The following is a 55,085-nucleotide window of genomic DNA, read 5'->3' as shown; positions in this document are numbered from 1 at the left end:
GCGGCCAGCCTGTAGCGCTCGTGCCAGCTGACCAGATGCGGCGAGGTGTGGACATGGACGAGCCGGCCGGAGGCTTCCAGCAGCGCCCGCGAGAAGGCGGCGCAGGAACCCTTGCCGTTGGTGCCAGCGATGTGGATGACCGGCGGCAGCAGGTCCTGCGGATTGCCCAATCGCTCCAACAGCCGCGAGATGCGGTCGAGCGAAAGGTCGAAGCCCTTCGGGTGAAGCGCCATCAGGGCTTCGATTTCACGGTCCGCGGCAAGCGTCGTCATGGCAAATCCCGTGCATGGCCTGGAGCCAGAATCGCTCCCGCAAAGACCACGGCTATCAAAAGGCTACAGCGCGCAACGGATGCCGCGCAATCGCTGTTCGCGGCGGCCAATGTCGCGTCAGGCCAGTCTCACGTCAGGCCAGTCTCGCGTCAGGCCAGTGTAGCGTCAAGCTTGCGGCCGGACCTCGGCGGCGACCACGGCCGGCGGCAGGATTTCCGGTTCCAGAGGCTTTTGCTCTTCCGGCATCTTGAGCAGCATCTTCAACAGGCGGGCGATGGTCTCCCGCAGCTCCAGCCGCGACACCACCATGTCGACCATGCCGTGCTCCATCAGATATTCGGAGCGCTGGAAGCCGTCCGGCAATTTCTCGCGGATGGTCTGTTCGATGACACGCGGCCCGGCAAAACCGATCAGCGCGCCGGGCTCGGCGATGTGCACGTCGCCCAGCATGGCATAGGAGGCGGTGACGCCGCCGGTGGTCGGGTTGGTCAGCACGACGATGTAGGGCAGGCCGGCTTCCTTCAGCCGGTCGACACCAACCGTAGTGCGCGGCAATTGCATGAGGGACAGAATACCTTCCTGCATGCGCGCGCCCCCGGAGGCGGCGAACAGGATCAACGGCCGCTTGCGCTGCAAGGCGACCTCGAAGCCACGCACGATGGCATCACCCGCGGCCATGCCGAGCGAGCCGCCCATGAAAGCGAAATCCTGCACCGTCACCACCACCGGCAAGCCCTCGACGGTCCCCAGCGCATTGATGATGGCATCTTCCAGGCCGGTCTTGGCCTTGGCGTCCTTCAGCCGGTCGACATAGCGTTTCTCGTCGCGGAACTTCAGCGGATCCTGCATGACCTTGGGATTGTCCAGGGTCTCGTACTTGCCGTCATCGAAGAAGAATTTCAGCCGCTCCTTGGCCGAGATCTTCATGTGATGGCCGGAAGACGGGATGACGAACTGGTTGGATTCCAGGTCCTTGTGGAACACCATCTCGCCGGTCTCGGGATCCTTGATCCAGAGATTCTCGGGCATGTCGGTGCGCCGGCCGAGCATCGAATTGATCTTCGGGCGAACGTAGTTGGTGATCCAGTTCATCGCTTCGGCTCCTGTCCTGACGAAGAGTTGGGCAAAGACGTAGGAAAACTATTCGGCGGCAGCAAGGCGGGCCGAGCGCACGCCTTGCGCAAGGCCGCTCACCAGTGTGGCGACTGCCTCCGCCGGATCGGCGGTCTTTTCACCCTTCGGCCCCAGCACGTTCGCGACCGCGTTGACGATCGCCGTGCCGACGACCACGCCGTCGGCGTTGGCGCCGATCACGCGCGCCTGTTCGGCGGTCTTGACGCCGAACCCGACGCAGACCGGCAGGTTGGTGTGACCCTTGATGCGCTGGACCGCCGTGGCGACCTTGCCGGTGTCGGCAAGCGCCGAGCCGGTGATGCCGGTCATGGACACGTAGTAAACGAAGCCGGATGTGTTCTGCAGGACCTTGGGCAGGCGCTTGTCGTCGGTGGTCGGCGTCGCCAGCCGGATGAAATTGATGCCGGCCTTCAGCGCCGGGATGCAGAGTTCCTCATCCATCTCCGGCGGCAGGTCGACGACGATCAGCCCGTCGATGCCGCTGGCGATCGCGTCCTTCAGGAAACGGTCGACGCCGTAGATGTAGATCGGGTTGTAGTAGCCCATCAGCACGATCGGCGTTTCATCGTCGCCGGCGCGGAAGTCGGACGCCATCTTCAGCGTCTTGACCAGCGTCTGGCCGCCTTTGAGCGCCCTGAGGCCCGCCGCCTGGATCGCCGGGCCGTCGGCCATCGGGTCGGAAAACGGCATGCCGAGCTCGATGACGTCGGAGCCGGCGCCGGGCAGCGCCTTCATGATCGACAGCGAGGTTGCATAGTCGGGGTCGCCACCCATGAAATAGGTGACGAGCGCCGGGCGGCCCTCGGCCTTGAGCTTCGCCATGCGGCGGTCGATGCGGGTTGTCATGTCAGGCCCTTTGGACGAATTTTGTTCATAATCAACTCCCAAGTCGAACGGTCCAAAGGGCCTAGATCTCCATGCCCAGCATCGAGGCCACCGTGTGGACGTCCTTGTCGCCACGGCCGGACAGATTGACGATGACGATCTGGTCCTTGTCCATGGCGGGCACGATCTTGACCGCATGGGCGATGGCGTGCGCGGATTCCAGCGCCGGGATAATGCCTTCGACGCGCGTCGTCAGCTTGAAGGCTTCGAGCGCCTCGTCGTCAAGGATCGGCACATATTCGACACGGCCGGAGTCGCGCAGCCACGAATGCTCCGGGCCGACGCCGGGATAATCGAGGCCGGCCGAAATCGAATGGCCGTCCATGATCTGGCCGTCGGCATTCTGCAGGAGATAGGTGCGGTTGCCGTGCAGCACACCGGGGGAGCCGGCATTCATCGAGGCGCAATGCTCGATGCCGTCGAGGCCGCGCCCGCCGGCTTCGATGCCGATGATACGAACCTCCTTGTCATCGAGGAAGGGATGGAACATGCCGATGGCGTTGGACCCGCCGCCGACGGCGGCGATGATGGTGTCGGGCAGCCGCCCTTCCTGTTCGAGGATCTGCGCGCGCGCCTCGGTTCCGATTACCGACTGGAAATCGCGCACCAGTTCGGGATAGGGGTGCGGACCGGCGGCGGTGCCGATCAAATAATAGGTGTCCTCGACATTGGTCACCCAATCACGAAGGGCTTCGTTCATGGCGTCCTTCAGCGTACCGTGACCGGCGGTAACGGGCCGCACTTCGGCGCCGAGCAGCTTCATGCGGAAGACGTTGGGACTCTGGCGGGCGACGTCTGTCGCGCCCATATAGACGACGCAGGGAAAGCCGAAGCGGGCGGCGACCGTGGCGGACGCCACGCCATGCTGGCCGGCACCGGTCTCCGCGATGATGCGCTTCTTGCCCATGCGCTTGGCCAGCAGGATCTGTCCGAGGCAGTTGTTGATCTTGTGCGAACCGGTGTGGTTCAAATCCTCGCGCTTAAAATAGACTTTCGCGCCGCCCCCGAGGCCCTTCGCCGAGGAAACCTCACGAAGATGTCTGGTCAGGCCCTCGGCGAAGTAGAGCTTCGACGGCCGGCCGGCATAATGGGTCGAAAGACCGGTCAGTTCAGCCCTGAAATCCGGATCGTTCTTGACCTCGTTCCAGTTTTTCTCCAGGTCGAGGATCAGCGGCATCAGCGTTTCGGCAACGAACCGACCGCCGAAAATGCCGAACATGCCCTGTTCGTCGGGTCCGGTGCGGAAGGAATTGGGTGTCGCCGGCTTGTTCATCGCCGATCTCCTGCATCTTGATTGGGAGTACGCTCAGGCGGCGCGATCATCGCGTACTGCCCGGACGGCTCGGAAAAACTGTTCGATCAGCGCCGGATCCTTGACGCCCGGGGCGCTTTCCACGCCCGAGGNCTGCCCGGACGGCTCGGAAAAACTGTTCGATCAGCGCCGGATCCTTGACGCCCGGGGCGCTTTCCACGCCCGAGGAAATGTCTATCGCGGGCGGATTGGCAAGCCGAAGGGCATCGCCGATGTTGGCGGCGTTGAGCCCACCGGAAAGCATGTAATCGATCCCGGCGTCAAGGCCGGCGAGAATGCGCCAGTCGAAGACGACGCCATTGCCGCCCGGCAGCTCCGAGCCCTTTGGCGGCTTGGCGTCGAACAGGAACCGGTCGGCGATGCCGACAAACGGCTTTATCCGTTCGAGATCGGCGGCCTCGCTGAGCGGCAACGCTTTCATCACCGGCAGCCCATGGCGGGCTTTCAGTTCAGCCACTCGCTCGGGGGTTTCGGAGCCGTGCAGTTGCAGCATGTCGGGCTGCAGCTTTTCGACGATTTCGTCGAGGAAGGCGTCTCTGGCATCGACGGTGACGGCGACCGCCAAGGCCTTGCCACGAGCCGCTTCGCGCAGACGGCCGGCTTCGGCCGGCTCAACATAACGCGGGCTTTTTGGAAAGAAGATGAACCCGACATGGCTGGCGCCGCCGGCCAGGGCCGCGGCCATTGCCTGGTCGGTCTTCAAGCCGCAGATCTTGATGTCGAGCGCCATGGCGCGGAATTGGCACGAAAAGCGCCAAGAGTCGAGAAAAAGCATGCTGTTTGCCGGCAAGGCCAAAGGCGCTACCTATGGATGGACAGCATGCAAGGCGGGAGCACAGCCATGGACGACCAGACCGTTGCCGAACTGAAGCAAAAGATCGCGCAGGCGCGTGAGGTCATAGCGCACCTCATGGACAGGGCCGCCTTCAACGGCGCCGAGGCGCATCGGGCGCTGGATTATTTCGGCGGCGAAGCTTTCGATCGGAACTTTCTACCCTGGCCGCAGCATGCTGACGAAGGGTTGCGGCCGGATGAGCTCAATGCGGCGAATGATGACTGAGGCGCCCTACTCGAACACAATCGCCTGCAGGGCGCCGCCATTGCGCTTCAGCCAGTCCTTGCAGCGGTCGGTGTCGGGGCAGAGCTTTTCGCACAGTTTCCAGAATTTCGGCCCGTGGTTCATCTCCTTGAGATGCGCCACCTCATGCGCGACGAGGTAATTTATGACAGGCTGCGGCGCCATCATGATGCGCCAGGAAAAGGACAGATTGCCTTCCGAAGTGCAGGAGCCCCAGCGGCTGGAGGTGTCCTTGTAGCGGATCGCCTTGGCGCGCTTGCCAAGCGCCTCCGTATGCCTGACGACCAGCTTCTCGATCTCCTTCTTGGCCTCGCGCTTCAAAAAATCGGCAATGCGGCGCGGCAGATGGATGCGGTCGCCATGCACGATCAGCAGCGGGCCGCGGTCGTCGCGCGATATGGTGACAGTGCCTCGCTTTGACGGCTCATGCACGATACGGTGGGCCACGCCGCGTACCGGAATCCTTATGCCCGGACGCACCTGCGGCCGCGTCGGCACCTTGGCCAGCCGCTGTTCCAGCCAGTCCTGGTGGCGGTCGAGGAACCTGTCCACTTCGCCGCGGCGCAGGCCCGGCGGCACGGTGATGCGCAGGCCCTGTCCGCCGGACTCGATGCGCAGGGTCAGACGCTTTGCCCTGGCGCTCTCGACGATCTTGAGCGGCAGCGTGCGGCCGGCGACACAATATTCCCGCTCCACGACAGGCGTGGGTTTGGGCTTTGTCAGATTGCGGAAGAACCCGATGGTCATGGCGGGACGATACGCGATTCGAGGCGAACGAATAGAACCAAAAAGAAACGGCGCCGCTCGCGCGACGCCGTCATCATACCTTGGCCCTGTCGCCGGGCTTCAGTCGTCGAGCAGGTTCGAGCCTTTGCCACGCTTGGTGGGGGCCGCTCCGGTGCTCGGATCGGCCTTGGTGCTCGGATCGGTCTTGGCCGGCGCGGTCGACTTGTTGCGGTTGGCCATGAACCGGTCGAACTCGTCCTGATCCTTGGCGCGGCGCAATTCGCGGGCATACTCGTCGAACTGCGTCAGCATCTCGTCGAGCTTGCGGCGCTCTTCGTCCAGGCGCTCAAGCTCCTTTTCGCGCCAGTCGTCGAAAGCGACGTTGCCGGTGCGGGCGGAGCCGTTGCCCCAGCGCGTGGCCTTGTCGGAGCCACGGCGACAACCGGCGAAGATGCCGTCGGTCGCGCGGTTGACGTCACGCTTGAAGCCCTCGAGCCGGTCGCCCCAGATGATGTAGGCGAGCATGGCGAAGCCGAGCGGCCAGAACACCATGAAACCGATCACCATCAACGCGATGGTCGCCGGCGTCCAGGCCGGGCGGATCAATGCAGATGTGTTCATTTTCTCCCATTCCTTCGGTTGGAGACAGCCAGAACCGGCTGCGTGGAATCGAAATGGGAAGGCGAAAACGGCGATTCAAGACAATGTCCGCCAAAACCGAACAAGGGCCTGAAATGATTATCGCTTTTTGAGCATATCGAGGAAAAGCACGACCAACCCGGCGATCAGGCCCCAAAATGCGGCGCCGACACCGAACAGCGTCAGCCCGGAGGCGGTGACGACGAAGGTGACGGTTGCGGCCATGCGCTCGCCCTCGTCCTTGAGCGCGATCGCCAGCGCGTTGGCGAGCGATCCCATCAGCGCAAGTCCCGCCACCAGCACGATCAGGCTCTGCGGCAGGACGGCGAAGATCGCCACCAGCGAAGCGCCGAAGATGGCGAAGACGAGGTAGGCAAGCGCGTAGAACGGCCCGGTCTTCCAGCGCTCGGCGGGATCGGGATGGACTTCAGGCCCGGTGCAGATGGCCGCCGAGATCGCCGCCAGATTGGTGGTTCCGGCACCGAATGGTGCCGACAGGAGCGAAAACAGGCCAGTGACGCCGATCAGCGGGCCAGGTTCGGGGTGGTAGCCGGCCGCCCGCAGTACCGCGAGCCCCGACAGGTTCTGCGAAGCCATGGTGACGAGGTAGAGCGGCAGCGCCAGGCCGATGATCGCCTTGGCGGTGAAATGGGGAGCGATAACCGTCAGTGTCGATAGTTCGGGCGCGGGCAGGCCGCCGACACGGCCCGTGAGGAAGGCGGCAAGGCCACCGCCAACCAGCACCGCCAGCACCGACAGCGCCGGATTGAACAGCCGGATGACGAAGAATGCCGCGATCAGCGGCAAGATGAGCCAAGGGTCCGCCGGAATAGCCTTCATGGCATTGACGGCGAAGGTGACGACGATGCCGGCCAGCATGCCGGAGGCGACCGAAGCCGGTATTCTCGATATCAGCCGGGTGAGCGGCCCAAACAGGCCGGTCGCGACCAGCAGCACGCCCGTGACGATATAGGCGCCGACGGCCTCGCCCATCGAAAAGCCGCTCGAGGCGGCGACCAGTGCAAGGCCCGGCGTCGACCAGGCGGTGATGACAGGCATTTTCGTGCGCCATGACAGCCACAGGCACTCGGCGGTCATGGCCAGGCAGATCGCCGTCACACCGCTCGCAGTCTCGACCTGCGTCGCGCCGACTGCCTTGGCGGCGGCAATGACGATGGCCAGCGTGCCGCCGAAACCGACGATGGCCGCGACGAAAGCGGAGATCGGGATGGACAGGCGCATCGTCACTGGCCTCGCTTGGCCAGGTCGCCGACCGCCCGCACCAGCATGTCGAGATCCTGGGGCCGCGACAGGCGATGGTCACCATCGGGGATCAGCGACAGCGTTACATCGTCGGCAGGCAGCAGGCTGACCAGCCTCAAGGCGTGGCTCGACGGCACGTCCGCGTCGGCCAGCCCCTGCAAGATGTGAACCGGGCAATGCGTGTCGATCGGCCCGGCCATTACCCGGTTATTGCGCCCATCCTCGATCAGGGCGCGGGTGTAGACGTAAGGCTCGGCGGAATAATCCGAGGGTTCCGCGAAGAAGCCCTTTTCGGCGAGATCGCGCTTCTGCGCCTTGGTCAGCACCGGCTCGATCAGGTCGCTTGTAAAATCCGGCGCCGGGGCCAGCAGCACCAGGCCGACGACGGCTGCGTCGCCCGCCTTGCGCAATTCCTGTACCATGCGCAGCGCGATCCAGGCGCCCATCGACGAGCCGACCAGGATCTGATCGCCTTTGGCGAAATGCCGGAAGACGGCAAGGCTTTGCGCAAGCCATTTCGAGATCGTACCGTCGGCGAAGGCGCCACCGGATTCGCCATGGCCCGAATAATCGTGCCGCAGGAAGGCCCGGCCTTCAGTTGCCGCCCAGTCCGACAGCGTCTCGGCCTTCGTGCCCAGCATGTCCGACTTGTAGCCGCCGAGCCAGACGATGCCGGGCGTCGAGCCGTCTGAATGGCGCACCGCGATATCAGATCCGTCGACATCCAGAAAAACTGGAGCCAGAGAGGATGGGGGCGTGGCGATCATGGCTTTTCCTCAGGCCCGTCTTTTGGCCCGCGGCCCTTGTGGCACAGCCGGAGGCGTGGCGAAAAGTACTCGCGCTGTTTCTTTGTTTGGTGCAGGCCGGCGATCAGGGTGATTTTCTGTCAATGCTGTGCTATTGACTCCGCCCGCGCGCTCACCACATTGGCGCGTCCACGTATCAAGACGACAAATCCCGAACGAAACGGCCAAGGAGACCACGACCATTCGCAGACCTTTCAAAGCAGCGGCGCCGACCAAGGATGGGCCGCGCTCCAATCGTGACATCCGGGTTCCCCGGGTCCAGCTTATCGACGCCGACGGCCAGAATCGCGGCGATATTTCCATCAACGACGCATTGCTGCTCGCCGAAGAGGCCGGGCTCGATCTCGTCGAAATATCGCCCAACGCGGTCCCCCCCGTCGTAAAAATCCTCGATCTCGGCAAGTTGAAATACGCCAACCAGAAGAAGGCGGCCGAGGCGCGCAAGAACCAGAAGGTCATCGAGATCAAGGAGATCAAGATGCGCCCGAACATCGACAGCCATGACTACGAGACCAAGATGAAGGCGGTGCGCCGCTTCTTCGAGGAAGGCGACAAGGTCAAGTTGACGCTGCGCTTCCGCGGCCGCGAGATGGCGCATATGGAACTCGGCATGCAGCTTCTGAACAAGGTGCGCGAGGAGGTGGCGACCATTGCCAAGGTGGAAGCCGAGCCGAAGCTCGAAGGCCGCCAGATGATGATGGTGCTGGCCCCGCGCTAAAGTTTGCGGAACCCACGTGGATCACGATGACGTCAGGCCCGGACATCGCGCTCTAAATCCGCCCGAATTGTGCTACAGGGCGTCCCGGCGATCGGCGGGACGCTCTATTTCTTAGCTCAAAGCCGCGATCGCCGGCAAAGCTCTTCGACGATCGGATCCCGCATGGCCAACGAAAAGGTTTTGGACGTCAAGGACGTCAAACACGGGCTGGGCAACTACCAGCAGATGCGCCGGCTGGTGCTTGCCGTGCTCGTCCTGGTGCTGTTTCTGGCGCTGCTGTTCGGCCAGTCGACCTTCCCGCCGGACACGCCGGTGCACGAAACGATCGAGATGTTCGGCGTGCTCTTGATTTTCCTCGGCATCGTCGGGCGCCTCTGGGCGACGCTCTATATAGGCGGGCGCAAATCCTCCGAGGTGGTGACCGGCGGCCCCTATTCGATCACCCGCAACCCGCTCTACGTGTTCTCGACCGTCGCCGCCGCCGGTGTCGGCGCGCAGATCGGCTCGTTCTCCGGCATCATCCTTTTCGCGGTTCTGTGCGCCGGCGCCTTCCATATCGTCATCCTGCGCGAGGAGAAATTCCTCAAGGAAGCGCTCGGTGTAACCTATGCCGCCTATCTGGCACGCGTGCCGCGCTTCTTCCCCAAGCTTTCGCTCTACGAGGAAGGCGACACCGGCAGCTTCAAGCCGCGCCTGCTTTTGACCACACTGCTCGACGGGCTGGTGTTCCTGATCGCGCTGCCGGCCTTCGAACTGATCGACGGCGCGCAATTGTCGGGCATGCTGCCGGTCTGGTTTAGGCTGCCGTGACCGGGGACAGTGCGTCCAGGGTGCCGAGGTGTTGCGCCCGCGCCATCTTTGATCTATAGCACCGCCGTTCCAAGAAAACCGCCCGGCAGGGCATGCCGTGGCGGTTTCATTTGCTTTTCGGGCTTTGGTCGGCCCGGAGCGACAAGAAGCGCGATCGTGCGCCAACAATACGGAGTAGCAAAATGCCCAAGATGAAGACCAAATCGGCCGCCAAGAAGCGGTTCAAGATCACAGGTACGGGTAAAGTCCTGTCGGCTGCGGCCGGCAAGCGTCACGGCATGATCAAGCGTTCCAACAAGTTCATTCGAAATGCCCGCGGCACGATGGTTCTGGCTGAACCGGATGGCAAGAAGGTCATCAAGAATTTTCTTCCGAACGGCCTTTAAGTTTTTAAGGAGATCATGACATGGCACGCGTAAAAAGAGGCGTCACCTCGCACGCCAAGCACAAGAAGGTCCTGAAAGCCGCGAAAGGCTTCTACGGCCGCCGCAAGAACACCATCCGCATCGCCAAGCAGGCGGTGGAAAAGTCGCTGCAGTACGCTTACCGCGACCGCAAGAACCGCAAGCGCTCGTTCCGCGCGCTGTGGATCCAGCGCATCAACGCGGCGACGCACGAGCATGGCCTGACCTATGGCCGCTTCATCGACGGCTTGAACAAGGCCGGCATCGAGATCGATCGCAAGATCCTGTCCGACATGGCCATCCACGAGCCGCAGGCTTTCGCCGCCCTGGTGGCCAAGGCCAAGGTCGCGCTCGAATATCTGAAGAACACCACGCCGAATGCTTTTGAAAGCGCTGTCGCCTAAGACCAGCGCTTCCCAAACATTCGCAATTCTGATTATGGGGAACCCGCGCTGGCACGGCTGGCGCGGGTTTTTCTTATGCCTGATGTAACCAAAATGGCGACAGACGAACCAATATGGTGTCGATCGCCGATGGAGAGAGCTTCGCCGTGAACGCCACCGCTGGAAATCTTGAAGCCCTGGAAGATTCGCTTCTGGCCGACATCGCATCGGCCGTCGACGAGCCGGCCATCGAGGCCGTGCGCATCGCTGCCTTCGGCAAGAAGGGCACCGTGTCCGAGATGCTGAAAACGCTTGGCGCGATGAGCGCCGAGGACCGGCAGGTGAAGGGCCCGGCCATCAACGGCCTCAAGAACCGTGTCACCGAGGCGCTGACGGCCCGCAAGGCTGAACTGAAGGATGTGGCGATCGCCGCCCGTCTGGCGGCCGAGAAGGTCGACGTGACGCTGCCGGTGCGGCAGTCACCGGCCGAGCGCGGCCGCATCCATCCGATCAGCCAGGTCATCGACGAGATCGCCGCGATCTTCGGCGATCTCGGCTTCGCCATCGCCGAAGGTCCCGATATCGAGACCGACTACTATAATTTCACCGCGCTGAATTTCCCGGAAGGCCATCCGGCGCGCGAGATGCACGACACGTTCTTCTTCCAGCCGGACGAGAAGGGCGAGCGCAAGCTTTTGCGCACTCACACCTCGCCGGTGCAGATCCGCACCATGGAGAAGCAGAAGCCGCCGATCCGCATCGTCATTCCGGGCAAGACCTATCGCCAGGATTCCGACGCCACCCACTCGCCGATGTTCCATCAGGTCGAGGGGCTGGTGATCGACAAATCGGCCAACGTCGCCAACATGAAGTGGGTGCTGGAAGAGTTCTGCAAGGCCTTCTTCGAAGTGCAGCAGCTCAAGATGCGCTTTCGCCCGTCCTTCTTCCCGTTCACCGAGCCAAGCCTCGAGGTCGATATCCAGTGCGACCGCTCGCGGCCCGGCGAAGTGCGCTTCGGCGAAGGCTCCGACTGGTTGGAGATCCTCGGCTGCGGCATGGTGCACCCCAACGTGCTGCGCGCCGGCGGGCTCGATCCCGACGAGTATCAGGGCTTTGCCTGGGGCATGGGCATCGACCGCATCGCCATGCTGAAATACGGCATGCCCGACCTGCGCGCCTTCTTCGACGCCGACGTCCGCTGGCTATCGCATTACGGCTTCCGGCCGCTCGACATGCCGACGCTGTTCGGAGGCCTGAGCGCGTGACCGTCCTGAAGACTCCTGCTGCCAGCTATTACGGAACAGCCCAATGAAATTCACCCTCTCCTGGCTCAAGGATCACCTTGAAACCGACGCCACGCTTGACGAGATCGTCGAGCGGCTGACCTCGATCGGCCTCGAGGTCGAGCATGTCGACGATAAGGCGGGGCTGAAACCCTTCGTTATCGCGAAGGTGCTGACGGCGGTGCAGCACCCCGATGCCGACCGGCTGCGGGTGCTGACCGTCGATACCGGCGACGGCAAGCCGCCTGTGCAAGTGGTGTGTGGCGCGCCGAACGCCCGGGCCGGCCTGATCGGCGCCTTTGCCGCGCCCGGCACCTATGTGCCCGGCATCGACGTGACGCTGACGGTCGGCAAGATCCGAGGCGTCGAAAGCCATGGCATGATGTGTTCCGAGCGCGAGTTGGAACTGTCCGACGAGCATAATGGTATCATCGACCTGCCCGAGGATGCGCCGGTCGGCACCAGCTTTGCGTCCTATGCGCATCTCGACGATCCGGTCATCGAGATCAATCTGACGCCGAACCGGCCCGATGCCACCAGCGTCTACGGCATCGCGCGGGATCTGGCGGCGAGCGGGCTTGGCCGCCTTGTCGGCGGGGCGATCATGCCGCATGTCGGCAACGGCATGTGCCCGGTGAAAGTGACCATCGAAGCGCCGGAGCTTTGCCCCGGCTTCGCACTCAGGCTGGTCAAGGATGTCAGGAATGGCCCGTCGCCGAAATGGCTTCAGCAGCGGCTGATCGCCATTGGGCTGAGGCCGATCAGCGCGCTGGTCGACATCACCAATTACGTCACCTTCGACCGCGGACGGCCGCTGCATGTCTTCGATGCCGCCAAGGTCGCCGGCAACCTCGTGGTGCGCCGCGCCCGCGACGGTGAAAAGGTGCATGCGCTCGACGGGCGCGAATACACGCTGACGCCGGAGATGTGCGTGATCGCGGACGACAATGGCGTCGAGTCCATTGCCGGCATCATGGGTGGCGAACACTCCGGCTGTGACGAGAACACGACGAACGTGCTGATCGAATCCGCTCTTTGGGACCCGATCACCACGGCCCGCACCGGCCGCACGCTCGGCATCATCACCGACGCGCGCTATCGCTTCGAGCGCGGTGTCGACCCTGAATTCATGGTGCCGGGCCTCGAACTGGCGACCAAGCTGGTGATCGATTTCTGCGGCGGCACGCCGACCGAGACCGAGGTGGCCGGCTATGCCGGACATCAACCCAAAATCGTTTCCCTTCCGTTGTCGGAAGTGAAGCGGCTGACCGGTATCGAGGTGCCGAAGGCGGAGAGCCTCGACATCCTGTCGCGTCTGGGCTTCCACGCGCAGGGATCGGGCGACGTCGTCGACGTCACGGTCCCCTCCTGGCGCCCCGATGTCGACGGCAAGGCCGATCTGGTCGAGGAGATCATGCGCATCCATGGCGTCGACAACATCGCCCCGCAGCCGCTCGGCGCGCATGACGTGGTCAACGGCAAGATCCTGACGACGCTGCAGATCCGCACGCGTGCCGCCAAGCGTTCGCTTGCCGTGCGCGGCATGATGGAGGCCGTTACCTGGTCGTTCATCCCGGCCAAACACGCCGAACTCTTCGGCGGCGGCCAGACGGCGCTGAAGCTTGCCAACCCGATCGCCGCCGACATGTCCGACATGCGGCCCTCGCTGCTGCCGGGGCTGATTTCGGCCGCGCAGCGCAACGCCGACAAGGGCATTGGCGACGTGGCGCTGTTCGAGGTCTCGGGCACCTATGAGGGCGACGGCGCCGACCAGCAGCGGCGCGTCGCCGCCGGCGTGCGTCGCGGCACGGCAAAGCTCGACGGCTCCGGCCGCAACTGGGCCGGCAATTCGGGCCCGGTCGGCGTATTCGACGCCAAGGCCGACGCGATCGCCGCGCTCGAAGCCTGCGGTGCGCCGGTCGACCGGCTGCAGATCGAGGCGGGCGGCCCGGCCTGGTACCATCCCGGCCGTTCCGGAACGATCAAGCTCGGTCCGAAGACCGTACTTGGCACATTCGGCGAGTTCCATCCGAAGACGCTGGAAGGGCTCGATGTCTCGGGGCCGCTCTGCGGCTTCGAGGTGTTCGTCGACGCCGTGCCGGAGCCGAAGGCCAAGCCTACCAAGACCAAGCCCAGACTGGACCTGTCCGCCTTCCAGGCGGTGAAGCGCGACTTCGCCTTCGTCGTCGACAAAGCGGTCGAGGCCGGCACGCTGGTACGTGCCNGTTCCATCCGAAGACGCTGGAAGGGCTCGATGTCTCGGGGCCGCTCTGCGGCTTCGAGGTGTTCGTCGATGCCGTGCCGGAGCCGAAGGCCAAGCCTACCAAGACCAAGCCCAGACTGGACCTATCTGCCTTCCAGGCGGTGAAGCGCGACTTCGCCTTCGTCGTCGACAAAGCGGTCGAGGCCGGCACGCTGGTACGTGCCGCGCTCGCCGCCGACAAGAAGCTGATCACTGCTGTCTCGGTCTTCGACGTGTTCGAAGGCGCGTCGCTGGGCGAAGGCAAGAAGTCGATCGCCATCGAAGTGTCGATCCAGCCGACCGAGAAGACGCTGACCGACGAGGATTTCGAGGCGCTGGCCAAGCGCATCGTCGAGAATGTCGGCAAGCAGACTGGCGGCGTGTTGCGCGGCTGAGACTTGCGAGGGAATGGCGAATCGCTCTCCAAGGGGCGATGGACCATCTGCGCTATTCTGGGCTCTCCTTCGAGAAACAGCGTACGGCTTTTCTCGGCATCGTCGCTGCCGACCCGCTGCTGGCCGAAACGCTGGCGAGGGTCGGCATGCTTGCGCTGCCGGATTGGCTGGTGGTTTCCGGCGTGCTTTACAACAGCGTCTGGAACCACCTGACCGGCAAGCCATCCGGCTACGGCATCAAGGATGTCGACCTGTTTTATTTCGACGACTCCGACCTGTCCTACGAGGCCGAAGACGCGGTGATCCAACGGGCGGCCAGGCATTTCGAAGGATTGCCGCTGCCGGTCGAGGTGCGCAACCAGGCGCGAGTGCACCTGTGGTATCCGCAAAAGTTCGGCCGGCCCTGCCCGCGCTATGCGAGTGCCAGTGAATCCGTCAGCTATTTTGCCTCGAAGACCCATGCGGTCGGGGTTCGATACGATGCGGACGGGCAGCTGGACCTCGTGGCGCCGTTCGGGCTCGACGATCTCTTCTCGTTTCGAATTACGCCCAGCCGGCTGATGGACAACCGGAAAACGCATGAGGAGAAGGGCGCGCGAGCGCGGGCGTATTGGCCGGAGATTACGGTGGTGCCGTGGTAGCAAATTTGAGATGTCGGCGGGCCAGCGCGTCCAACTGTCTATGCCATGCGACAAAAGCGGCGCCGAAGCGCCGCTTTTCAGCTTGTGTGCTCACCCATTCACCAGCGCCAGCAATTCTTCGGTATAGCGCTTGCCCATTACCTTGTCGGGGGACAGCGCATCGCCGATCGTCGCGACCTCTGCCGCGCTCATCACTATGTCAGCCGCCGCCGTATTCTGCTCCAAATGGCGGATTTGTCGCGCACCCGGGATCGGCACGATGAAGTCGCCTTGGTGCAGCACCCAGGCCAGCGCCAGCTGCGCCGAGGNCTCCAAATGGCGGATTTTTCGCGCACCCGGGATCGGCACGATGAAGTCGCCTTGGTGCAGCACCCAGGCCAGCGCCAGCTGCGCCGAGGTGACGCCCTTCTCCACCGCCATCCTTTCCAGCGTGGCGATCACCTTGGCATTGGCTTCCATGGCGTCGGCCTGGAAGCGCGGCAAGGTGCGGCGCCAATCGTCGTCGCTCAGGGTCTCCGGCTTTGCGATGGTGCCGGTGAGCAGGCCGCGGCCGAGCGGGCTGTAGGGCACGAAGCCAATGCCCAACTCCCGGCAGACGGCGAATATCTCGTCTTCCGGGTCGCGGCTCCACAGCGAATATTCGCTCTGCACCGCGGCGATCGGGTGCACGGCGTGTGCCCGGCGGATGGTGCCGGCACTCGCCTCCGACAGGCCAAGCGCCCGCACCTTGCCCTCGCGCACCAGCTCGGCCATGGCGCCGACCGTATCCTCGATCGGCACCTCCGGGTCGACGCGGTGCTGGTAGTAGAGGTCGATGACATCGGTTCCGAGCCGCTTCAACGACGCCTCGGCGACAGATCGGAAGAGCGTCGTGTAGGGANCGAACCGATCTCAGCGCCTTGCCCAGCAGGATCTCGTTTTCGAAGGGGCCGTAGACCTCGGCCGTGTCGAAGAAGTTGACACCGATCTCGACGGCGCGGTGCAAGGTAGCGATCGCCTCGGCTTCCGGCTGGCCGCCATAGGCAAAGCTCATGCCCATGCAACCGAGGCCGACCGGGAAGACTTCAAGTTCAGTTCCTAGCTTGCGGGTTTTCATCGCGCATCTCCTTGTTGTGATGCCCAGGAAATAACGCCTTGCCGCCCGTTCGATAATCGGCTCTTCTTCGTACGGGTCATTCCATGAAATAGATCAATGAACCGAGCACATCTCTCACAGCTTGCGGTGCTGGCGACCGTTGCCCAATGCGGCAGTTTTCGCGGCGCGGCCAGGGAACTGGCGATAGCTCCCTCCGCGGTGAGCCACGCGGTCTCCAGCCTGGAGGCACGGCTTGGCGTGCGCCTTTTGGCGCGCAGCACGCGCAGTGTCGCTCCGACCGAGGAAGGCGCGCAATTGCTGGAGCGATTGCGCCCGGCGCTTTCCGAGATCGACCTGGCGCTGGAGACGGCCGTTGAGGCCCGCGACCGGCCCGCCGGGAACTTGCGGCTCAGCGTGCCGCGCACGTCAGCGCATCTGGTGCTGACGCCACGGCTCAGCGCCTTTGCGTCAGCCTATCCCGACATCGTGCTGGAGATCATCATCGAGGATCGCTTCACCGACGTGGTGGCAGGCGGTTTCGATGCTGGTGTCAGGCTCGGCGAGAGCCTGCAGCGCGACATGATCGCGGTCCGCATCGGGCCGGACATTCGCGGCGCGGTGGTGGGCGCCCCATCCTATTTCGAGGCCATGCCCCGGCCGCGCCATCCGCGCGACCTCGCCGAGCATCGCTGCATCCGCTTCCGCTTCTCCAGCGGCATTCTCTACCGCTGGGAATTCGAAAAGGACGGCGAGGAGGTCGAGATCGCGGTGCAAGGGCCGCTGATCCTCGACGAGGACCATCTGATCGCTCAGGCCGCGGTCGACGGCGCCGGGCTCGCCTTCGTTTTCGAGGACTATGTCCGCGCGCCGCTTGCCGACGGACGGCTGATCCGCGTGCTGGAGGACTGGTGCCCACCCTTCGACGGATTCTTCGTCTATTACCCGAGCCGCCGCCAGATGCGGCCGGCGCTGAGGGCTTTCGTCGATTTCTTCAAGGTGAGCGGGTAGGCAACTCTCCTCCTCGTCGGCAAGGGGAAGAAAGCTGACCGCGCCAACGTTCGCCTCGCATGCAGGCTTCAATCACCAACACCGCGACCCGCTATGGATGGGCAACCATCGTCCTCCACTGGCTGATCGGGATTATTTTCATCGGCCAGTTCATGCTCGGCTTCGTTATGGTCAGGACCCCGAGCCAACGCACGGCCTTCGAATTGATCCAGCTGCACAAATCCCTGGGCTTTCTGCTGCTTGGGCTCATCATCCTGCGTATCGCCTGGCGGCTCGGCAATGCGGCACCGCCCTTGCCGCCTTCTGTCGGCGCCCTGGAGCGCCGCTCGGCGCCGCTGGCGCATCTGGCGCTCTATGCCTTCCAGATCGCCCTGCCCCTGTCAGGCTGGGCGCTGGTGTCGGTCTCGACGCTGGAGATTCCCAGCATGCCGTTCAACCTGTTCGTGATGCCTAACCTGCCGCTCGCCGAATCCGATGCCGCCGAAAGCTTTTGGACGTCGGCACACTGGTATCTCGCCTATGCCGGCGCGGCGCTTGTCGCCCTGCATGTCGCGGCGGCCCTGCGCCACCATTTCCTGCTTCGCGACGGGGTGCTCACGCGTATGATCACGCCTTCGTCAACCGGGGAATAGAACGCGCCTTGGTCTCGTTTGTGGGGTGAGGACGCCAGAGAGCGCTGCCTCCTAACAAGGAACACCCCAATGCGTGCGCGAATCCTTGGATTGGCGGCTGCCGCCGCCTGCCTGGCCATGCCTGTTTACGCGGCGGTCGTGCTCGGCGATGCCGCCGGCAGCTATACAATCAGCCAAACTGGGTCCGCGATCCGCTTCACCATCGGCAAGGCCGGGGGAGGCGGGTTCGACGGCGCCTTTGCCCGTTTCAAGGGCATGATCCGCATCGACAACAATGATGTCAGCCGTTCGAAGGTCGACCTCACCATCTATCCCGAGAGCGTCGGCACCGGCCAAGGCCGCATCGATGCGTTCCTGCGCTCCGACGCGGTGTTCGACGCCGCCAACAGTCCCGAAATCCAGTTCCGCTCGACCAGTGTGACCCGCACCGGCGACACGTCGGCCCTTGTCTCCGGCAGGCTGACGGCGCGCGGCAAGACGTTTCCGGAAAAATTCACCGCCGAGCTCGACGGGTTGAAGGGCGGGACGATCAAATTCCATGTCACCGGCAAGGTGCTGCGCTCGCGTTACGGCATGGATGTCGGCACGCCGCTGTATTCCAACGTCGTCGATTTCGACATGACGCTGACCGGGAAAAGGGGCTAGCGCGCGGCTGAGGTACCTGTGTCCCTGCCCGCTTTCATGGGCGAGGAACCGAGCGACCCGCATTGGCTTTTCCGCCGATTTCAGGCAAACCTCATTGCCTGTAATCGACATGGAGAAGCGTGATGTTCCGATGGGGTGTGTTGTCGACGGCCAAGATCGGCCGCGAGCAGCTGTTGCCGGCAATCGTCGAAGCGGAGAACGGCGTCCTGTCGGCGATCGCCAGCCGCGACCTGTCGAAAGCCAAGGCATTGGGCGACCGCTTTGGCGCGCGCCATGCCTTCGGCTCCTATGAGGAGTTGCTCGCTTCCAACGAGGTTGACGGCGTCTACATCCCGTTGCCGACTTCGCAGCATGTCGAATGGACTGAAAAAGCCATCGAAGCAGGCAAGCATGTGTTGGTTGAAAAGCCGCTGGCACTCGATGCCAAGGACATCGCCCCCCTCATCAAGCTGCGCGACCAGAAGAAGGTGCTGGTGTGCGAAGCCTTCATGGTCATCTACCATCCGCAATGGATCAAGGTGCGTGATCTCATCGCCAGCGGCGCCATCGGCCGGCTGCGCCATGTGCAGGGCGCCTTCTCCTACTACAATGTCGACCCCAACAACATGCGCAACAAGCTCGATCTCGGCGGCGGCGCGCTGCCCGATATCGGCGTCTACCCGACCGTGTCGACGCGCTTTTCGACCGGCAAGGAGCCGCTGCGCGTACAGGCGACGATCGAGCGCGATAAGACATTCGGCACCGACATCTATTCATCGATCCGCGCCGATTTCGGCGATTTCGAACTGTCCTTCTACCTGTCGACGCAGATGGCGGCGCGCCAGGTGATGGTGTTCCACGGCGAGAAGGGTTTCATCGAACTGTTCTCGCCCTTCAATGCCGGGCTCTACGACCATCACCGCGTCGAGTTGCACAACCAGAACCACACCGAGGCGCAGGTGTTCCGCTTTCCCGGCACGCAGCAATACCGGCTGGAAGTCGAGACCTTCGCGCGGGCAGCACTTGGCGGCAAGGAGCGGGTGTTCACGCTGGAGGAATCCGTGCTCAACCAGAAAGTCATCGACGCCATCTTCCGCGCCGGCGACACAGGCGGCTGGGAAACCGTCTGAAACCCGCCTTACATAGCCGGCTAATTCTGGGGAAGAAAAATGGCTGACGACGCGGATGTGATCATTGTCGGCGCCGGCCTTGCCGGACTGGTTGCCGCCGCCGAGCTTGCGGAAGCGGGCAAGAAAATCATCATCGTCGACCAGGAGCCGGAGCAATCGCTGGGCGGCCAGGCGTTCTGGTCATTCGGCGGGCTTTTCCTCGTCGATTCACAGGAGCAGCGGCGCATGCGCATCCGCGACTCCCATGACCTGGCGCTCGAGGACTGGATGGGCACCGCTGCTTTCGACCGGCCCGAAGACCACTGGCCACGCAAATGGGCCGAGGCCTATGTCGGCTTTGCCGCCGGCGAGAAGCGCTCCTGGCTGATCGAGCGCGGGCTTAAATTCTTTCCTGTCGTCGGCTGGGCCGAGCGCGGCGGCGGTAACGCCATCGGCCACGGCAATTCGGTGCCGCGCTTCCACATAGCCTGGGGCACCGGTCCTGGCGTGCTCGAACCTTTCGTGCTGCGCGTGCGCGAGGCGCAAAAGCGTGGATTGATCGACTTCAGGTTTCGTCACCGAGTCAATGCCCTGACACGGACGGGTGCGGCCGTGACCGGCGTACAGGGGGACATCCTGCAACCGAGTCCTGTCGAGCGCGGCCACAAGAGCCCGCGCGACGTCTCAGGCGATTTCGCGTTGCAAGCTCAGGCGGTGATCGTCGCCTCCGGCGGCATTGGCGCCAACCATCAGCTGGTGCGGGAAAACTGGCCCAAGCGGCTGGGCAACGCGCCGCAGCGCATGATCACCGGCGTGCCGGACCATGTCGATGGCCGCATGCTGGCCATATCAGAACAGGCCGGCGGCAAGCTCATCAACCGCGACCGCATGTGGCACTATGTCGAGGGCATCAAGAACTGGGCGCCCATCTGGACGGACCATGCGATCCGCATCCTGCCCGGCCCATCCTCGCTGTGGCTCGATGCCCGGGGAAAACGCCTGCCGGTGCCACTCTATCCTGGCTTCGACACGCTGGGCACGCTTAGCCACATCATGGGCACCGGCTTCGACTATTCCTGGTTCATCCTGACGAAAAAGATCATCCAGAAGGAATTCGCGCTGTCGGGCTCGGAGCAGAACCCGGATCTGACCGGAAAAAGCTGGCGCCAGGTACTCGGTCGCGCCACGTCGGGCATCCCGGCTCCGGTCAAGGCGTTCATGGAAAAGGGCGAGGACTTCATCGTCGAGTCCGATCTCTCGAAGCTGGTCGCGCGCATGAACGCGCTGGCCGGCGGCGAACCGCTGCTAGACGTCGCAACGGTCGAGCGCGAGATTCGCGCCCGCGACATGCAACTCGACAATCCCTTCTCCAAGGACATGCAGGTCACCGCGTTGCGCGGCGCGCGCGCCTATCTTGGCGACCGCCTGATCCGCACGGCAAAGCCGCACAAGATGCTCGACCCGGCGAACGGTCCGCTGATCGCGGTGCGCCTCAACATCCTGACCCGCAAGACACTCGGCGGCCTGCAGACCGATCTCGACAGCCGCGTGCTCGATACCGACGGCCAGCCGGTGCCTGGCCTCTATGCGGTCGGTGAAGTGGCAGGCTTCGGCGGCGGCGGCGTGCATGGCTACGCTGCGCTCGAAGGCACGTTCCTGGGCGGCTGTATCTTCTCGGGCCGCAGCGCCGGCCGGGCGGCGGCACGCTCGGTGGGGTGAGACGGCAACGGCGCGTTGCCGGCACTTGGCTGAGCCGCTGCCATCGGCCGTGCAAACCAATAAACCGCAGCTTAGGAGATTTGGCGCGCCCGAAGAGATTCGAACTCCTGACCCCCAGATTCGTAGTCTGGTGCTCTATCCAGCTGAGCTACGGGCGCGCATCAGGCCATGTTTTCGACAGCCCCGCGATCCGGTCCGAAAGACCGGCCACGAATGTGTGCAGTTCCCTAACGACTGAATTTGCGAAAAGCAAGCCGATCCGGCAAAGTTTTGTCGCAAGCCTGTCATGCGGCGATGCCGGCGCCGATGCCGGCACTTCGAGCCGCTGTGACCGGCCTGATCCAGATGTTCGGGAACTGTTGAGGAAAGCGGCGGGTCAGGAAGGGGTAATCCCGGGAAACGGCACGGGGCCGTCAGGCCGGGCGGCGCAGGCTGCCACGGGCCTGGTCGAGCCGCACCGGCTGGTCGGGGATGGTGACGGCGAATGTGGTGCGCCCGCCGATCGATTCAACCAATTCCACCGTGCCGCCATGCGCCCTGATCAGTTCATGCGCGATCGCCAGGCCAAGGCCGGTGCCGCCGCTGCGCGCCGAGCCGCGGAAGGCCGCGAACAGGTTTTCGCGCGCCTTCGGCGGCAGGCCGGGGCCGGTATCAGTGACTGCGATCCGGCTGACGCTGCCCATGCGCTCGGCCGAGACCGCCAGCCGCCGCACCACGGCGCTTTCGGTATCGGCCGCCATCGCCTGCACCGAGTTGCGGCAAAGATTGGTGAGCACACGGAAGAGCTGGTCGGAATCGGCATCCACCTCGAACGCCATCTCGACGGCGTTGATGAACTCGATGCCCTGCTCGATGTCGAGCAGGCCGTGCACGTCCTCGACCAGTTGGCGCAGCCTAACTCTGCGGCGCGACGGCGGCGGCTCCTGCGTGCGGCCGTAATGAAGCACGCCCTCCGAATAGGAGACGGCGCGGTCGAGCGCGCGCAACAGTTTCGGCGCGAAGGCCTGCACGGTCGGATCCTTGATCAGGCGAAGGCGGTCCGACATTAGCTGGGCGGAGGCCAGGATGTTGCGCATGTCGTGGTTGATCTTCGACACGGCGAGACCGAGGTCGGCCAGATGCTTCTGCTCGGCCAGCATCTTTTGCAGCCGCTCCTGCATCTGCGACAGTTCGCGCTCGGCCACCCCGATCTCGTCGGAACGGGCGGCGGGGCGGATGATCCGTCCAGGGTCGTCGGGAGCTTCCGAGAAGGAGAGCATCGAGCGCGTCATGGTGCGGATCGGCCCGATCATGATCAGGTCGATCGCCGCATAGACCAGCATGGCCGTGAACAGCGAGATCAATAGCGAGACGAAAGCGACGTTGCGCGAATAGATGAGCATGGCTTTGCGGAGCGAGTAGTCCGGCATGATCAGCTCGAACTCCTTGTCACTGTCGCCGACGGGTCCGAAGACGCGCAGCATCCTGTCGCCACCGAAAAACAGCGTATCCAGCGCGCCGGTCATGCCCTTGACCATGCCGACGCTGGCGAGATCGATGTGTTCATCGACCTGCGGCGGCATGTCGGCCACCACCAGAAGCCGCGACACGCCGCCGTCGCGAACCGCGATCGCCTTGGCGCCGATCGCCATCAGCACGTCATTCTGGGCCGTACGCGACAGCGAGGTCGACTCGCCCTGCACCAGCACGATCGACACGGCTGCGGCCGTGCTCAGCCTCTCCTTGAGCCAGCTCAGCCGGTAGCTCGCGATCCAGGGCAGGAAGATGAGCACTTCGGCCAGCAGCACGAAAATGATGGTGAGCAGCAGCAGCTTCGTCGACAGACCGCGCGACAGTGGTACCGTGCGGACAGCGGCTGACGCCGGTCCGGTCCCTTCCCCTGCTTGGCTGGCTTCGCTCATGCGACTCGATCTTCACAATCACTTGATCAGCCAAGATTAGGCGATTACGGCTTTTTTGCCAATTTCTCCCTTGGTCGGAAAAATAGATGCTCCAAAACAGGTGCGTCCTTAGGGCGCCGACGCCGGATTGACTTCCAAAACCCTTCTTTCTATAAGCCCGCTCACGCTCGGGCCATTCGTCCCGGCGCGGTTTCGATCGCGCCAAAACCGGCCCGGCAAAGCTCCTGTTACAAAGTGACAGAATCAAGAAGGGCCGCACCCCGCGGTATTAAAACAAATGAAGCGTACCTACCAACCGTCCAAACTCGTCCGCAAACGCCGGCACGGCTTCCGTGCCCGCATGGCCACCAAGGGTGGCCGTGGCGTCGTCGCAGCTCGCCGCAACCGCGGCCGCAAGCGGCTCAGCGCCTGAGCGAGACGAGATCGTTGCCCGCAACCGGCAAGCCAGTGGGGCAAAATCCCGAGCGGCTTCTGAAACGCGCGGAATTCCTGGCCGTCCGTCGTGGTGAAAAGCGACGCGGACGGTTTTTCCTCGTCGAGGTCCTCGACCGCGGCGACGGCGGGGTGCCGCGCGTCGGCTACACCGTCACCAAGAAGGTCGGCAACGCCGTTGTGCGCAACCGCGTCAGGCGGCGGCTGAAAGAAGCCGTCCGCGTCCATGCCGCAGATGACATGGTGCCCGGCAATGATTATGTCATCGTCGGGCGCGACGATGCGCTGCGCGCCCCTTTCGGCCAGTTGAAGGCCGAACTCTCCCGCCGACTTCGCGGAACACGATAGGCCAAGGGCTCTCGATGGAAAACAACCGGAACTTCTTCATCACCATCGCCCTGTCGGTGCTGATCCTGGCGGTATGGCAGTACTTCTACGTGCTGCCGCGCAGCGAGGCGCAGCGCGAGGCCGCCAAGATCGAGCAGCAGCGCGTCGAGGAACAGAAGAAGGCGGCCGATGCGGCCAATCCGGGCGCATCGACACCGGCCCCAGGCACGACCGCCCCCGGCGCCATTCCCAACGCCCCCGGCGGTGACGTGGTTACCGTGGCCGGCCGCGATCAGGCGCTGGCGGCATCCAAGCGAGTCAAGATCGACACGCCGAGCCTTGAGGGCTCGATCAATTTGACCGGCGCGCGGCTCGACGACCTCAAGCTCAAGCACTACACCGAGACCGTCGACAAGAATTCGCCCGAGATCGAACTGCTCAACCCGCAGGCGCTGCCCACCGGCTATTTCGCCGAGATCGGCTTTGTCGGCAACGACAAGACCGGCGCGGTGCCGGGTGCCGAGACGGCGTGGAGCGTGGACGGCAATCCGACGCTGACCCCGTCCACGCCGGTGACGCTCACCTACACCAATGACAAGGGCCTGACCTTCAAGCGCACCTTCTCCGTCGACGCAAATTACATGTTCACCGTGTCGGACACGGTGCAGAATTCCGGCTCGATCGCGGTTTCGCTGTTCAATTATGGCCGTGTCACGCGCTATGACAAGCCGGCTGTCGCCAGCACCTATGTGCTGCATGAAGGCCTCATCGGCTTCACCGGCACGGAAGGCCTGCAGGAACACAAATACGCCTCGGTCGAGAAGGACAAGCAGTACCAGCCCGGCAAGTCGACAGACGGCTGGCTCGGCATCACCGACAAATATTGGGCCGTCACGCTGGTGCCGACCGAAAAGCAGCCGTTCCAGCCGCGCTATGCCTATTTCGAGGATGGCCGCCACCGTTACCAGTCCGACTTCCTGACCGACCCGATCAATGTCGAGGCCGGCCAGTCGGCGACCGTCGAGACCGAGGTCTTCGCCGGCGCCAAGGAAGTCGGCAAGATCAACGCCTATGCCGAAGACCGCCATATCAAGCGGTTCGACCTTTTGATCGACTGGGGCTGGTTCCACTTCATCACCAAGCCGATGTTCTGGCTGATCGACACGCTGTACAAGTTCCTCGGCAATTTCGGCCTGGCGATCCTGGCCACCACCGTCATCGTGAAGGCCATTTTCTTCCCGCTCGCCAACAAGTCCTACGCGTCGATGGCGAACATGAAGAAGGTGCAGCCCAAGATGCTCGAGATCCGCGAGAAATACGCGGACGACAAGATGAAGCAGCAGCAGGCCATGATGGAGCTGTACAAGACCGAGAAGATCAATCCGCTCGCCGGCTGCTGGCCGGTGGCACTGCAGATCCCGGTCTTCTTCTCTCTCTACAAGGTGCTCTACATCACCATCGAGATGCGGCACGCGCCGTTCTTCGGCTGGATCCAGGATCTGGCAGCGCCCGATCCGACCTCGATCTTCAATCTGTTCGGGCTCGTTCCGGTCACGCTGCCGCATATGCTGATGATCGGCGTGTGGCCGCTGATCATGGGTGTCACCATGTTCCTGCAGATGCGCATGAACCCGACCCCGCCGGATCCGACGCAGGCTGCGATCTTCACCTGGATGCCGGTCATCTTCACCTTCATGATGGCTGGTTTCCCGGCAGGTCTCGTCATCTACTGGGCCTGGAACAACACGCTGTCGATCCTGCAGCAGGGCGTGATCATGAAGCGGCAAGGCGCCAAGATCGAGCTGTGGGACAATCTGGTTGCGCTGTTCCGCAAGAAACCTTCGCCGGCGGAATAGCCGGCGCCTCTTTGGCAAGAGAGCCCGCCCCGGCCGGCTGAGCCATAAAGTTGGGCGGTCTCGGCAAGCAAGCAGATTTGACGGCTGGGTCCTGTGATCTACAGGACTCAGCTTTTTCGTTTCAGCGATTCGGCGGCCCGGCACGCGATAAGAACAGGGACCGGGCCGGCATATTCCTGGTCTCCGTCATTGCCGGCAAATCAGCCGAACCTCGCCGCTGCCGGATTGTCCCGCATGGAACATAACCTGCGTTCAAGAGTTCGCGCAAAAGGCTTCCTAAGCTCCCGTGGGAGGATCAGGTCGGCGCGCCCCTCCAAGGCAGTGCAAAGAATCGACCTCATCACATGCTACTTGCAGAGAGGCATTCCGATGAGCAGCAACATTCACCCAAAGACAGCCAAGCCCACCAACAAGGATTTGAAGCAGAATCCCGGAATCGGCGCCTCCAGGGGCACGATCAAGGGAGGCAATCTTCTGGACGAGGACGAGGAACTGGACGGCGAGAACACTTTCAAGGGAGATGTCGATAACGGCACCACGCCGCAAGGCGGCGTCAATCCCCGACAGACCGGGCGAACCAACCGATAAGCCTGCGCGATCGGCGTGGGCTGCCGTGGAAGATAGGATGTCCGTGCCCCGGGAGCCGGGAGTGCGAATGCCACCGAAAACGACTTCGCTCTTGAGATGACGTCGATCCGATCAATCGCCTGATTGGAGACTCTCATGCTGGATTTCGAGCACGCCAGGCATCGGATGGTGGAGGCGCACATCGCGCGCCGTGGAGTGCATGACAAGCGGGTTCTGAATGCGGTGCGCCGGGTTGCGCGAGAGCAATTCGTCGACGAGGGTTTCGAGGAATTCGCCTATGAGGACAGCCCGCTGCCGATCGGCAGCGGACAGACGATCTCGCAACCCTTCATCGTGGCGAAAATGGCGGAGACGGCCGAGATCGAGGCGACCGATCGCGTGCTGGAAATCGGCACCGGCTCGGGCTACGCGGCGGCCGTGCTGGCCGAACTTGCTGAACACGTCTTCACCATCGAGCGGCATCGATCGCTCGCGCAGCGGGCGGAGCGGCGGCTCAATGCCGCCGGGTATCGAAATATCGAGGTCAGGGTCGGCGACGGCACAAAGGGCTGGCAGGAAAAGGCACCCTTTGACGCCATCGTCGTCGCGGCCGCCGGAACGTCCATCCCCCTCGGCTTGCAGGAGCAGTTGGAGATCGGCGGCAGGCTGATCATCCCGGTCGGTGAAGACCTCTACTCCCAGCGGCTCGTTCGCGTCACGCGGATTGCTGCAAACAAATTCGAGGAAGAGGACCTCGGTGGTGTCATGTTCGTGCCGCTGATCGGCGAGCATAGCGGGCACGACGAAAACCCTTCGGTGCGCGAGGCACGCTCTCCTGCATTGCCGCAGCGAATTGCGCGGGCGGCCGAAGATTTGCCGCAGATCGACGATCCGGCCTTCGGCGCAATGTTCGATCGGTTCGGCAGCCGGCGCGTCGTCCTGCTCGGGGAAGCGAGCCACGGCACTTCGGAATTTTATCGTGCCCGTGCGGCTGTCACCCGACGCCTCCTCCAGCGACACGGCTTCACCATCGTGGCTGTCGAGGCGGACTGGCCGGATGCGGCGCAGATCAACCGGTATGTTCGCGGAGGGGAGCGGCAGTCGGATGCGCAGCCGCTCTTCCGGCGCTTCCCGACCTGGATGTGGCGCAACACCGAGGTGTCCGAATTCATCGGCTGGCTGCGTGAATACAACCGGAATGTGTTCGATCATGCGCGGAAAGCAGGCTTCTATGGGCTCGATCTCTACAATATGAGCGGCTCGATCGCCACGGTGCTTGCCTACCTGGACAAGGTCGACCCCGAAGCGGCCGCCGTCGCCCGCGAGCGCTATGGCTGTCTGATGCCCTGGCAGAACGAGCCCACCACCTACGGACGCGCGGCGCTGCGGCCGGGCTACAGAACCTGCGAAGAGGCCGTGGTGCGACAGTGCATGGACCTGTTCGAGCGATCCATGACGGAGGACGACGGCGATCTCCTCGACGCCAAGCAGAGTGCACGTCTGGTCGCATCGGCCGAGCGCTACTACCGTGTGATGTATTATGGTGGCGCCGAGATCTGGAACCTCCGCGATCGGCACATGTTCGAAACGCTTGGTCAGCTTCTCGACGCGCATGGGCCGGACTCGAAGGCCGTGGTCTGGGCGCATAACTCGCATATCGGGGACGCGCGGCATACCGACATGGGCACTGTCCGTGACGAGCTGAACGTCGGTCAGCTCTGCCGGGAGCGCTTTGGTGACCAGACGGCGCTGATCGGCTTCGGGACGAATACCGGTACTGTCGGCTGTGCCTCGGATTGGGACTGTGAGATGGAGGTAAAGGACCTGAATCCATCGATGCCGGGCAGCTTCGAGCGGCTGTGTCACGAGAGCGGCAAATCGTCGTTCCTGCTGGATTTTGGGCGCCATTGCCAGCTCGGCGACGATCTGGCGGCGCCGGGACCGGAACGTTATATCGGCGTCATCTACAGGCCGGAGACTGAACGGCTCAGCCATTACATGGACTCGTCCGTCTCCCGCCAGTTCGACGCCTTCGTGTGGTTCGATCGAACGTCCGCGGTCACGCCGCTCAGCAAGCCGGCTGGCAGCATCGGCAAGGTACCGGATACATTCCCCTTCGGCATCTGAATGTCCGGACTTAATTCCAGTGCCTGACGGGTCGGCCTGTCCTCAATGCGCAGCCCGTGGAAAAAGCTTGGTGCGTCCAGGTATTTTCTTAGAGCAGGCCTCCGTTCACGTTCCCGTGATCGACGAAACTGCGAGCACTCGCGGGGCGTGACTGCTTGTGCGTTTCCAAAGGCTATCAATTCCGATCAGCCCTCACCGGAGGAAGACCACATGCGCTTGCCCACATTCAGGACCATCGCCGTATCAGCCCTTGTCGCCGGCATGGCGATTGCCGCCCCAGCCTACGCCAAGAACCCGAATGTCGGCGGCGCACCGATGTACGCCACCAAGAACATCGTGCAGAACGCGGTCAAGTCGAAGGATCACACGACGCTGGTCGCCGCCGTGAAGGCCGCCGGCCTGGTCGACACGTTGCAAAGCGCGGGCCCGTTCACCGTGTTCGCCCCGACCAACGAAGCTTTCGCGGTACTGCCCGCCGGCACCGTCGATACGTTGCTGAAGCCCGAGAACAAGGACAAGCTCACCAAGGTGCTGACCGCGCATGTCGTGGCTGGCAAGATTTCAGGCGCCGAGATGATGAAGAAGGCGAAAGCGATGGGCGGCAAATACGAGATGAAGACCGTCTCCGGCGACACGCTCACCGCCGAGATCAAGAAAGGCAAGCTCTACATCATGGACGAGTCCGGCGGCGAGGCGAAGGTGACGATCGCCGACGTCAACCAATCGAACGGCGTCATTCACGTCGTCAACAAGGTGCTGTTGCCGAAGTAAACGGCTTCCGGCGAAAGGGGGCGTTGGCAGGCCGTTGGGGCTTTCTCGGTCCGCCATCCCCGCCTCGTGACGAGGTGCCATGTTTCTTGGGAAGCCGTATCGGCGAGGCCGGGGTCCTGTCGTCCCTCACGGGACCCCGGTTTCTTTTTACGCCCTGTGAGGACGAATAGGCGTGAGCGGCGCTCAATTTCCGACCGCTTCCACCGCGTCATTCCATGACAGCGCTGTGGTCGATCTTGGCCGGCGTTCCGGTTTGCGTAGCAGGAGCACCAGCGGGATGGCAGCCAGCGAGAGGATCAGCCGCCGCAGTTCTGCACGTTTAGCTGGGATCTCCACACGATGGCCGGCGATCAGAAGGTCGTCGAAGGCAGCTTCATGCTGCCGCCCGGAGCGTCGAACGTGCAAGTCTATCAGGGCAGTGGGTTCGACAGCGCGCTGTCCAATCCGATCGTGATCTGCCGCGGCAACAAATGAGCAGTCGAGCAAGGAAGGCTCGCTCGTCAGCCGATTGATGCTATAGGGCGGATCACGTTATTTTGACCAGGCGCGCGGATTGCGGATCGGCGTGGCTGTCACTTCCTGGACGGACTTCGACATGGACGGACCCAACCCCGGCATCAAGCACCCGATCCCGATGCACACGCGCGTCGGCTTCCTGAAGCCTCTGGTGACAGTGCCGAATATCGAGATCGGCGACTTCACCTATTATGACGACCCCGACGGGCCGGACAAGTTCGCCGAAAAATGCGTGCTGCATCACTATCCATTCATCGGCGACAAGCTCATCATCGGCAAGTTCTGCGCCATAGCCGAAGGCGCGCGCTTCATCATGAACGGCGCCAACCACGCCATGTCCGGCTTTTCGACCTATCCGTTCAACATCTTCGGTCATGGTTGGGAAAACGGTTTTGACCCGGCCACGTGGTCGAAGGAAGTGCGCGGCGACACGAAGGTCGGCAGCGATGTCTGGATCGGCATGGAGGCTGTGATCCTGCCCGGCGTGGAAATCGGCCATGGCGCCATCGTCGCCGCCAAATCGGTGGTGACGCACGATGTGCCGCCCTATGCGATCGTCGCCGGCAACGCGGCGAAAGTGGTCAAGATGCGTTTCAACGACAGGACGATCCGGCGGCTGCTGGCAGTGGCATGGTGGGATTGGCCTGTGGACAAGATCGGCCGCAACCTCGACGCCATCAGGGGCGCCGATATTTCTCTTCTGGAGGCAGCAGCTTGAACGTTCCCAACAGCACCGCGATCGGCACCGACCTGTTCACGCGCGGGTGGATCTTCATCCGCGGCGTGCCGGCCATGAAGTTCCTGCCGCCGGAGGGGCCGCCCGAGATTGCCTTTGCCGGCCGCTCCAATGTCGGCAAGTCGTCGCTGATCAATGCCCTGGTCAACCAGAAGGGCCTGGCGCGCACCTCCAATACGCCGGGGCGCACGCAGGAGCTCAACTATTTCGTGCCGGATGGATTTTCGGGTGAGGGCGCCGACCTGCCGCCAATGGCGCTGGTCGACATGCCGGGCTACGGCTATGCCACCGCGCCCAAGGAGAAGGTCGACGAGTGGACGAAGCTGGTCTTCGACTATCTCAAGGGCCGGGTCACGCTGAAGCGGGTTTATGTGCTGATCGACGCCCGCCACGGCATCAAGGCCAAGGACGACGAAGTGCTGTCGCTGCTCGACAAGGCGGCGGTGTCCTACCAGGTCGTGCTGACCAAGACCGACAAGATCAAGGCCGCCGGCGTGCCGCGGCTGATCGAAGAGACGCTGGCCAAGATCAAGAAACGTCCCGCGGCGTTCCCGTTCGTGCTGGCGACGTCGTCGGAAAAAGGCGAAGGCCTGGAGGATTTGCAGGCCGCGATCGTGCTCGCCGCCAATGGCGGCTAGAGCCGCATGATTCAAGGTCAAGTCGGCCTGAAATTCGAATCCGTTTCTAAATCAAAGATATAGAGCATGACGTCTTCCGAAAAGCGCTTCAAACTTTTTGGCACTATGTTCTAATCGTGGTGCGCGCATCCGTTGACCGGGCCTTGGCAATTCGTCAGCATCGCAGCGTCGTTTGAGGGCAGTCGGATGCGTATCGTTTTTCGTTGTGATCCCGCGCTTGCCGAAACGCTGCCCCGGCCGGTTCCGGCGCGCGGCCTGCTGCCTGACTGGCTGCGCAAGATGCCTCCAAAAGCCTTTTCGGAAATCCATGGGCGAGAAATCCGGACGGTAAAGCAGTGCCCGCCCTTCGTCGATGCCATGACACATGGCTTCATGATCCTGCTGCCATGCGATGTGACAGTGGAGAACGGCGCCTTTGAATGGCGATGGGACATCGCCGAGCCGTCAACGAAGGGTCATCCGCGTTCGCCGCTCAGCTTCCATGTCGCCGAACAGCTCGCCGGAGCACCGCTCTCGAATGGGCTTGCGGCCATAAAGTTCAACAGTTTCTGGACGATCGAACTGGAGGAAGGCTGGTCCCTCTTCGCCACCCATCCGGTCAACCGCGATGACCTTCCTTTCCGACTGGTGACTGGTGTTGTCGATGCTGATCATTTCCAGGACGCCGGCATCAATTTCCCGGCAATTTGGACCGACCAGGGTTTCTCGGGCGTGCTGGCGAAGGGCACGCCGGTTGCGCAATGCTTTCCCGTGCCACGCGCCGCGCCCGAACTCGTTTTCGAAAGCTTCGATGCCGTGCGCAAGGCTTCCTACGAAAAGACAGTCGCCGATGTTCTTGCCGAGCCCGGCGTCTACCGGAAGCAGTTTCGCGTAAAACGCGCCCGCTAGATCTTTTCCTGGAGCTCTCTAGCCGGCAAGCAAGCCCTTCAACGTTTCGCGGTCGAGCCAAAGCTTGCCGTGCGGCGCTGACGTCAGGGCCATCGCGATAATGCCGAATGTCGTGGCGCGCTGCTCGTAGGCCGATCGATAGGCCTCCATCGCGGCGTCCACATCGCCCGTCTCCTGCAGCGCCACCCCAAGGTTGACCGCCGCCTCGGCGTCGTCGGGACGTATCTCCAAGGCTTGGCGATAGGCGGCCGCTGCCCCCACATGATCATGCAGATCCTGCCTGACAAGGGCGAGATCGAACCATGCCGATGCCGGCGCGTCGCCGTTTACGGCCCGCTCCAGCAAAGGTGCCGCATCGGCAGGCATTCCGTCCTCGAACAGCATGCGGCCCAGACGCGCCGCCGCTTCCGCCGACAAGGGATCGGCAAGTGTCACCTGCCGCCACGCCTCGAGCGCCCGCATCCGGTCGCCCGCCTCATCGAGCGTTCGAGCCCGCTCGACAAGCACGGCAGCGTCAGGCGCCAATGCCGCCGCACGTGAAAGATGGGACAGCGCCTCGTCAAAATCCCGTGCCGCCCGCGCCAAGCGGCCGGCGAGCAATTGAGCGGATGCGTTGTCCGTCCTGACCGCCAGACTTGCATGAATATGGATGCGGGCTCCCGATATCTCTCCCTTGGCGAAAAGAAGTGCAGCCATAAGGTGGTTGAGAGCCGGGTCGTCCGCGGTCCGGCCAAGAGCCTCCTCGCAAAGCAGCCGCGCCTGCTCGTGGCGGCCGGCGTTGAAGTCCGTCACGATGCGCCGCATCTGATCCTGAAGCTTAGGATCGCCCATACCGATCCGCCTTCACGTCTGCGGCAGGGCTTTTTCGTCCTCGACGAGCCTTTGGGTGCCGTAGGCTTTCAGGAACATGTCGACGCCCGACCTGACGATGTGGTCGATCTCGTCCTGGGTCGGGGCCTTGGTGCGATAGGCGAAGATGCACTGCCGGAAAAGACCAGCAAGGCACAGTTCGGTGAACTGATAGGCGGCGAGGTCGACGTCGTCGATCTCCAGCAGGCCGCGCTCGATGGCGGCGTTGAGAAACGTCACCACCTTGTCATGGCCGCGCTTGGGTCCGCGTTCGTAAAAGCGAGCGCCCATGTCGGGTATCCTGTCGGAGGCGCCGATCACCGTACGCTGCGCCTGGATGACCCTGGCCGAGGTGATCTTCATCGACAGAACCTTGCCGAACTTCACCAGCGTCTGGCGCAAGTCGTCGGCGCGATCGAGCATGTCGTACATGTTCTTGAAGATGGTGCCGCGCTCTTCCTCGATCAGCGCTTCGAACAGCTCTTCCTTGTTGGCGAAGTAGACGTAGATTGTGCCCTTCGAGACGCCGGCCTCGCGGGTGATATCGTTCATCGAGGCGGCCTCGAAGCCCTTTTCGATGAAGACACGACGGGCGCCATCGATGATCTGGCTGCGCTTGGCCGGATCCTGTCCCGCGGCCGGGCGGCCGCGGCGCAGACCGTCCAGCAAGTCTTCGCACGGATCGGTTTCGGTGTTGCGCACAATCTCAACCATAAAAGTCAGACCTCGAAATAATTCGAACCAACCGGTTCGATTGCCCCTTGATATGGTCTTCTTTACGCGCTATGTCAACGGCCTGATCGAACCGAACGGTTCAGTATTATAACTTTAGAGAGTTGTCATGTCCTCGACCGCGCCAACATCAGCAGAAGTCCGCCCTTTCCCCAATGCCAAGGTCGCGCCGGCGACGGAAGCCCCTGAAATTCCCCTCCGGCCGGTCATCGCACCGCCGCCGGCGGAAGAAGCTCCGGCCAAGAAGAAGCGCTCGGTGCGCTCTTTCCTGCTGCCGATCATCGGCCTTGCCCTTCTGAGCGGCGGCGCCTGGTATGGCTATGACTACTGGATCTCGGGCCGCTTCATGATCTCGACGGATGACGCTTATGTCCAGGCCGACATGGCGTTCGTCTCGCCCAAGATTTCCGGGTATGTCGACCAGGTCCTGGTCAGCGAGAACCAGAAGGTCAAGGCCGGCGATCCGCTTCTGACGATCGACGCCGGCGACTACAAGATCGCCGTTGCCCAGGCCGAGGCGCAGATCGCCACGCTGGCCAAGACACTCGACCGCATCGACGCGCAGACCAAGGCCGCGCAGGCCTCCCTGCAGCAGGCGCAGGCGCAGAAGGTCGCAGATCGGGCCGCCGCCGACAATGCCGGCCGTGCCCAGCAGCGCGCCGCGCAACTGGTCAAGACCCATGTCGGCACGCAGGCACAGCTGGACGACGCCCAGACCGCGCTCGACCAGGGCAATGCCGCGCTCGTCGGCGCCGACGCGCAGATCGCCGCCGCGCAGGCCAATATCGGTGTGCTCGAGGCACAGCGCGCGGAATCCGCCAGCACGCTGGCATCCCTGCAGCTCGGCCGTGACAAGGCCGCGCGCGACCTCTCCTTCACGGTGCTCAAGGCGCCTTATGACGGCGTTGTCGGCAACCGCTCCGTAGAACAGGGCGATCTGGTCAGCCCCGGCCAGAAGCTCGCCGTGGTCGTCCCTATGGACAAGCTATACATCGTCGCCAACTTCAAGGAGACGCAGCTTGCTAGGCTCGTGCCCGGCGAAAGGGTCAACATCTCGGTCGACGCTATCGACGGCCAGCCCATCCAAGGGACTGTCTCCTCGCTGGCGCCGGCCTCGGGCGCGGTGTTCTCGCTGCTGCCGCCGGAAAACGCCACCGGCAACTTCACCAAGGTGGTGCAGCGCGTCCCGGTCCGCATCGACGTGCCGGCCGATGCGCTGAAGACCGGCAAGCTGCGCGCGGGCTTGAGCGTCGTCGTCGCCGTCGACAGCCGTACCGCGCCTGCCGTCACCAGTAACTGATCGCTTTTCGGAGGGCGGCTTGGTGGCTGACTGATGCACCGAGCCGCCCGGCCTGCCCTCAACGAGGCCCCAAGGAGGGCCAGGAAATGGCAACCGCAACCATCACCGCAGGATCGCCGCCGGCAATGCCGGCTGCCCCCGACACGATCTCGACACGCCGCGTCATCGCCTTCCTGGCGATGGTGTTCGGCATGTTCATGGCGATCCTCGACATCCAGATCGTTTCGGCCTCACTGGCCGAGATCCAGGCCGGTCTCAGCGCCAGCTCCGACGAGATCCCGTGGGTGCAGACGGCCTATCTGATCGCGGAGGTGGTCATGATCCCGCTGTCGGGCTTCCTCAGCCGGATGCTGTCGACGCGCGTGCTGTTCACCGTCGCGGCGGCGGGCTTCACCGCGGCGAGCGCCCTTGCCGCGACCGCCACCAACATCGACCAGATGATCGTCTACCGCGCCGTGCAGGGCTTCATCGGCGGCGGCATGATCCCGAGCGTTTTCGCCGCGGCCTTCACCATCTTCCCGCCCTCGCGCCGCGCCATCGTCTCGCCGATGATCGGCCTGGTGGCGACGCTGGCGCCGACCATCGGCCCGACCGTCGGCGGCTATATCAGCCACGCCTTTTCCTGGCACTGGCTGTTCCTGGTCAATGTCGTGCCTGGCATCCTGGTAGCGACCGCGGCCTGGTCGCTGATCGATTTCGACAAGCCCAATCTCAAGCTGTTCTCGAAGTTCGATTGGTGGGGCCTTGCCGGCATGGCCGCCTTCCTCGGCTGCATGGAATACGTGCTTGAGGAAGGCCCGAACAATGACTGGCTGCAGGACCAGGGCGTCTTCATCTGCGCCATCGTCATGACCATCGGCGCGGTGATCTTCTTCTGGCGCGTCTTCACCGCCGAGGAGCCGATCGTCGATCTCAGGGCGTTCAGCAACATCAACTTCGCCTTCGGCTCGCTGTTTTCCTTTGTCATCGGCATCGGTCTCTATGGCCTGACCTATCTCTATCCGGTTTTTCTTGGTCGCATCCGCGGTTACGACTCGATGATGATCGGCGAAGCGCTGTTCGTCAGCGGCCTGGCCATGTTCGTCACCGCGCCCATATCCGGCATCCTGTCGAGCAAGATGGACCTGCGGCTGATGATGATGATCGGCCTGTTCGGCTTCGCCACCGGTACCTGGTGGATGACGCACCTGACCGCGGACTGGGATTTCTACGAGCTGCTCATTCCGCAGATCCTGCGCGGCTGTTCGATGATGCTGTGCATGGTGCCGATCAACAACATCGCGCTCGGCACCTTGCCGCCGGACCGGTTGAAGAATGCGTCGGGACTGTTCAATCTGACCCGCAACCTCGGCGGCGCCGTCGGCCTCGCCGTCATCAACACGGTGCTGATCGACCGCAATGCCTTCCACTATGCCCGGCTCTCCGAGCATGTGCAGTGGGGCAGTGCCGCCGCGCAGACCAAGCTGCAGAACATGACGCTGAATTTCGAGCAGACCACCGGCCTCGACGCCACCAGTGCCGCGATCTCCAAGCTGTCGGGCATGGTCCAGCAACAGGCGGCGCTGCTGTCCTTCATGGACGTGTTCTATCTGCTGACCGTGCTGTTCGGGACGCTGGGTTTCTTCACCATGCTGATCAAGAAGCCGGCCGCGCCAGGTGGTGGCGGAGGCGGCGGGCACTGAAGCAAAGGAATCGTGGCAACGGTTTTCGGGAAGCTCCTCCAGTCCACGCCCGAAAAGCCCTGACCACGCAAAAAACTCCGGGCCGCAAAGCCCGGAGTTTTTTATTGCCTTGGGTCGTCAGGCGGTGGCGGGCTTGAAGGTCAGCGCCACCCCATTGATGCAGTGGCGCAAGCCGGTCGGCGCCGGACCGTCGTCGAAGACATGGCCGAGATGGCCGCCGCAACGGCGGCAATGCACTTCGGTGCGGGTCATGCCCAGCGACCGGTCCTCGGTCTTGCCGATGCCATTGGCGATCTCTTGCCAGAAACTCGGCCAGCCGGTACCGGAGTCGAATTTCGTCTCAGAGGGATAAACCGGCAGGTCGCAGCCGGCGCAGGCGAAGATGCCCTTGCGGTGTTCGTTGAGCAGCGGGCTGGTGCCTGGATATTCAGTGCCTTCCTTGCGCAGCACGTTGAAGGCGGCCGGCGACAGGATGGCTTTCCACTCATCGTCGGTCTTGGTGACCTCGAATTTTTCGGCGGCCTGCGCGGCCCGCGGGCTGCCCATGCGCAGCATTGCCGCCGCGGCCCCAATGGCGCCGATGGCGGCGGCGCCGCTCAAAAGAAAGTCGCGACGATTCATGACCAGTTCCTCCTGTCGTCTGTTTTGCCAAACTATGCCGCCGCCCGAAAGTCAAAAGCCGGTGACGGTTGCCCCAAACGACACTCCGCGTCGTCCACTTTTGATCGTGGACGGCGCGGAGCACGCGTGTCGATTGCGGATCACGTGAGCGAGAAAACGCAATCAACGGAGAGCTCTTGCAGCAGGTTCGCCCGCGGCAAGCGCCTCGTTACATCTTCCGCCCGATCACATCTTCGGGAGCAGAACCTTGTCGATGACGTGGATGACGCCGTTGGACTGTTCGACATCGGCGATGGTCACATTGGCGACATTGCCGTTCTCGTCGGTGACGGTGACCTTGCCACCGTCGGCCTTCAGCGACAGCTCGCAGCCGCCGACCGTCTTGACCTTGTGCGTGCCGCCATCGGCCTTGGCCATGGACATCACATCCGCCGCCATCGCCTTGGCGCCGATCACATGGCAGGTCAGGATCTTGACGAGCTTGTCCTTGTTTTCGGGCTTGAGCAGCGTCTCGACCGTGCCGGCAGGCAGCGCGGCGAAGGCTTCATTGGTCGGCGCGAAGACGGTGAACGGGCCGCCGCCCTGCAGGGTCTCGACAAGACCGGCCGCCTTGACGGCGGCGACCAGCGTCGTGTGATCCTTCGAATTGACGGCATTGTCGACGATGGTCTTGTTGGCAAACATGGCGGCGCCGCCGACCATCGGGTTTTCAGCATAAGCAGCCGTGGCAAGGGCGGAGACAGCGATCGTGCCGGCGAGCAAAAGGGTGGCGAATCTGCGCATTGTATCAAAACTCCTTGGGTTTCTCTTCCCATTTTTGGGGACGCAAGGAGATACGGAACACAGATGCGTGAGTTTCAGAATATTTCGCTGATTTTTGATTTGTTTCGCTGTGGAAAAAACTTTGGCACGGCAATTCACCGGCCTACTGGGTCATTTGGACATATGCGGATGGAAGATAGACTGAGCATGTTCTATTGGCGCCCCAGTGCGAAAGCTCGATCAGATGCCCTTCAAATCGCCCGCGGCAACCACCGGCCCGGTGGGCTGCCCGGTCGGCGAGCCGCCGGCCGGTTCGAGACTAACGGCCAGCACGGCGCCCTGCGCGAGTTTCCGCTGCGTGGTAGGCGAGACGCCAATATGCGCCGTCCCACCAGCCGGGATGACGCCCATCGAGATCGGCGCGTTCTTGCCCTCGATCATCCAGAGTTCGAAGTCCTTGCCGGCGGCGAGCGCGCCGGAAACATGCGAGAGGCTGACTTCATGCCGTTCGGAATCATAGACGGCGAGATATTTGACGTCACTGCCGTCGGCGGCCAGCGAAGCGACCAGCCGAGCCTGCGGCTGTTCAGCCGGCCGGTTGACATAGGGAACGGCGACGTAGAGCGCCAGCGCGGCAACAGCCGCCACAGCAAGGCCGCGCCAGAAGGCGAGGCTGGACCAGAGGCTGGCGCGTGCTTCAGTTGACGTTGCCGATGCCGACGAAAACAACCGGCGGTCGATCGCCGGCTTCACCGAAGCGGCGGGCTCGATTTCCGGATAGGCTGATGCCATCGGCGAGAGGTGAACTTCCCAGCCGTCGACAAGCCGTGCGAAATCGGTCTCGGCTTCGATGCGCCTGGAAGCGATCTGCCGCTCTTCGTCCGGCAGCACGCCAAGAACGTATTCGGCTGCGAACAGGTCGTCGCCTCCTCGTTCCGGTCCGTTGTCCTCTGCCAGCGTCATCTTTCCAGACATTCCCTGAGCTTCATCAGGCTGCGGCGCAGCCAGGTACGCATCGTGTTCAACGGCACGCCGTGGCGTTCCGCCAGCTCGGCATAGCTTTCGCCCTTGAGGTAAGCACCCCGGACGGCCGCCGCCCGGTCTTTCTCCAACTCATCGAGACAATGATGGATCCGCTCGGATTCGTCGCCCGCCACCACCATCGCTTCAGGTCCCGGCGCCGGATCGGCCACGTCGAGCGCGGCATCGATATCGACGGCGGGCTTGCGCCGCGCTCGGATGCGATCGATCGCATGATTGCGCGCGATTGCCACCAGCCAGGAGATCGGGCTCAGATCGGAGACAGCAAAGCGATCCGCCTTGGTCCATATCTTGACGAAGACTTCCTGCAGCGCTTCTTCAGCATCTCCCCGGTCGTTCAATACACGAAGGCATACGCCGAAAAGTTTCGCACTGGTGTGCCGGTAAAGCAGATCGAACGCTGCCCGATCCTTCATCGAAGTCCGGACGATCAGCTTGGTAATGTCCTGCGGCGTCATGCGCGCCAAATTAGGCAATTGCGCTGTATTTGCAACGCCGGAAATATGCTGTGCACCTAAAGTTCGGCGTCCAGGCGCAGGCTGCGATTGCCAAGGGAATTGCCGCTGACTAGCTTGGCGGGCAATGGGGAGCGCGCATGTCGGTTGAACGAATCCTTTGGGAAGAAGACGCAACCGGCCTTGCAGGTCTGGTGCGCAAGGGGGAACTGTCGGCGATCGAGGTGACCGAAGCGGCAATCGCCCGCGCCGAGGCGACCCGCCCCGAAATCAATGCCACGGCCGAGCCGCTCTATGAGACGGCACGGATGCGGGCAAAGAGCATCGACCATTCGCTGCCGCTGGCCGGGGTCCCCTTCGCCATCAAGGATCTCGGCATCGCCATCAACGGCGTGCCCTCGCATGGCGGCAGCCGCATTCCGGCCTGGGTGCCCGATTTCAACTCGGTGATGACCGAGCGCTATCTCGCCGCCGGGTTGATTCCGATCGTCACCTCGACGTCACCCGAGCACGGGCTGCGGCTGATGACGGAATCCAAGGCCTTTGGCGTCACCCGCAATCCCTGGAATGCCGGCCACACCACCGGCGGCTCGTCGGGCGGTTCGGCGGCGCTGGTCGCCGCCGGCGTCGTGCCGGTGGCGCATGCGTCGGATGGCGGCGGCTCGATCCGCGTGCCTTCGGCCTGCAGCGGCCTTGTCGGCCTCAAGACCTCGCGCGGCCGTGTCCCGCTATCCCCGCTGGTGAGCGAAAGCTGGTACGGCATGGTCGTCGATCACGCCGTCACCCGCTCGGTGCGCGACTGCGCGCTGCTGCTCGACCTCACCCATGGTCCCGATACGCTCGCGCCTTATGCCGCGCGGCCGCCAAAGGACACGTTCACTGCCGCTGCCGCACGGGATCCCGGCAAGCTCAGGCTGGCGGTGTACCGCAAGTCGCCGCTAGGCCTGCCGATTTCGGCCGAAACGCTGAAGGCGCTCGACATTGCCGTGGCGCTCGCCCGGGAGGGCGGCCACTCGGTCGAGGACATCGATCTGCCCTTTATCGGCCGCGATTTCTTCGCCGATTTCTGCACGACGGTCGCTTCCGCCGTCGCCGGCTCGTTGCGCGGTGAAGCGCTGCGCGTCGGCCGCTCCGTGACGGGCGATATCGAGCGCGCCACGCGCGTGCTCGGCCGGTTGGGCGAGATGGTCTCGGCCGGCGAAACCTATGCCGGCCTGCAGCGTCTGCATGCCACCTCGCGGCAACTGATCACGGAGACCGCGCGCTATGACGCGGTGCTGATGCCTATCATCGCGCACCCGCCGCTTGCCTGCGGCGCCATGGATCCGAAAGGCGCCGACGAACTGATCGAAAACCTGCTGGACAAGCTTCACCTTACCGCGCTGCTCAAGATCAAACCGCTGTTCGGCCAGTTAATGGACAAGAGCCTTTGGTTCACGCATTGGCCGGCGATCCACAATGTCAGCGGCCAGCCGTCGATCGCGCTGCCCGTCCATGTCACGGACGCCGGCCTGCCGCTCGGCATCCAGGCCGCCGGTCGGCCGGGCGACGAGGAAACACTTTTGTCGCTCGCCGCGCAGATGGAGAAAATCTCGGGCTGGCTGACGCGGCGGGCGCCGTTGATGGTGCCGTCACAATGACGACACCGTGAACCGACTATGACAGCAATGCCATTTGCGGCTCGCGTCAATTCCCGCTAAGACGCCGCCGTCTTTAGCTATCATCCAGGGAACCACGCCGATGACGGACGTCGCCGCCACCGCCGAAATGCAGGCAGCCCTCTTGTCGCGCGCGCTGCCCTACATGCAGCGCTACGAGCACAAGACGGTCGTGGTGAAGTATGGCGGCCATGCCATGGGCGATCTCGAACTCGGCAAGGCCTTCGCGCGCGACATCGCGCTGCTCAAGCAGTCCGGCGTCAACCCGATCGTCGTCCATGGCGGCGGACCGCAGATTGGCGCCATGCTGGCCAAGATGGGCATCGAATCCAAGTTCGAGGGCGGCCTGCGCGTCACCGACCAAAAGACGGTCGAGATCGTCGAGATGGTGCTGGCCGGGTCGATCAACAAGGAAATCGTCGCGCTGATCAACGCCGAGGGCGAATGGGCGATCGGCCTGTGCGGCAAGGACGGCAACATGGTGTTCGCCGAAAAGGCGCGCAAGACGATGATCGACCCCGACTCCAACATCGAGCGCGTGCTCGATCTCGGCTTCGTCGGCGAGCCGGTCGAGGTCGACCGCACGCTACTCGACCTTCTGGCGCGCTCCGAAATGATCCCCGTGCTGGCGCCGGTCGCACCCGGCCGCGACGGCCATACCTACAACATCAACGCCGACACTTTCGCCGGCGCCATCGCAGGCGCATGCAAGGCCTCGCGCCTGCTGTTCCTCACCGACGTGCCGGGCGTGCTCGACAAGGACAAGAAGCTGATCGACGAGCTGACGGTCGCCGAGGCCAAGGCGCTGATCAAGGACGGCACGGTTTCCGGCGGCATGATCCCCAAGGTAGAGACCTGCATCGAGGCGATCGAGCGCGGGGTTGAAGGCGTCGTCATCCTCAACGGCAAGACGCCGCATTCGGTGCTGCTCGAACTGTTCACCGAACACGGCGCCGGCACACTGATCGTGCCATAATGCTGCTTGTCAGCCGGCTAATCTTCTGCCTGGCAGGCCGCGATTTACGGCCGCGGGAAGGCCGGCTTTGTAACCGGCCGCCCGAAAGCCATCGATTCCTCCTCGGTGTCCTGCGGTGCGCCCCAGAATTCGGCGAGCGTCGGGCCGCCTTTCACCCGGCGGTCGGTCACCAGAAAACCCCAGACCTCCCGGAACCAGACGCGGCGGCCCATCCGCATATACCAGCGCATCGAATGCCGCTGCTCGGGATCGGGGTGGAACAGGATGCGCGCCAGCGCCTTCGGCCTCGACTGCACGGCGAGCTCAATCAGCTTGACCGAGAAGAACAGCATCCACGGCTTCAGCCGGGTCATGTGCAGCACCTGGTGCTTGTAATCCCACAGGCGAGCATCCCTCTGGATGACCTTGCGCTCCCGCGCGATCCTGAAAAACGGCGTCCAGCGATGCGGCGTCACATAGAGCGCCTGGATCTGGTCGGGGTCGTAGGCGAGGAGCTGGCGAAAGCCGCGCCACAGATCGCGAAGTCCCTCATCCTCGAAGCCGGCCACCCAGGTCGCCATGGACAGGATGCCGTGCGTCCGCAGCAGCCGTATCGCTTCACGATCGGACGAGGTACTGCCGCCCTTGCGGATCAATTGCAGCGTCTGCTCGTCGGTGTTTTCCATGCCGAGCAGCCAGCGGATGACACCGGCTCGGCGGTAGAGGTGTAGCATGTCGGCATCGCGCACGATGTCGTCGGCGCGAGTCGAGCCGACGATCAGCACCGGCACGTTCTCGGCAATCAANTGGGTCGCGATGCCGCCAGCGGGTCCAGAAGCCGCGCTGGCCGCAATAATTGCACAGATGCGGACAGCCGCGCGAAAACTGCATGACCACCGCACGCTTGCCTCCCCAGTAGCTGTATCTGCGGTGGTCGATCAGCTCCCAGCCGACGCGGTAGGCGTCGAGGTCGGCGATGGTCGTCGCCGCTTGCGTGGCGAAGGGACGGTTAAGATCGTCGCGACAGGCGATGCCGGCCACGCTTGCCGGCGGCTGGCGCATCTCCAGCGCCTCGACCAGCGCCACCACGGTCGCCTCGCCCTCGCCGCGCACGATGAAGTCGAAGGCGTCGGTTGACGCCAAGATGTCGCGCCAGTGATAGGTGGGAAAGACGCCGCCATAGAGGATGATCGTCGCCGGCGCGCGCGCCTTGATCATCCCGGCGATCAACAAGGCGGTCGGATGTGCCGAGGTCGAGCCGGAATGGCCGATCAGAACGAAGTCGGGACAGTCCTTCAGGGCTTCCGAGACAACCGAGGCGAGCGGCATCGGCCCGAACTCGGCATCGACGAGCCGCACTAGATGGCCGGCATCGAGCAGCGGGCCGCCGATCGCCAGCAGGCCAAGCGGCGGCAAGTGATCGTCGGGCACGCGGCTGCCGATGGCGGTGTGTGGCGGATTGATCAGGACGATTTTCATGGCGGACCTCGGGAGGGATGGTCCGTGCATGCTGGTTCCAGAGCTGGTCGCCGAAGGGGCCGGGTTCAGCAGTTTGCGGGCAGCTTTTCCGCAGAAACGCGGATGCGCATCACCGCCTGAGATGCGCGAGCGGCACGTGCCCGGGTCCCTTGATGTTCTGCAGCACCAGCTGCGTGTGGACGTCGCGCACGCCGTCGAGCCGCATCAGCCGATGCATGACGAAGGCGTTGAGCTCGTCGACCGAGGGCACCATGACATGCAGCAAAAAGTCGTGGTCGCCGGTCATCGTCCAGCACGACGACACCTCATCCATGCGCTGAACGGCTGCAATGAAGCTCTCAGGCGAGCCGTCGCTGTGACTGACGAGCCGCACCTGGATGAATACCTCGACCATCAGGCCGACGGCGCGGCGGCTGATCACCGCGGCAAAGCCCTTGATGATGCCGGCTTCCTGCAGGGCATCGAAGCGCCGCGCGCAGGGCGTGGTGGAGAGGCCGACCTCCTGCGCCAGCTCGGAAACGGGTTTGCGGCCGTTGCGTTGCAGGACATCCAGCATCTTGATCTCAAAATCGTCGAATTGAGGCAATTTCACTCCTCCTATGCGAATTACGAGTGAATGTTATCTCGAATATGGCGAGGGAGCCATCATCAAAGCCAATTTGCCTCGACAGATCGGGTTAGCCTTGCTGCAGTCAAGCATTGATGCTGTGCGAGGAGAAAACCCATGACGACGATGAGCGTTGCCGAATACGCCCGCGACTGCGCGGCGCAAGGATTGCGCGGCGACTATTCGGTGTGCCGCGCGGATTTCACCGTGGGGCAGGCTTATGACTATTCGACCGAGGAGCAGGCGGTGTGGCGCACGCTGTGCGACCGCCAGACCAAGCTGACGCAAAAGCTCGCCCATCACTCCTATCTCGACGGCGTCGAGAAGCTCGGCCTTCTCGACCGCATCCCCGATTTCGAGGACGTCAGCACCAAGCTGCGTAAGCTGACCGGTTGGGAAATCGTCGCCGTGCCGGGCCTCATTCCTGCGGCACCTTTCTTCGACCACCTCGCCAACCGCCGCTTCCCGGTCACCAACTGGCTGCGGACCACGCAGGAACTCGACTATATCGTCGAGCCGGACATGTTCCATGACTTCTTCGGCCATGTACCGGTCCTGTCGCAACCGGTGTTTGCCGATTTCATGCAGATGTATGGCAAGAAGGCCGGCGACATCATTGCGCTGGGCGGCGACGAGATGATCACCCGGCTCTACTGGTACACGGCCGAATATGGCCTGATTCAGGAGAACGGCCAGCCGCTGAAGGCGTTTGGCGCCGGCCTGATGTCGTCGTTCACCGAGTTGCAGTTCGCTGTCCAGAGCAACGACGCCCACCATGTGCCGTTCGACCTGGAAACGGTGATGCGCACCGGCTACGAGATCGACAAGTTCCAGCGCGCCTATTTCGTGCTGCCGTCCTTCGACGCCTTGCGCGATGCCTTCCAGACGGCGGATTTCGAAGTGATCGTCGCGCGCCGCAAGGGCCAGCCGGCGCTCGACCCTGCGAAGGTGTAGTTTCAGCGGCATGGGCACAACGTCCCGGCTGGCCGAGTTCTCCTTGCCCGCCGGGGCATCGCCATGTCCTACAATGCGTAGATGGTCCGGTTGAACTTCGTCTCCATCACCACGTGGGAAGCGGTTTTGACGACGCCGCTGATTTCATTCAGGGCATTCACCTCCCGGTTCAGCTTCTCGAGCGTCTCGGCGGCAAGGTGGATGATCAGATCCCATTCACCGGTTATGGCATAGACCGCCTGGATGGAGGGCATCGCCTTGATCCTTCTGGAGACGTCTGGATAGCTCTTGTTGTTCAGGGCGGCGAGGGTGAAACAGTGGACGGCGTTCTGGGCCACCGTCTTGGCCAGCCGCACGGTATAGCCTTCGATGATGCCGCCGGCCTCCAGCTTCTGGATCCGCTCCTGCAGCGCTGTCCGCGACACGCCGAGCTGTCGCGCCAGTGACGCGACCGGCTCACGCGCGTTCTTCTGCATCAGCGCGAGCAACTGACGATCCTTCTCGGTCAATTCCACCAACAAAACCTCTCGCTCGATCCCCTTACTAACCACCGCGATCCTATCGGCTGAACAGCCCTCGCGACAATCCGCAATACTGGCAGCGGCGAACGGAACAAGGCCAACATATCCGGCACTTTGTCGTCTCAAGGGACGCAATGACTGCGCGATCGCCATTATCCGGCATTTCGCCGGGTGGAATCCTTCTTTTTGCGACCTGACTGTCTGGGGTCACACACGCCGGTCTATCAGGGGGAATCAGCTTTGGCTGTGATGGGCAACGTCCGAAACCGATTCGGTTGAACCCGTCGCTGAAGCGCTAAGGTTCGACGTCGGGCACTCAACCTATAAGTTCAACCACAAGGGAGGGATAACTTTGAAAAAGCTGCTCAATTTCGCCGTTCTTGCCGCCGCGACATTCGCCATCACGACGGCAGCCATCGCCGGTGAAACCCTGGACCGCGTCACGTCGAAAAAGGCGATGGTCATCGCCACCAACGCGGCCTGGCCGCCACAGAGCTTTCTCAACGACAGCAACGAACTCGCCGGTTTCGACATCGATGTCTCGCGCGAGATCGGCAAGCGGCTTGGTGTCGACGTCTCGTTCGAAACGCCCGACTGGGCGACGTTGACCGGCGGGCGCTGGCAGGGACGCTACGACCTTGGCGTCGGATCGGTCACGCCGACAAAGGCCCGCTCCAAGGTGATCGACTTTGTCGGCATCTATTATTACAGCCCCTACGTCTACGTCCTGCACAAGGACAGCGGCGCGAAGTCGGTCGCCGATCTCAACGGCAAGATCATCGGCGTCGAAACAGCCACCACCTCGGAGGATTTCATCCGCCGCAAGCTCGAAATCGACGCGCCTGGTCTGGCTCCCATCGAATACAAGCTCGAGCCGGGCGAGATCCGCACCTACGCGGATTCCATGCTTCCCTTCGATGACCTGCGGCTTGGCGACGGCGTGCGCCTGAATGCCGTGATCGCGCCGGAACAGACGGCGCAGAACGCCATCAAGAACGGCTATCCCGTGAAGATCCTGGAAGGCGAGTACGCCTTCCGCGAGCCGCTCGTCGTCATCGCCGAGAAGAAGGATCCCGAGTGGACCGCGAAAGTCGGGGGCATCATCACCGAAATGAAGACGGACGGCACGCTCGCCGCGCTGACCACGAAGTGGTACGGCAAGGACTACAGCGCCAAATAAGTCATGCCGCCGGCTGCCCCCTCGGCAGCCGGCGGGCGTCACCCCACCTCATGAATGCCCCTCACCGCAAAGTCGTCGATGGCCTATCCGGACACCTATTACGCCCGCACCCTGACCGACCCGAAGACGCGGCCCCCGCTCAAAGGCGAGGCGCGATGTGACGTGGCCGTCGTCGGCGCCGGATTGGCCGGACTGACGACAGCGCTGCAGCTGGCGCGCGCCGGACTGCACGTCGTCGTGCTGGAAGCCCAGGTCGTCGGTTTCGGCGCTTCGGGACGCAATGGCGGCTTCGTCACACCCGGCTTCGCCACCGGCGGCGACACTATCGCCGCACGTGTCGGCGGAGAGGCAGCGCGCGACCTGCACCGGCTGTCGATCGAAGGCATGGAATTCGTGCGCGACACTATCGAGGCGCTCGGAATATCGGCCGCCCAGCCGCGTGCCGGCCTGCTCAGCGTCTTGCGCTATGACGGCGGCGATGCGCTGAAGGCCTATGCCGACCAGATGGCCCGCGACCACGGTTACGAGCTTCAATATCTGCGCGGCGAAGACGTGCGCGCGGTGCTGAAATCAGCTCGCTACCACCAAGGCCTGCGCGACCCGAACGCCTTTCACATCCATCCGCTCAACTATCTGCGTTGCCTGGCCGACGAGATCGAGCGGCTGGGCGGCAATATCCATGAGAGTTCGGAGGTCGTCCAATGCGACCTGTCGGGACCGCAAAAGATGCTGCGCACGAGGCAGGGCACGCTTCGGGCGCCCCAGATCGTGCTCGCGACCGGCGGCTATACCGGCCCGGTGTTCGGCCAGCTCTACCGCGCCTTTCTGCCCATCGCGACCTATGTGATGGTTTCCGAGGTGGCTCCCCGCCTCATCGCGCAAGCCATCGCCACCACGGATGCCGTCGGCGACAACAGGCGGGCCGGCGACTATTATCGTCTGGTCGAGAGTGGCAATCGCCTTTTGTGGGGCGGGCGCATCACCACGCGTGCCGCTTCCGCCGACGCGCTGGCGCGCGAATTGCGCCGTGAAATGGTCGGCACCTACCCGCAGCTTGCCGGCCTCAAGACCGAATTGGCCTGGTCTGGTCTAATGTCCTATGCCCGGCATCTGATGCCCCAGATCGGGGAGATGCAATCAGGCGTCTGGTACTGCACCGCTTTCGGTGGCCATGGCCTCAACACCACGGCGATTGCCGGAAAAGTAGTCGCCGAGGGCATTCTGGGCGCTTCGGACCGGTATCGGCAGTTCGCGCCATTCGGACTGAGCTGGGCCGGCGGCGCCGGTGGCCTGGCTGCCGCGCAGCTCACCTACTGGAAATTGCAGACGCAGGACTGGTGGCGGGAACGCCGCGCCACCACCAAGGACAAGGTGACGGCATGATCGGCAGGCTGATGCTCTCCCATCCAGGCCTCGCCCGCCACGCGGCGGCCGCGCTTTTTCCCGCGCTGCTGGCCGCGGCCCTCTACGCCATGGGCATCAAGTCGAGCTGGATCGGCTCGGTGATGCCGCTTGCATCCGACTGGTTGCAGGCCAATCCAGCCTTGTCGCGCGCCCTCTCGGCCGTGTTGATCGCGCTCCTGGTTCTGGTGAATTGCAAGCTGCTGCTGCTGCTGCCCCGACGCCAGCAGATCGCCGGCGTCTGGATCGAGCTGTTCGCGCTGCTGATGCTGTTCTTCTATTCCTTCGACCTCTCCTTTGCCTTCATTGCCAGGAAGGTCGGCTTCCTGATCACCCAGGGCGTCACCACGACGCTTTACATTTCGGCGATCTCGATTCTGATCGCAACGACCATCGCGCTTGTCGGGGCCATCGCCAAACTGACCGGCAACGGCATCGTTTACGGGCTGGCCACCTTCTACACGTCGCTGTTTCGCGGCCTGCCGTTGCTGATGCAGATCTACATCATCTATCTCGGCCTGCCGCAGGTCGGCTATGTGATCGGCGCGGTGCCGGCCGGCATCGTGGCCCTGTCGCTGTGTTATGGCGCCTACATGACCGAGATCTTCCGCGCCGGCATCGAAAGCATCCCGCGCGGCCAAAGCGAAGGCGCCACGGCGCTCGGCCTGAGCCCCGGCCAGACCATGGCGCTGGTCATCCTGCCACAGGCCATGCGCGTCATCATCCCGCCGACCGGCAACCAGTTCATCGCCATGCTGAAGGATTCCTCGCTGGTGTCGGTCGTCGGCGTCTGGGAGATCATGTATCTCGCCCGCACCATGGGCCAGACGGAGTTCCGCCACATCGAGATGCTGATCACCGCGTCGATGATCTACTGGATCCTGTCGATCGCACTGGAATTCGGCCAGGCCTATCTCGAACGGCGCTTCGGCCGATCGGAACGGCAGGCGTGATTGGCCGTCTCCGGGACAATTTCCGGAAAGTGTGGAGCGGTTTTGCATCCGGAATTGCGTAAAGTGAGAGTGCGGTTCAAGGACCTAAAGCGCGTCGCATGAATCCGTTTCAGGGCGACGCGCTTTAGACGCTTTGATCCCGACAGGTTATTGCATGGCGGCGGGGTTCATCCACAGGAATTCCCAGACGTTGCCGTCTGGATCTTCGATGTGGCGGTTGAACATGAAACCGAGATCCTGGGCCGGATTGGGATCAGCGCGGCCGCCTGCCGCCACGCCCTTCTCGATCAGGGCATTGACCTCGTCCTTGCTGTCCGTGGTGAGGGCGATCAGCATCTGGCTCTCACGTTTGGGGTCGCCGATCCGCCGCGCTGTGAACTGGCCGTAATGCTGGTGCGTCAGCAGCATGACACCGATGGAGTCCGAGAACATGATCGAGCTGGCCTGGTCGTTCGAGAACTGCGGGTTCAGTGTGCCTCCGATCGCGAGATAGAAGTTGGTCGCTGCCTGAAGATCGCGCACCGGCAGATTGAGGAAGATCATTTTGCTCATCGATTCAAGCCCTGCTTTCGTTGACGGGTACTAGCCAGTCTAGTACTATAACGGTGACTATCATGCGGGAACGGTACCGTCTAGTACTGAACAAGGGAAGCCCATGGAAATCGACGGTGAGACTAGGTCGGCCCGCAAGGATCGTGAAATCATCCAGGCGGCCACGGCGGCGTTCATCGGCAAGGGCTATGATGGCACCAGCATGGAGGAAATCGCCACCAGGGCGGGAGCTTCCAAGCAGACCGTCTACAAGCATTTCAAGGACAAGGAGACACTTTTCGCCGAAGTCGTTCTATCAACCGCTACCCAAGTCAACGACGTCATCGAATCCGTGACGACACTGCTTTCCGAGGCGAAATTCATGCAGGGTGGCCTGCAGCAGCTTGCTCGGCGTTTGATAACGATGCTGATGGATGAGGAGCTGTTGAAGCTGCGGCGCCTGATCATCGCCAACGCGGATCGGATGCCGCAGCTTGGTCGCAGCTGGTACGACAACGGTTTTGAGCGCATGCTTGCCTCGACGGCGTCCTGCTTTGAAAAGCTCACCAATCGAGGCCTGATGCGAACCAGTGACCCCCATCTGGCAGCCAGCCATCTGTTTGGAATGCTTCTCTGGATTCCCATGAATGAAGCTATGTTCACGGGAAGCAACCGGCGTTCCAAAGCCGAACTTGAACGGCATGCGGATGCCTCGGTGGAGGCGTTTCTTGTCACCTATGGGGTTCAGCCGAAATAGTTCCATTCCCCTGCCGACGTGTGCAGGAAAGCCGCGAACACATGGCACCCGCCTATAGCCCGCGGGCGTCCGGCCCTTCGGCCTTCAGCCGCTCGAGCTGGGCGCGCTGCAGGTCGAGCGCGGCGTTGACGAAGCGCGAGATGGTCGCGAGCTCGGCGTCGCTGAAGGTGGCGATCACTTTTTCGCCCTCCTTGGCGATGGCGCCGTAATAGCGCGCCGACAGCTCCCGCGTCGCCTCGGTCGCTTCGATCACCACCTTGCGCCTGTCCTCGAGACTGCGCGTGCGCGTCAGCAGGCCGCGCGCCNCCAGCCGGTCGATCAGCGCCGTCACCGCGGCCGGCGTCAGCCCGGTCGCGGTGGCGACCGCGCCCGCCGATTGCGGGCCGCCATGGAGCAGTCCGATACAGTGGCGCTCGGCCATGTTGAGGCCGAGTCTTGCCCCGACCGCCTCGTCATAGGCCTGTGTCGCGTCCTGCCATTGCATGACGGCAAGGCCGATCGCGGCCGTGATTTCGTTGCGATTCTTGCTTGACGAATTTACTTCGATCATCTAACTATCAATTTGTCTAACATTTAGACCNTTACAGCAATATGCGGCCGCGGCCTGGACAAGGCAAGGGCCGGCCGCCGGCAAGGAGTGAAAAATGAGCGTGATTCAACAACGTCCACCTCTCTCGCACGAGGATGAGTTCAAATACGCCAAGCTGGCGATGGAATGGTATGGATGGGGTTCGCCCATCGGCCTCGGGATCCTGCTCGTGGCGCTGGCCGCCGCGGCGGTGCTGGTGCGTATCGCCATCTACGGTTTTTGAGCATGCCTAACTCATCCGGCGCCGTCATCGGCGCCGGGGGAGGCTTCAACGTCGCGGTCAAGTTTTACCCAGGCCACTCAGACGGCGACCACCTTGCTCAGATGTTCGCCCAGCCGGCAGGCCAGCGCGGTGATCGTCGTCGTCGGGTTGGCTTGACCGGATGTGCAGAACACCGCGGAGCCGCCGACATAGAGGTTGTCCATGCCGTGCACCTTGCAGTTGGCGTCGACCACGCTCCTGGTGACATCGGTGCCCATGCGCGCGCCGCCCAGGTGATGGTGGCCCGCCGTCTCGTCATTCGTCGGATAATCGCCACCATTGCTGATCCAGTCGGCGATGCGCACGCGGCCGAGATTCTTCTCGATCAGCGTCGTGCCGAACAGCCTGAGCCCTTCGAGAACGGTACGGCGCTCCAGGTCCGATTTCTTCCAGTGCAACTCGATGCGCGGCACGCCGGCGTGGTCGACATCGGTCTTTGACAGCTCAATCTGGTTGGACGCCAGTGGCGCTTGCTCCCAAGCGACGTAAAGCTGGGCCGCGCAGCGCAGATTCTGGCTGAGCTTGGAGGACATCCACTCGGCCATGTTGGGCGCCGTGCAGGCGAGATCGGCGATCAGGCTCTTGACCCCCGGATAGGGCGTTTCGATCAGCCGGATGCCGAAATTCATGATCCGCAGCCGCTCCATCGCGGCGAGTGTCGGTGAGAAGAAGGCCTCGTTGACGGCATCGACCTCGAACTCGCCATAGTTGGCCAGGATGGCATTGCCGCCCTCGAAGGTCGGATGTTCCATCCAGTAGCGGCCAAGCGCCGCCGCATTGGGCACGACACCGCCGTTGGACCGCTGGTTCGACCACAGAAGCAGCCGCGAATTCTCCAGCCCGCCGGTGCAGGCGATGAAATAGTCCGCGCTGAAGGCGCCGGCATCCTGGCCGTTGGACCATAATCTGGCGCCGGTCACGCGCTTGCCGTCGCCGGCGAGCTCGGTGGCATAGGTGTTGAGCACGACCGCGATGTTCTGGCTCTTATCCAGTTCGTCGGCGTATTTTTCGGCAAAGCGCACCGCCGGGCTCTTGATCAGCTGCACCCAGCGTATGTCGTCCGAGATTGGCACATCCGGCCGGAATTCGGGAAGGTCGAGAATATCGCGCACTTCCGGCAGATAGGGCTCGATGTCGGTACGGCGGATCGGCCAGCCCGTATCCTGCGCCCAGGCCTTCGGCTTGAAATCCAGCTTGTCGAGTACACGGCACCAGCCGGCCCAATGGTTGGAGCTGCCGCCCATGAACCGCAACCGCGTGATATCGAGATTGAAGTAGAAATCGCCGACCGTGGTGCCGCGGTAGAAATCCTGCGACTCGTCGCTGAATTCCCGCGAACCGGCTTCCAGCACCACGACCGGGATGCCGGCCGCGCCAAGTTTCCTGGCGATCGTGGTGCCGGCGGGGCCGGAACCAAGGATACAGACCTTTGGCGCGAAATTAGCGGCGCGATACGCCTCGTAGCTGTCGAAGATCATGCCAGGTCACTCCGCTTCAGGATCCAGCCATTGATCTCGACGATCTCATTCGGGTCGGCCCGTGATGGTTCGACCCGCGATGGACCGCCATAGGCCGCGTCGGCCTCGGGCAGCTTGCGGAACAGGGACAGGGCAGGCAGGGCGATCAGCGCCTGCACGATCATGCGGCGCGGCATTTTCTTGAGGAAGAAACTCATGGCAGGTCTCTCGGATAGGGGGCTTCGATGCGCATGACATTCCTTGAACGGCACACGCATCTTGACAGAGGCCAGTATCGTGCCAAGGCCGGCCTCAAGGCAGTGAAGCGGCACAACCGAATGCAAACAGCGTTAGCAATTCCTTAACAGGCCGGTTGTGCCGGTCGGCTCACGCGGCCGCTGAAATGTCCGTATCGAGGATCGTCAGGTTGCGGCCCGCATGTTTGGCCTGGTAGAGGCGCCGGTCGGCGGCGCGCATCAGGTCCGATACGGTGACGTCCTCGCCACAGACGGTGCCGCCGATGCTGACGGTCAAAGGAATGGTTCGCTCATCGACAGGCCGGAAGCGGATCAGCTCGACCTCGCGACGGATCCGTTCGGCAACGCGCTTGGCCTCCTGTTCCGTGGCTCCGGTCAGAAACGCGCCGAACTCCTCGCCGCCGATCCGGCCGAGCACATCGCCGCTGCGCACGCCGCGCTCGATGGCGCTGGCGATCAACAGCAGCGCCTCGTCCCCGGTCAGGTGACCAAAACTGTCATTGATCTTCTTGAAATGATCGGCGTCTATGATCAGCAGCGCGCCACGGTCGGACTTGCGCCGGGAACCGTCAAGTGCGGCAAAGAAGCTTTCCCGGTTGAGCATGCCGGTCATGTCGTCGCGGCTCGCCTTTTCCGCCAGGCGGCGGTGCGCCGCGGCGAGTTGGGCGTGGGCACGGGCCAATTCGCGATGGGCATTTTTCAACCTGTCGCTCTGCCAGAACGTGCCGGCGCATGCCGTCCAGGCAAGGACCAGCGGACAGACTGTCGACGTCAGCCAGATCGTGCGCGTTATCGGGAATCCCATGGCTGGGACGATGATCAATGTCAGCAGGAGCGAAGCAGCGACGGAGGCGAAAGCGACGGCGGCGGATTTGAGAATAATGCTGTTCATCGCGGGCTCCACACAGGACTTGTCTCTGTGCCAGCAAGCCCTGAAGGCGACCTTTCGGGGATGGCTAAAATTTGAATCGTCAGGCCATTTCCGCCACTCTCGACGCGCAGAAGTTGTGGATAAAGTCCCTTTCAGAAGCCCTGTTTCATGCCATAAGGAGCACATGACCACGCTTCCGGATCCCGCCCGCTTCGCCCATGTCACCGACTGGGTGTTCGACCTCGACAACACGCTCTACCCGCATCATTCGAATCTGTTCTCGCAGATCGACGTCAAGATGACCGCCTATGTCGGGGAATTGCTGGCGCTGCCGCGCGAGGAGGCGCGCAAGCTGCAGAAGGAGCTCTATCGCGAATACGGCACGACGCTGAACGGGCTGATGACGCGCCACGGCATCGATCCCGACGACTTTCTGGAGAAGGTCCATGACATCGATTATTCGTGGCTGGTGCCCGATCCCGTTCTCGGCACCGCAATCCGCCAGCTTCCCGGCCGCAAGTTCATCTTCACCAATGGCGACCGCAGGCATGCCGAACGCACGGCGCGGCAACTTGGCATCCTCGACCATTTCGACGATATTTTCGATATCGTCGCTGCCGGCCTCAATCCCAAGCCGGCGCGCCAGACGTACGAGAAGTTCGCCGAACTGCACGCCGTCACCGGCCACAATGCGGTGATGTTCGAGGACCTCGCCCGCAACCTGGCCGTGCCGAAGTCGCTGGGCATGACCACGGTTCTCGTGGTGCCGCGCAATTTCGAGCCGACCTTCTCGGAAATCTGGGAACGCGACCCGGCGCAGGAAGACGACGTCGACTACGTCACCGACGATCTCGCGGAGTTTTTGACAGGAATAGTGAGTAGTGAGTAGTGAGTAGTGAGTAGTGAGTAGAACATCTTTCGCTACCTACTACTCACCATCCCCTACTCACTCACTTCCTAGCTTGTAGAACCTGCTGATGATGCCCCAGGCTTCGTCGGCTGTGTCGACGAAATCGATGATGTCCTGGTCGCCGGGGCTGATCGTGCCCTGCTCGGCGAGGAAGTCGAGGTTGATCGCACGTTTCCAGAAGGACTTGCCGAATAGGATCACCGGCACGCGCTCCATGCGTCCGGTCTGGATCAGCGTCAGCGTCTCGAAGAACTCGTCCATGGTGCCGAAGCCGCCGGGAAACACCGCCACGGCCTTGGCGCGCATGACGAAGTGCATCTTGCGGATGGCGAAATAGTGGAAGTTGAAACAGAGCTCCGGCGTCACATAGGGGTTCGGCGCCTG

General features: G+C 63.1%; 57 protein-coding genes, 1 tRNA gene and 3 pseudogenes (2 of these 61 only partly in view). 35 read left to right on the top strand and 26 right to left on the bottom strand.

The window, feature by feature from the left end; genetic code table 11:
- The 5 genes from X742_RS155170 to X742_RS155190 form a co-directional block, all read right to left on the bottom strand.
- Nucleotides 1-272, bottom strand: partial view of a folylpolyglutamate synthase/dihydrofolate synthase family protein gene (locus X742_RS155170; RefSeq protein WP_023772335.1) — the start only. 1,054 nt of this gene lie to the left of the window's left edge; only the first 272 of its 1,326 coding nucleotides appear in the window; its start codon is at nucleotides 270-272; its stop codon lies off the left edge, out of view.
- Between the two features lie 165 nt (nucleotides 273-437).
- Nucleotides 438-1,364, bottom strand: coding sequence for an acetyl-CoA carboxylase, carboxyltransferase subunit beta (gene accD, locus X742_RS155175; RefSeq protein WP_023772334.1), 927 nt, complete (start codon nucleotides 1,362-1,364; stop codon nucleotides 438-440).
- A 48-nt stretch (nucleotides 1,365-1,412) separates the two neighbouring features.
- Complete coding sequence (gene trpA, locus X742_RS155180; protein WP_023772333.1) at nucleotides 1,413-2,252, bottom strand: tryptophan synthase subunit alpha; 840 nt, start codon at nucleotides 2,250-2,252, stop codon at nucleotides 1,413-1,415.
- 61 nt (nucleotides 2,253-2,313) lie between these two features.
- Nucleotides 2,314-3,564: a tryptophan synthase subunit beta gene (gene trpB, locus X742_RS155185; RefSeq protein WP_023772332.1), complete on the bottom strand. Its 1,251-nt coding sequence runs from the start codon at nucleotides 3,562-3,564 to the stop codon at nucleotides 2,314-2,316.
- Between the two features lie 46 nt (nucleotides 3,565-3,610).
- Nucleotides 3,611-4,333, bottom strand: a complete 723-nt coding sequence (locus X742_RS155190; RefSeq protein ID WP_023772331.1) for a phosphoribosylanthranilate isomerase — start codon at nucleotides 4,331-4,333, stop codon at nucleotides 3,611-3,613.
- A 111-nt stretch (nucleotides 4,334-4,444) separates the two neighbouring features.
- Here X742_RS155190 and X742_RS155195 point away from each other — a divergent pair, with 111 nt between their 5' ends.
- Nucleotides 4,445-4,663 (top strand): hypothetical protein, encoded by a 219-nt coding sequence (locus tag X742_RS155195; RefSeq protein WP_023772330.1) that lies wholly within the window; start codon nucleotides 4,445-4,447, stop codon nucleotides 4,661-4,663.
- 6 nt (nucleotides 4,664-4,669) lie between these two features.
- Here X742_RS155195 and X742_RS155200 read toward each other — a convergent pair whose 3' ends face one another.
- From X742_RS155200 to X742_RS155215, 4 genes are all read right to left on the bottom strand, one after another.
- On the bottom strand, nucleotides 4,670-5,428 hold the full coding sequence (locus tag X742_RS155200; protein WP_023772329.1) for a M48 family metallopeptidase: 759 nt from the start codon (nucleotides 5,426-5,428) through the stop codon (nucleotides 4,670-4,672).
- Nucleotides 5,429-5,527: 99 nt separating this feature from the next.
- Nucleotides 5,528-6,028, bottom strand: coding sequence for a DUF2852 domain-containing protein (locus tag X742_RS155205; RefSeq protein ID WP_023772328.1), 501 nt, complete (start codon nucleotides 6,026-6,028; stop codon nucleotides 5,528-5,530).
- 117 nt (nucleotides 6,029-6,145) lie between these two features.
- A complete protein-coding gene (locus X742_RS155210; RefSeq protein ID WP_023772327.1) occupies nucleotides 6,146-7,288 on the bottom strand; it encodes a benzoate/H(+) symporter BenE family transporter in 1,143 nt (380 codons plus the stop codon).
- Between the two features lie 2 nt (nucleotides 7,289-7,290).
- A complete protein-coding gene (locus tag X742_RS155215; protein ID WP_023772326.1) occupies nucleotides 7,291-8,076 on the bottom strand; it encodes an alpha/beta hydrolase in 786 nt (261 codons plus the stop codon).
- Between the two features lie 220 nt (nucleotides 8,077-8,296).
- On the opposite strand from X742_RS155215, the gene infC reads away from it, so the two are divergent.
- The 13 genes and pseudogenes from infC (at nucleotide 8,297) to X742_RS155270 (ending at nucleotide 21,158) form a co-directional block, all read left to right on the top strand.
- The gene (gene infC, locus X742_RS155220; RefSeq protein WP_023772325.1) at nucleotides 8,297-8,833 is read left to right on the top strand and encodes a translation initiation factor IF-3; all 537 of its coding nucleotides are present in this window, start codon (nucleotides 8,297-8,299) and stop codon (nucleotides 8,831-8,833) included.
- A 162-nt stretch (nucleotides 8,834-8,995) separates the two neighbouring features.
- Nucleotides 8,996-9,643 carry an isoprenylcysteine carboxylmethyltransferase family protein gene (locus X742_RS155225; RefSeq protein ID WP_023772324.1) on the top strand — a complete coding sequence of 216 codons (648 nt, stop codon included), beginning with the start codon at nucleotides 8,996-8,998 and terminating at the stop codon, nucleotides 9,641-9,643.
- 182 nt (nucleotides 9,644-9,825) lie between these two features.
- Entirely contained in the window at nucleotides 9,826-10,029 is a 204-nt protein-coding gene (gene rpmI, locus X742_RS155230; protein WP_006201248.1) for a 50S ribosomal protein L35, read from the top strand.
- 20 nt (nucleotides 10,030-10,049) lie between these two features.
- A complete protein-coding gene (rplT, locus tag X742_RS155235; RefSeq protein ID WP_006201247.1) occupies nucleotides 10,050-10,451 on the top strand; it encodes a 50S ribosomal protein L20 in 402 nt (133 codons plus the stop codon).
- 113 nt (nucleotides 10,452-10,564) lie between these two features.
- Nucleotides 10,565-11,695 (top strand): phenylalanine--tRNA ligase subunit alpha, encoded by a 1,131-nt coding sequence (gene pheS, locus X742_RS155240; RefSeq protein ID WP_051407637.1) that lies wholly within the window; start codon nucleotides 10,565-10,567, stop codon nucleotides 11,693-11,695.
- Between the two features lie 43 nt (nucleotides 11,696-11,738).
- Nucleotides 11,739-13,937 (top strand): annotated as a pseudogene (gene pheT / locus X742_RS0136930) (phenylalanine--tRNA ligase subunit beta); the annotation flags it as partial.
- A 2-nt stretch (nucleotides 13,938-13,939) separates the two neighbouring features.
- Nucleotides 13,940-14,350: pseudogene (locus X742_RS0136925) on the top strand (phenylalanine--tRNA ligase subunit beta); the annotation flags it as partial.
- 38 nt (nucleotides 14,351-14,388) lie between these two features.
- Entirely contained in the window at nucleotides 14,389-14,991 is a 603-nt protein-coding gene (locus tag X742_RS155245) for a nucleotidyltransferase family protein (protein WP_023772322.1), read from the top strand.
- A gap of 1,192 nt (nucleotides 14,992-16,183) precedes the next feature.
- Nucleotides 16,184-17,074 (top strand): LysR family transcriptional regulator, encoded by an 891-nt coding sequence (locus X742_RS155250; RefSeq protein ID WP_023772321.1) that lies wholly within the window; start codon nucleotides 16,184-16,186, stop codon nucleotides 17,072-17,074.
- Nucleotides 17,075-17,133: 59 nt separating this feature from the next.
- Entirely contained in the window at nucleotides 17,134-17,706 is a 573-nt protein-coding gene (locus X742_RS155255) for a cytochrome b (RefSeq protein ID WP_023772320.1), read from the top strand.
- 69 nt (nucleotides 17,707-17,775) lie between these two features.
- Nucleotides 17,776-18,351: a YceI family protein gene (locus tag X742_RS155260; protein ID WP_023772319.1), complete on the top strand. Its 576-nt coding sequence runs from the start codon at nucleotides 17,776-17,778 to the stop codon at nucleotides 18,349-18,351.
- 122 nt (nucleotides 18,352-18,473) lie between these two features.
- On the top strand, nucleotides 18,474-19,460 hold the full coding sequence (locus tag X742_RS155265; protein ID WP_023772318.1) for a Gfo/Idh/MocA family oxidoreductase: 987 nt from the start codon (nucleotides 18,474-18,476) through the stop codon (nucleotides 19,458-19,460).
- Between the two features lie 39 nt (nucleotides 19,461-19,499).
- Nucleotides 19,500-21,158, top strand: a complete 1,659-nt coding sequence (locus tag X742_RS155270) for an FAD-binding dehydrogenase (protein ID WP_023772317.1) — start codon at nucleotides 19,500-19,502, stop codon at nucleotides 21,156-21,158.
- Nucleotides 21,159-21,239: 81 nt separating this feature from the next.
- On the opposite strand, the gene X742_RS155275 is transcribed toward X742_RS155270, so the two are convergent.
- Nucleotides 21,240-21,316 (bottom strand) — tRNA-Arg (locus X742_RS155275).
- 255 nt (nucleotides 21,317-21,571) lie between these two features.
- Nucleotides 21,572-23,059 carry a HAMP domain-containing sensor histidine kinase gene (locus X742_RS155280; protein WP_023772316.1) on the bottom strand — a complete coding sequence of 496 codons (1,488 nt, stop codon included), beginning with the start codon at nucleotides 23,057-23,059 and terminating at the stop codon, nucleotides 21,572-21,574.
- 277 nt (nucleotides 23,060-23,336) lie between these two features.
- Here X742_RS155280 and rpmH point away from each other — a divergent pair, with 277 nt between their 5' ends.
- The 10 genes from rpmH to X742_RS155325 all read left to right on the top strand — a co-directional run bounded on the left by rpmH (nucleotide 23,337) and on the right by X742_RS155325 (nucleotide 31,917).
- Nucleotides 23,337-23,471, top strand: a complete 135-nt coding sequence (gene rpmH, locus X742_RS155285) for a 50S ribosomal protein L34 (protein WP_008833937.1) — start codon at nucleotides 23,337-23,339, stop codon at nucleotides 23,469-23,471.
- A 14-nt stretch (nucleotides 23,472-23,485) separates the two neighbouring features.
- Nucleotides 23,486-23,839 (top strand): ribonuclease P protein component, encoded by a 354-nt coding sequence (gene rnpA, locus X742_RS155290; protein ID WP_015314390.1) that lies wholly within the window; start codon nucleotides 23,486-23,488, stop codon nucleotides 23,837-23,839.
- A gap of 14 nt (nucleotides 23,840-23,853) precedes the next feature.
- Nucleotides 23,854-25,674: a membrane protein insertase YidC gene (gene yidC / locus X742_RS155295; RefSeq protein WP_023772315.1), complete on the top strand. Its 1,821-nt coding sequence runs from the start codon at nucleotides 23,854-23,856 to the stop codon at nucleotides 25,672-25,674.
- Between the two features lie 369 nt (nucleotides 25,675-26,043).
- Nucleotides 26,044-26,262, top strand: a complete 219-nt coding sequence (locus X742_RS155300) for a hypothetical protein (protein WP_023772314.1) — start codon at nucleotides 26,044-26,046, stop codon at nucleotides 26,260-26,262.
- A 135-nt stretch (nucleotides 26,263-26,397) separates the two neighbouring features.
- Complete coding sequence (locus X742_RS155305; protein WP_023772313.1) at nucleotides 26,398-28,368, top strand: protein-L-isoaspartate(D-aspartate) O-methyltransferase; 1,971 nt, start codon at nucleotides 26,398-26,400, stop codon at nucleotides 28,366-28,368.
- Between the two features lie 210 nt (nucleotides 28,369-28,578).
- Nucleotides 28,579-29,139 (top strand): fasciclin domain-containing protein, encoded by a 561-nt coding sequence (locus X742_RS155310; protein ID WP_023772312.1) that lies wholly within the window; start codon nucleotides 28,579-28,581, stop codon nucleotides 29,137-29,139.
- Nucleotides 29,140-29,478: 339 nt separating this feature from the next.
- The gene (locus X742_RS1000000176525; protein WP_023772311.1) at nucleotides 29,479-29,613 is read left to right on the top strand and encodes a hypothetical protein; all 135 of its coding nucleotides are present in this window, start codon (nucleotides 29,479-29,481) and stop codon (nucleotides 29,611-29,613) included.
- 121 nt (nucleotides 29,614-29,734) lie between these two features.
- Complete coding sequence (locus X742_RS155315) at nucleotides 29,735-30,373, top strand: CatB-related O-acetyltransferase (protein WP_023772310.1); 639 nt, start codon at nucleotides 29,735-29,737, stop codon at nucleotides 30,371-30,373.
- Nucleotides 30,370-31,029, top strand: coding sequence for a ribosome biogenesis GTP-binding protein YihA/YsxC (yihA, locus tag X742_RS155320; protein ID WP_023772309.1), 660 nt, complete (start codon nucleotides 30,370-30,372; stop codon nucleotides 31,027-31,029). The genes X742_RS155315 and yihA overlap by 4 nt, the downstream gene beginning before the upstream one ends.
- A 186-nt stretch (nucleotides 31,030-31,215) precedes the next feature.
- Nucleotides 31,216-31,917 (top strand): hypothetical protein, encoded by a 702-nt coding sequence (locus X742_RS155325; protein WP_023772308.1) that lies wholly within the window; start codon nucleotides 31,216-31,218, stop codon nucleotides 31,915-31,917.
- An 18-nt stretch (nucleotides 31,918-31,935) separates the two neighbouring features.
- Here the strand turns inward: X742_RS155325 and X742_RS155330 are convergent, their stop codons facing one another.
- Together X742_RS155330 and X742_RS155335 are read right to left on the bottom strand one after the other, a co-directional pair.
- Nucleotides 31,936-32,748, bottom strand: a complete 813-nt coding sequence (locus X742_RS155330; RefSeq protein ID WP_023772307.1) for a tetratricopeptide repeat protein — start codon at nucleotides 32,746-32,748, stop codon at nucleotides 31,936-31,938.
- 12 nt (nucleotides 32,749-32,760) lie between these two features.
- The gene (locus tag X742_RS155335) at nucleotides 32,761-33,480 is read right to left on the bottom strand and encodes a TetR/AcrR family transcriptional regulator (protein WP_023772306.1); all 720 of its coding nucleotides are present in this window, start codon (nucleotides 33,478-33,480) and stop codon (nucleotides 32,761-32,763) included.
- Nucleotides 33,481-33,607: 127 nt separating this feature from the next.
- On the opposite strand from X742_RS155335, the gene X742_RS155340 reads away from it, so the two are divergent.
- Both X742_RS155340 and X742_RS155345 read left to right on the top strand, forming a co-directional pair.
- Nucleotides 33,608-34,798, top strand: coding sequence for an HlyD family secretion protein (locus X742_RS155340; protein WP_023772305.1), 1,191 nt, complete (start codon nucleotides 33,608-33,610; stop codon nucleotides 34,796-34,798).
- A gap of 125 nt (nucleotides 34,799-34,923) precedes the next feature.
- Nucleotides 34,924-36,480, top strand: coding sequence for a DHA2 family efflux MFS transporter permease subunit (locus tag X742_RS155345; RefSeq protein WP_245273793.1), 1,557 nt, complete (start codon nucleotides 34,924-34,926; stop codon nucleotides 36,478-36,480).
- 117 nt (nucleotides 36,481-36,597) lie between these two features.
- Here the strand turns inward: X742_RS155345 and msrB are convergent, their stop codons facing one another.
- The 4 genes from msrB to X742_RS155365 form a co-directional block, all read right to left on the bottom strand.
- Nucleotides 36,598-37,101, bottom strand: coding sequence for a peptide-methionine (R)-S-oxide reductase MsrB (msrB, locus tag X742_RS155350; RefSeq protein WP_023772303.1), 504 nt, complete (start codon nucleotides 37,099-37,101; stop codon nucleotides 36,598-36,600).
- Nucleotides 37,102-37,326: 225 nt separating this feature from the next.
- Nucleotides 37,327-37,884 carry a fasciclin domain-containing protein gene (locus X742_RS155355; protein WP_023772302.1) on the bottom strand — a complete coding sequence of 186 codons (558 nt, stop codon included), beginning with the start codon at nucleotides 37,882-37,884 and terminating at the stop codon, nucleotides 37,327-37,329.
- A gap of 219 nt (nucleotides 37,885-38,103) precedes the next feature.
- Complete coding sequence (locus tag X742_RS155360) at nucleotides 38,104-38,826, bottom strand: anti-sigma factor (protein ID WP_023772301.1); 723 nt, start codon at nucleotides 38,824-38,826, stop codon at nucleotides 38,104-38,106.
- Nucleotides 38,823-39,362, bottom strand: coding sequence for a sigma-70 family RNA polymerase sigma factor (locus tag X742_RS155365; RefSeq protein ID WP_023772300.1), 540 nt, complete (start codon nucleotides 39,360-39,362; stop codon nucleotides 38,823-38,825). The genes X742_RS155360 and X742_RS155365 overlap by 4 nt, the downstream gene beginning before the upstream one ends.
- Before the next feature lie 137 nt (nucleotides 39,363-39,499).
- On the opposite strand from X742_RS155365, the gene X742_RS155370 reads away from it, so the two are divergent.
- Both X742_RS155370 and argB read left to right on the top strand, forming a co-directional pair.
- Complete coding sequence (locus X742_RS155370; protein ID WP_023772299.1) at nucleotides 39,500-40,999, top strand: amidase; 1,500 nt, start codon at nucleotides 39,500-39,502, stop codon at nucleotides 40,997-40,999.
- Nucleotides 41,000-41,099: 100 nt separating this feature from the next.
- Complete coding sequence (argB, locus tag X742_RS155375) at nucleotides 41,100-41,993, top strand: acetylglutamate kinase (RefSeq protein WP_023772298.1); 894 nt, start codon at nucleotides 41,100-41,102, stop codon at nucleotides 41,991-41,993.
- A gap of 44 nt (nucleotides 41,994-42,037) precedes the next feature.
- Here the strand turns inward: argB and X742_RS01000000170100 are convergent.
- A pseudogene (locus X742_RS01000000170100) lies at nucleotides 42,038-43,451 on the bottom strand (cobalamin-dependent protein).
- Between the two features lie 109 nt (nucleotides 43,452-43,560).
- Nucleotides 43,561-44,037 (bottom strand): Lrp/AsnC family transcriptional regulator, encoded by a 477-nt coding sequence (locus X742_RS155380; protein WP_023772297.1) that lies wholly within the window; start codon nucleotides 44,035-44,037, stop codon nucleotides 43,561-43,563.
- 138 nt (nucleotides 44,038-44,175) lie between these two features.
- Between X742_RS155380 and phhA the strand changes: the two genes are divergently transcribed.
- On the top strand, nucleotides 44,176-45,012 hold the full coding sequence (gene phhA / locus X742_RS155385; protein ID WP_023772296.1) for a phenylalanine 4-monooxygenase: 837 nt from the start codon (nucleotides 44,176-44,178) through the stop codon (nucleotides 45,010-45,012).
- Nucleotides 45,013-45,080: 68 nt separating this feature from the next.
- Here phhA and X742_RS155390 read toward each other — a convergent pair whose 3' ends face one another.
- The gene (locus tag X742_RS155390; RefSeq protein WP_245275539.1) at nucleotides 45,081-45,686 is read right to left on the bottom strand and encodes an Lrp/AsnC family transcriptional regulator; all 606 of its coding nucleotides are present in this window, start codon (nucleotides 45,684-45,686) and stop codon (nucleotides 45,081-45,083) included.
- 208 nt (nucleotides 45,687-45,894) lie between these two features.
- Between X742_RS155390 and X742_RS155395 the strand changes: the two genes are divergently transcribed.
- From X742_RS155395 to X742_RS155405, 3 genes are all read left to right on the top strand, one after another.
- Nucleotides 45,895-46,713: a transporter substrate-binding domain-containing protein gene (locus X742_RS155395; RefSeq protein WP_245275552.1), complete on the top strand. Its 819-nt coding sequence runs from the start codon at nucleotides 45,895-45,897 to the stop codon at nucleotides 46,711-46,713.
- A 78-nt stretch (nucleotides 46,714-46,791) separates the two neighbouring features.
- On the top strand, nucleotides 46,792-48,096 hold the full coding sequence (locus tag X742_RS155400) for an FAD-binding oxidoreductase (protein ID WP_023772293.1): 1,305 nt from the start codon (nucleotides 46,792-46,794) through the stop codon (nucleotides 48,094-48,096).
- Complete coding sequence (locus tag X742_RS155405) at nucleotides 48,093-49,067, top strand: amino acid ABC transporter permease (protein ID WP_023772292.1); 975 nt, start codon at nucleotides 48,093-48,095, stop codon at nucleotides 49,065-49,067. The genes X742_RS155400 and X742_RS155405 overlap by 4 nt, the downstream gene beginning before the upstream one ends.
- 147 nt (nucleotides 49,068-49,214) lie before the next feature.
- Here X742_RS155405 and X742_RS155410 read toward each other — a convergent pair whose 3' ends face one another.
- Nucleotides 49,215-49,619, bottom strand: coding sequence for a VOC family protein (locus X742_RS155410; protein WP_023772291.1), 405 nt, complete (start codon nucleotides 49,617-49,619; stop codon nucleotides 49,215-49,217).
- Between the two features lie 103 nt (nucleotides 49,620-49,722).
- On the opposite strand from X742_RS155410, the gene X742_RS155415 reads away from it, so the two are divergent.
- A complete protein-coding gene (locus X742_RS155415; RefSeq protein WP_023772290.1) occupies nucleotides 49,723-50,355 on the top strand; it encodes a TetR/AcrR family transcriptional regulator in 633 nt (210 codons plus the stop codon).
- 52 nt (nucleotides 50,356-50,407) lie between these two features.
- Here the strand turns inward: X742_RS155415 and X742_RS155420 are convergent, their stop codons facing one another.
- Nucleotides 50,408-50,905, bottom strand: a complete 498-nt coding sequence (locus X742_RS155420; RefSeq protein ID WP_023772289.1) for a MarR family transcriptional regulator — start codon at nucleotides 50,903-50,905, stop codon at nucleotides 50,408-50,410.
- A 94-nt stretch (nucleotides 50,906-50,999) separates the two neighbouring features.
- On the opposite strand from X742_RS155420, the gene X742_RS1000000174800 reads away from it, so the two are divergent.
- On the top strand, nucleotides 51,000-51,167 hold the full coding sequence (locus tag X742_RS1000000174800; RefSeq protein WP_023772288.1) for a hypothetical protein: 168 nt from the start codon (nucleotides 51,000-51,002) through the stop codon (nucleotides 51,165-51,167).
- 77 nt (nucleotides 51,168-51,244) lie between these two features.
- On the opposite strand, the gene X742_RS155425 is transcribed toward X742_RS1000000174800, so the two are convergent.
- From X742_RS155425 to X742_RS155435, 3 genes are all read right to left on the bottom strand, one after another.
- A complete protein-coding gene (locus X742_RS155425) occupies nucleotides 51,245-52,684 on the bottom strand; it encodes a GMC family oxidoreductase (RefSeq protein WP_023772287.1) in 1,440 nt (479 codons plus the stop codon).
- On the bottom strand, nucleotides 52,681-52,881 hold the full coding sequence (locus X742_RS155430) for a hypothetical protein (protein WP_023772286.1): 201 nt from the start codon (nucleotides 52,879-52,881) through the stop codon (nucleotides 52,681-52,683). Before X742_RS155430 ends, X742_RS155425 begins: the two co-directional genes overlap by 4 nt.
- Nucleotides 52,882-53,050: 169 nt before the next feature.
- Nucleotides 53,051-53,812: a GGDEF domain-containing protein gene (locus X742_RS155435; RefSeq protein WP_023772285.1), complete on the bottom strand. Its 762-nt coding sequence runs from the start codon at nucleotides 53,810-53,812 to the stop codon at nucleotides 53,051-53,053.
- Nucleotides 53,813-53,975: 163 nt separating this feature from the next.
- Between X742_RS155435 and X742_RS155440 the strand changes: the two genes are divergently transcribed.
- Nucleotides 53,976-54,680, top strand: coding sequence for a pyrimidine 5'-nucleotidase (locus X742_RS155440; protein WP_015314425.1), 705 nt, complete (start codon nucleotides 53,976-53,978; stop codon nucleotides 54,678-54,680).
- Between the two features lie 57 nt (nucleotides 54,681-54,737).
- Here the strand turns inward: X742_RS155440 and X742_RS155445 are convergent, their stop codons facing one another.
- Nucleotides 54,738-55,085, bottom strand: partial view of an LOG family protein gene (locus X742_RS155445; RefSeq protein WP_156939382.1) — the final stretch only. It continues 465 nt past the right edge of the window; the window shows 348 of its 813 coding nt (coding positions 466-813); its start codon lies off the right edge, out of view; the stop codon is at nucleotides 54,738-54,740.

The organism is Mesorhizobium sp. LNHC229A00, assembly GCF_000502415.1.
Lineage (GTDB): Bacteria > Pseudomonadota > Alphaproteobacteria > Rhizobiales > Rhizobiaceae > Mesorhizobium.
This window is presented reverse-complemented; position numbering and strand designations above follow the sequence as displayed.

Excerpts from the sequence above, each read along its gene's own strand:
- X742_RS155360 (WP_023772301.1), bottom strand. The coding sequence starts at position 38,826 with ATGACGCTGGCAGAGGACAACGGACCGGAACGAGGAGGCGACGACCTG.
- rpmH (WP_008833937.1), top strand. The coding sequence starts at position 23,337 with ATGAAGCGTACCTACCAACCGTCCAAACTCGTCCGCAAACGCCGGCAC.
- X742_RS155415 (WP_023772290.1), top strand. The coding sequence starts at position 49,723 with ATGGAAATCGACGGTGAGACTAGGTCGGCCCGCAAGGATCGTGAAATC.
- X742_RS155195 (WP_023772330.1), top strand. The coding sequence starts at position 4,445 with ATGGACGACCAGACCGTTGCCGAACTGAAGCAAAAGATCGCGCAGGCG.
- X742_RS155245 (WP_023772322.1), top strand. The coding sequence starts at position 14,389 with ATGGACCATCTGCGCTATTCTGGGCTCTCCTTCGAGAAACAGCGTACG.
- X742_RS155410 (WP_023772291.1), bottom strand. The coding sequence starts at position 49,619 with ATGAGCAAAATGATCTTCCTCAATCTGCCGGTGCGCGATCTTCAGGCA.
- X742_RS155205 (WP_023772328.1), bottom strand. The coding sequence starts at position 6,028 with ATGAACACATCTGCATTGATCCGCCCGGCCTGGACGCCGGCGACCATC.
- msrB (WP_023772303.1), bottom strand. The coding sequence starts at position 37,101 with ATGAATCGTCGCGACTTTCTTTTGAGCGGCGCCGCCGCCATCGGCGCC.
- X742_RS155265 (WP_023772318.1), top strand. The coding sequence starts at position 18,474 with ATGTTCCGATGGGGTGTGTTGTCGACGGCCAAGATCGGCCGCGAGCAG.
- X742_RS155365 (WP_023772300.1), bottom strand. The coding sequence starts at position 39,362 with ATGACGCCGCAGGACATTACCAAGCTGATCGTCCGGACTTCGATGAAG.
- X742_RS155325 (WP_023772308.1), top strand. The coding sequence starts at position 31,216 with ATGCGTATCGTTTTTCGTTGTGATCCCGCGCTTGCCGAAACGCTGCCC.
- argB (WP_023772298.1), top strand. The coding sequence starts at position 41,100 with ATGACGGACGTCGCCGCCACCGCCGAAATGCAGGCAGCCCTCTTGTCG.
- X742_RS155280 (WP_023772316.1), bottom strand. The coding sequence starts at position 23,059 with ATGAGCGAAGCCAGCCAAGCAGGGGAAGGGACCGGACCGGCGTCAGCC.
- X742_RS155435 (WP_023772285.1), bottom strand. The coding sequence starts at position 53,812 with ATGAACAGCATTATTCTCAAATCCGCCGCCGTCGCTTTCGCCTCCGTC.
- X742_RS155300 (WP_023772314.1), top strand. The coding sequence starts at position 26,044 with ATGAGCAGCAACATTCACCCAAAGACAGCCAAGCCCACCAACAAGGAT.
- X742_RS155310 (WP_023772312.1), top strand. The coding sequence starts at position 28,579 with ATGCGCTTGCCCACATTCAGGACCATCGCCGTATCAGCCCTTGTCGCC.
- X742_RS155405 (WP_023772292.1), top strand. The coding sequence starts at position 48,093 with ATGATCGGCAGGCTGATGCTCTCCCATCCAGGCCTCGCCCGCCACGCG.
- X742_RS155255 (WP_023772320.1), top strand. The coding sequence starts at position 17,134 with ATGCAGGCTTCAATCACCAACACCGCGACCCGCTATGGATGGGCAACC.
- phhA (WP_023772296.1), top strand. The coding sequence starts at position 44,176 with ATGACGACGATGAGCGTTGCCGAATACGCCCGCGACTGCGCGGCGCAA.
- X742_RS155400 (WP_023772293.1), top strand. The coding sequence starts at position 46,792 with ATGGCCTATCCGGACACCTATTACGCCCGCACCCTGACCGACCCGAAG.
- X742_RS155210 (WP_023772327.1), bottom strand. The coding sequence starts at position 7,288 with ATGCGCCTGTCCATCCCGATCTCCGCTTTCGTCGCGGCCATCGTCGGT.
- X742_RS155345 (WP_245273793.1), top strand. The coding sequence starts at position 34,924 with ATGCCGGCTGCCCCCGACACGATCTCGACACGCCGCGTCATCGCCTTC.
- X742_RS155270 (WP_023772317.1), top strand. The coding sequence starts at position 19,500 with ATGGCTGACGACGCGGATGTGATCATTGTCGGCGCCGGCCTTGCCGGA.
- X742_RS1000000176525 (WP_023772311.1), top strand. The coding sequence starts at position 29,479 with ATGGCCGGCGATCAGAAGGTCGTCGAAGGCAGCTTCATGCTGCCGCCC.
- X742_RS155315 (WP_023772310.1), top strand. The coding sequence starts at position 29,735 with ATGGACGGACCCAACCCCGGCATCAAGCACCCGATCCCGATGCACACG.
- X742_RS155390 (WP_245275539.1), bottom strand. The coding sequence starts at position 45,686 with ATGGCGATCGCGCAGTCATTGCGTCCCTTGAGACGACAAAGTGCCGGA.
- yidC (WP_023772315.1), top strand. The coding sequence starts at position 23,854 with ATGGAAAACAACCGGAACTTCTTCATCACCATCGCCCTGTCGGTGCTG.
- X742_RS155340 (WP_023772305.1), top strand. The coding sequence starts at position 33,608 with ATGTCCTCGACCGCGCCAACATCAGCAGAAGTCCGCCCTTTCCCCAAT.
- rplT (WP_006201247.1), top strand. The coding sequence starts at position 10,050 with ATGGCACGCGTAAAAAGAGGCGTCACCTCGCACGCCAAGCACAAGAAG.
- rpmI (WP_006201248.1), top strand. The coding sequence starts at position 9,826 with ATGCCCAAGATGAAGACCAAATCGGCCGCCAAGAAGCGGTTCAAGATC.
- X742_RS155355 (WP_023772302.1), bottom strand. The coding sequence starts at position 37,884 with ATGCGCAGATTCGCCACCCTTTTGCTCGCCGGCACGATCGCTGTCTCC.
- X742_RS155430 (WP_023772286.1), bottom strand. The coding sequence starts at position 52,881 with ATGAGTTTCTTCCTCAAGAAAATGCCGCGCCGCATGATCGTGCAGGCG.
- trpB (WP_023772332.1), bottom strand. The coding sequence starts at position 3,564 with ATGAACAAGCCGGCGACACCCAATTCCTTCCGCACCGGACCCGACGAA.
- X742_RS155215 (WP_023772326.1), bottom strand. The coding sequence starts at position 8,076 with ATGATCGCCACGCCCCCATCCTCTCTGGCTCCAGTTTTTCTGGATGTC.
- X742_RS1000000174800 (WP_023772288.1), top strand. The coding sequence starts at position 51,000 with ATGAGCGTGATTCAACAACGTCCACCTCTCTCGCACGAGGATGAGTTC.
- accD (WP_023772334.1), bottom strand. The coding sequence starts at position 1,364 with ATGAACTGGATCACCAACTACGTTCGCCCGAAGATCAATTCGATGCTC.
- X742_RS155335 (WP_023772306.1), bottom strand. The coding sequence starts at position 33,480 with ATGGTTGAGATTGTGCGCAACACCGAAACCGATCCGTGCGAAGACTTG.
- trpA (WP_023772333.1), bottom strand. The coding sequence starts at position 2,252 with ATGACAACCCGCATCGACCGCCGCATGGCGAAGCTCAAGGCCGAGGGC.
- X742_RS155225 (WP_023772324.1), top strand. The coding sequence starts at position 8,996 with ATGGCCAACGAAAAGGTTTTGGACGTCAAGGACGTCAAACACGGGCTG.
- X742_RS155200 (WP_023772329.1), bottom strand. The coding sequence starts at position 5,428 with ATGACCATCGGGTTCTTCCGCAATCTGACAAAGCCCAAACCCACGCCT.
- X742_RS155250 (WP_023772321.1), top strand. The coding sequence starts at position 16,184 with ATGAACCGAGCACATCTCTCACAGCTTGCGGTGCTGGCGACCGTTGCC.
- X742_RS155425 (WP_023772287.1), bottom strand. The coding sequence starts at position 52,684 with ATGATCTTCGACAGCTACGAGGCGTATCGCGCCGCTAATTTCGCGCCA.
- pheS (WP_051407637.1), top strand. The coding sequence starts at position 10,565 with ATGGTGTCGATCGCCGATGGAGAGAGCTTCGCCGTGAACGCCACCGCT.
- X742_RS155370 (WP_023772299.1), top strand. The coding sequence starts at position 39,500 with ATGTCGGTTGAACGAATCCTTTGGGAAGAAGACGCAACCGGCCTTGCA.
- X742_RS155440 (WP_015314425.1), top strand. The coding sequence starts at position 53,976 with ATGACCACGCTTCCGGATCCCGCCCGCTTCGCCCATGTCACCGACTGG.
- X742_RS155260 (WP_023772319.1), top strand. The coding sequence starts at position 17,776 with ATGCGTGCGCGAATCCTTGGATTGGCGGCTGCCGCCGCCTGCCTGGCC.
- X742_RS155330 (WP_023772307.1), bottom strand. The coding sequence starts at position 32,748 with ATGGGCGATCCTAAGCTTCAGGATCAGATGCGGCGCATCGTGACGGAC.
- X742_RS155305 (WP_023772313.1), top strand. The coding sequence starts at position 26,398 with ATGCTGGATTTCGAGCACGCCAGGCATCGGATGGTGGAGGCGCACATC.